Annotated in this window: 52 protein-coding genes and 1 pseudogene; 17 read left to right on the top strand and 36 right to left on the bottom strand. The window is 71.0% G+C overall.

What is annotated here, in order from left to right:
* Positions 1–36: 36 nt before the first annotated feature.
* The 4 genes from PV721_RS05315 to PV721_RS05300 form a co-directional block, all read right to left on the bottom strand.
* Entirely contained in the window at positions 37–225 is a 189-nt protein-coding gene (locus PV721_RS05315) for a hypothetical protein (protein ID WP_053790793.1), read from the bottom strand.
* Between the two features lie 94 nt (positions 226–319).
* On the bottom strand, positions 320–1,591 hold the full coding sequence (locus PV721_RS05310; RefSeq protein WP_319721632.1) for a hypothetical protein: 1,272 nt from the start codon (positions 1,589–1,591) through the stop codon (positions 320–322).
* Between the two features lie 57 nt (positions 1,592–1,648).
* Positions 1,649–2,908: an IS701 family transposase gene (locus PV721_RS05305; protein ID WP_319721653.1), complete on the bottom strand. Its 1,260-nt coding sequence runs from the start codon at positions 2,906–2,908 to the stop codon at positions 1,649–1,651.
* A gap of 200 nt (positions 2,909–3,108) precedes the next feature.
* Positions 3,109–4,317 carry a right-handed parallel beta-helix repeat-containing protein gene (locus PV721_RS05300; protein ID WP_319721631.1) on the bottom strand — a complete coding sequence of 403 codons (1,209 nt, stop codon included), beginning with the start codon at positions 4,315–4,317 and terminating at the stop codon, positions 3,109–3,111.
* Between the two features lie 2,047 nt (positions 4,318–6,364).
* Between PV721_RS05300 and PV721_RS05295 the strand changes: the two genes are divergently transcribed.
* Positions 6,365–6,769 (top strand): FKBP-type peptidyl-prolyl cis-trans isomerase, encoded by a 405-nt coding sequence (locus PV721_RS05295; protein WP_319721629.1) that lies wholly within the window; start codon positions 6,365–6,367, stop codon positions 6,767–6,769.
* Positions 6,770–6,874: 105 nt separating this feature from the next.
* Here PV721_RS05295 and PV721_RS05290 read toward each other — a convergent pair whose 3' ends face one another.
* From PV721_RS05290 to PV721_RS05280, 3 genes are all read right to left on the bottom strand, one after another.
* Positions 6,875–7,054, bottom strand: a complete 180-nt coding sequence (locus PV721_RS05290; protein WP_319721628.1) for a hypothetical protein — start codon at positions 7,052–7,054, stop codon at positions 6,875–6,877.
* A 191-nt stretch (positions 7,055–7,245) separates the two neighbouring features.
* Entirely contained in the window at positions 7,246–8,742 is a 1,497-nt protein-coding gene (locus tag PV721_RS05285) for a DHA2 family efflux MFS transporter permease subunit (protein ID WP_319721627.1), read from the bottom strand.
* A gap of 536 nt (positions 8,743–9,278) precedes the next feature.
* Positions 9,279–10,679 (bottom strand): DUF5685 family protein, encoded by a 1,401-nt coding sequence (locus PV721_RS05280; protein ID WP_319721625.1) that lies wholly within the window; start codon positions 10,677–10,679, stop codon positions 9,279–9,281.
* 475 nt (positions 10,680–11,154) lie between these two features.
* On the opposite strand from PV721_RS05280, the gene PV721_RS05275 reads away from it, so the two are divergent.
* Positions 11,155–13,008: a serine/threonine-protein kinase gene (locus PV721_RS05275; RefSeq protein ID WP_416371028.1), complete on the top strand. Its 1,854-nt coding sequence runs from the start codon at positions 11,155–11,157 to the stop codon at positions 13,006–13,008.
* Positions 13,009–13,164: 156 nt separating this feature from the next.
* Positions 13,165–13,533, top strand: a complete 369-nt coding sequence (locus PV721_RS05270) for a hypothetical protein (protein WP_319721622.1) — start codon at positions 13,165–13,167, stop codon at positions 13,531–13,533.
* Positions 13,534–13,653: 120 nt separating this feature from the next.
* Here the strand turns inward: PV721_RS05270 and PV721_RS05265 are convergent, their stop codons facing one another.
* The 6 genes from PV721_RS05265 to PV721_RS05240 all read right to left on the bottom strand — a co-directional run bounded on the left by PV721_RS05265 (position 13,654) and on the right by PV721_RS05240 (position 17,145).
* The gene (locus PV721_RS05265; protein WP_319721621.1) at positions 13,654–15,327 is read right to left on the bottom strand and encodes a hypothetical protein; all 1,674 of its coding nucleotides are present in this window, start codon (positions 15,325–15,327) and stop codon (positions 13,654–13,656) included.
* 80 nt (positions 15,328–15,407) lie between these two features.
* Positions 15,408–15,674, bottom strand: coding sequence for a hypothetical protein (locus tag PV721_RS05260; protein ID WP_319721620.1), 267 nt, complete (start codon positions 15,672–15,674; stop codon positions 15,408–15,410).
* Between the two features lie 191 nt (positions 15,675–15,865).
* Complete coding sequence (locus PV721_RS05255; protein ID WP_319721619.1) at positions 15,866–16,258, bottom strand: YciI family protein; 393 nt, start codon at positions 16,256–16,258, stop codon at positions 15,866–15,868.
* 73 nt (positions 16,259–16,331) lie between these two features.
* Positions 16,332–16,571 (bottom strand): DUF3253 domain-containing protein, encoded by a 240-nt coding sequence (locus tag PV721_RS05250; protein ID WP_416371027.1) that lies wholly within the window; start codon positions 16,569–16,571, stop codon positions 16,332–16,334.
* 104 nt (positions 16,572–16,675) lie between these two features.
* A complete protein-coding gene (locus PV721_RS05245) occupies positions 16,676–16,957 on the bottom strand; it encodes a DUF4190 domain-containing protein (RefSeq protein ID WP_319721617.1) in 282 nt (93 codons plus the stop codon).
* Positions 16,954–17,145 (bottom strand): hypothetical protein, encoded by a 192-nt coding sequence (locus PV721_RS05240; RefSeq protein WP_319721615.1) that lies wholly within the window; start codon positions 17,143–17,145, stop codon positions 16,954–16,956. Before PV721_RS05240 ends, PV721_RS05245 begins: the two co-directional genes overlap by 4 nt.
* Positions 17,146–17,243: 98 nt before the next feature.
* Here PV721_RS05240 and PV721_RS05235 point away from each other — a divergent pair, with 98 nt between their 5' ends.
* Positions 17,244–17,867 (top strand): TetR family transcriptional regulator, encoded by a 624-nt coding sequence (locus PV721_RS05235; RefSeq protein WP_319721614.1) that lies wholly within the window; start codon positions 17,244–17,246, stop codon positions 17,865–17,867.
* A 24-nt stretch (positions 17,868–17,891) separates the two neighbouring features.
* On the opposite strand, the gene PV721_RS05230 is transcribed toward PV721_RS05235, so the two are convergent.
* From PV721_RS05230 to PV721_RS05210, 5 genes are all read right to left on the bottom strand, one after another.
* Positions 17,892–18,074, bottom strand: a complete 183-nt coding sequence (locus tag PV721_RS05230; RefSeq protein ID WP_416371026.1) for a hypothetical protein — start codon at positions 18,072–18,074, stop codon at positions 17,892–17,894.
* 190 nt (positions 18,075–18,264) lie between these two features.
* Positions 18,265–19,035 (bottom strand): MBL fold metallo-hydrolase, encoded by a 771-nt coding sequence (locus PV721_RS05225; RefSeq protein ID WP_319721612.1) that lies wholly within the window; start codon positions 19,033–19,035, stop codon positions 18,265–18,267.
* Positions 19,036–19,147: 112 nt separating this feature from the next.
* Positions 19,148–20,125 (bottom strand): GlxA family transcriptional regulator, encoded by a 978-nt coding sequence (locus PV721_RS05220; RefSeq protein ID WP_319721611.1) that lies wholly within the window; start codon positions 20,123–20,125, stop codon positions 19,148–19,150.
* Positions 20,126–20,247: 122 nt separating this feature from the next.
* Entirely contained in the window at positions 20,248–21,495 is a 1,248-nt protein-coding gene (locus PV721_RS05215) for an acyltransferase (protein WP_319721610.1), read from the bottom strand.
* A gap of 2 nt (positions 21,496–21,497) precedes the next feature.
* Complete coding sequence (locus PV721_RS05210; RefSeq protein WP_416371029.1) at positions 21,498–23,585, bottom strand: bifunctional polysaccharide deacetylase/glycosyltransferase family 2 protein; 2,088 nt, start codon at positions 23,583–23,585, stop codon at positions 21,498–21,500.
* 104 nt (positions 23,586–23,689) lie between these two features.
* On the opposite strand from PV721_RS05210, the gene PV721_RS05205 reads away from it, so the two are divergent.
* From PV721_RS05205 to PV721_RS05195, 3 genes are all read left to right on the top strand, one after another.
* Complete coding sequence (locus PV721_RS05205) at positions 23,690–24,226, top strand: hypothetical protein (protein ID WP_319721609.1); 537 nt, start codon at positions 23,690–23,692, stop codon at positions 24,224–24,226.
* 360 nt (positions 24,227–24,586) lie between these two features.
* Entirely contained in the window at positions 24,587–25,531 is a 945-nt protein-coding gene (locus PV721_RS05200; RefSeq protein ID WP_319721608.1) for a glycoside hydrolase family 16 protein, read from the top strand.
* A gap of 399 nt (positions 25,532–25,930) precedes the next feature.
* Complete coding sequence (locus tag PV721_RS05195; protein WP_319721607.1) at positions 25,931–26,623, top strand: restriction endonuclease; 693 nt, start codon at positions 25,931–25,933, stop codon at positions 26,621–26,623.
* A 565-nt stretch (positions 26,624–27,188) separates the two neighbouring features.
* Here PV721_RS05195 and PV721_RS05190 read toward each other — a convergent pair.
* Genes PV721_RS05190 through PV721_RS05175 form a run of 4 tightly spaced genes read right to left on the bottom strand, consistent with a single transcriptional unit; the run spans position 27,189 to position 29,783 of the window.
* Complete coding sequence (locus PV721_RS05190) at positions 27,189–27,620, bottom strand: response regulator transcription factor (protein ID WP_319721606.1); 432 nt, start codon at positions 27,618–27,620, stop codon at positions 27,189–27,191.
* A complete protein-coding gene (locus tag PV721_RS05185) occupies positions 27,617–28,759 on the bottom strand; it encodes a PAS domain S-box protein (RefSeq protein WP_319721605.1) in 1,143 nt (380 codons plus the stop codon). Before PV721_RS05185 ends, PV721_RS05190 begins: the two co-directional genes overlap by 4 nt.
* Positions 28,756–29,439 (bottom strand): response regulator transcription factor, encoded by a 684-nt coding sequence (locus PV721_RS05180; RefSeq protein WP_319721604.1) that lies wholly within the window; start codon positions 29,437–29,439, stop codon positions 28,756–28,758. The genes PV721_RS05185 and PV721_RS05180 overlap by 4 nt, the downstream gene beginning before the upstream one ends.
* A complete protein-coding gene (locus tag PV721_RS05175) occupies positions 29,439–29,783 on the bottom strand; it encodes an STAS domain-containing protein (RefSeq protein ID WP_319721603.1) in 345 nt (114 codons plus the stop codon). Before PV721_RS05175 ends, PV721_RS05180 begins: the two co-directional genes overlap by 1 nt.
* Positions 29,784–30,072: 289 nt before the next feature.
* Here PV721_RS05175 and PV721_RS05170 point away from each other — a divergent pair, with 289 nt between their 5' ends.
* The 5 genes from PV721_RS05170 (at position 30,073) to PV721_RS05150 (ending at position 33,791) form a co-directional block, all read left to right on the top strand.
* Positions 30,073–30,480: an ATP-binding protein gene (locus PV721_RS05170; RefSeq protein WP_319721602.1), complete on the top strand. Its 408-nt coding sequence runs from the start codon at positions 30,073–30,075 to the stop codon at positions 30,478–30,480.
* A 269-nt stretch (positions 30,481–30,749) separates the two neighbouring features.
* Positions 30,750–31,157, top strand: a complete 408-nt coding sequence (locus PV721_RS05165) for a DUF1622 domain-containing protein (RefSeq protein ID WP_319721600.1) — start codon at positions 30,750–30,752, stop codon at positions 31,155–31,157.
* Positions 31,158–31,249: 92 nt separating this feature from the next.
* Positions 31,250–32,383, top strand: a complete 1,134-nt coding sequence (locus PV721_RS05160; RefSeq protein WP_319721599.1) for an FUSC family protein — start codon at positions 31,250–31,252, stop codon at positions 32,381–32,383.
* Positions 32,384–32,897: 514 nt separating this feature from the next.
* Positions 32,898–33,059 carry a hydrophobic protein gene (locus tag PV721_RS05155; RefSeq protein WP_416371025.1) on the top strand — a complete coding sequence of 54 codons (162 nt, stop codon included), beginning with the start codon at positions 32,898–32,900 and terminating at the stop codon, positions 33,057–33,059.
* A 363-nt stretch (positions 33,060–33,422) separates the two neighbouring features.
* Positions 33,423–33,791 carry a PRC-barrel domain-containing protein gene (locus PV721_RS05150; protein WP_319721598.1) on the top strand — a complete coding sequence of 123 codons (369 nt, stop codon included), beginning with the start codon at positions 33,423–33,425 and terminating at the stop codon, positions 33,789–33,791.
* Positions 33,792–33,863: 72 nt separating this feature from the next.
* Here PV721_RS05150 and PV721_RS05145 read toward each other — a convergent pair whose 3' ends face one another.
* The 4 genes from PV721_RS05145 to PV721_RS05130 all read right to left on the bottom strand — a co-directional run bounded on the left by PV721_RS05145 (position 33,864) and on the right by PV721_RS05130 (position 39,004).
* Positions 33,864–35,144 carry a peptide ligase PGM1-related protein gene (locus tag PV721_RS05145; protein WP_319721597.1) on the bottom strand — a complete coding sequence of 427 codons (1,281 nt, stop codon included), beginning with the start codon at positions 35,142–35,144 and terminating at the stop codon, positions 33,864–33,866.
* Positions 35,145–35,503: 359 nt separating this feature from the next.
* Positions 35,504–35,734, bottom strand: a complete 231-nt coding sequence (locus PV721_RS05140; RefSeq protein ID WP_319721596.1) for a DUF5133 domain-containing protein — start codon at positions 35,732–35,734, stop codon at positions 35,504–35,506.
* Between the two features lie 90 nt (positions 35,735–35,824).
* Positions 35,825–37,435 (bottom strand): alpha/beta hydrolase, encoded by a 1,611-nt coding sequence (locus tag PV721_RS05135; protein WP_319721595.1) that lies wholly within the window; start codon positions 37,433–37,435, stop codon positions 35,825–35,827.
* Positions 37,436–37,447: 12 nt separating this feature from the next.
* Positions 37,448–39,004 (bottom strand): alpha/beta hydrolase, encoded by a 1,557-nt coding sequence (locus PV721_RS05130; RefSeq protein ID WP_319721594.1) that lies wholly within the window; start codon positions 39,002–39,004, stop codon positions 37,448–37,450.
* Between the two features lie 399 nt (positions 39,005–39,403).
* Here PV721_RS05130 and PV721_RS05125 point away from each other — a divergent pair, with 399 nt between their 5' ends.
* The 3 genes from PV721_RS05125 (at position 39,404) to PV721_RS05115 (ending at position 42,536) form a co-directional block, all read left to right on the top strand.
* Positions 39,404–40,363, top strand: a complete 960-nt coding sequence (locus PV721_RS05125; RefSeq protein ID WP_319721593.1) for a polyphosphate kinase 2 family protein — start codon at positions 39,404–39,406, stop codon at positions 40,361–40,363.
* Positions 40,364–40,536: 173 nt separating this feature from the next.
* Positions 40,537–40,722: a hypothetical protein gene (locus PV721_RS05120; RefSeq protein ID WP_319721591.1), complete on the top strand. Its 186-nt coding sequence runs from the start codon at positions 40,537–40,539 to the stop codon at positions 40,720–40,722.
* Complete coding sequence (locus PV721_RS05115; RefSeq protein WP_319721590.1) at positions 40,722–42,536, top strand: SulP family inorganic anion transporter; 1,815 nt, start codon at positions 40,722–40,724, stop codon at positions 42,534–42,536. The genes PV721_RS05120 and PV721_RS05115 overlap by 1 nt, the downstream gene beginning before the upstream one ends.
* A 36-nt stretch (positions 42,537–42,572) precedes the next feature.
* On the opposite strand, the gene PV721_RS05110 is transcribed toward PV721_RS05115, so the two are convergent.
* On the bottom strand, positions 42,573–43,937 hold the full coding sequence (locus tag PV721_RS05110; RefSeq protein WP_319721589.1) for a diacylglycerol/lipid kinase family protein: 1,365 nt from the start codon (positions 43,935–43,937) through the stop codon (positions 42,573–42,575).
* A 109-nt stretch (positions 43,938–44,046) separates the two neighbouring features.
* Positions 44,047–45,345 (bottom strand): cation:proton antiporter, encoded by a 1,299-nt coding sequence (locus PV721_RS05105; protein WP_319721588.1) that lies wholly within the window; start codon positions 45,343–45,345, stop codon positions 44,047–44,049.
* Positions 45,346–45,507: 162 nt separating this feature from the next.
* Between PV721_RS05105 and PV721_RS05100 the strand changes: the two genes are divergently transcribed.
* On the top strand, positions 45,508–45,939 hold the full coding sequence (locus tag PV721_RS05100; RefSeq protein WP_319721587.1) for an alpha/beta-hydrolase family protein: 432 nt from the start codon (positions 45,508–45,510) through the stop codon (positions 45,937–45,939).
* A 38-nt stretch (positions 45,940–45,977) separates the two neighbouring features.
* On the opposite strand, the gene PV721_RS05095 is transcribed toward PV721_RS05100, so the two are convergent.
* The 6 genes and pseudogenes from PV721_RS05095 to PV721_RS05070 form a co-directional block, all read right to left on the bottom strand.
* The gene (locus tag PV721_RS05095; protein ID WP_319721586.1) at positions 45,978–46,640 is read right to left on the bottom strand and encodes a type II CAAX prenyl endopeptidase Rce1 family protein; all 663 of its coding nucleotides are present in this window, start codon (positions 46,638–46,640) and stop codon (positions 45,978–45,980) included.
* Positions 46,565–47,305 (bottom strand): annotated as a pseudogene (locus PV721_RS05090) (caspase family protein); the annotation flags it as partial. The pseudogene PV721_RS05090 and the gene PV721_RS05095, both read right to left, overlap by 76 nt.
* 158 nt (positions 47,306–47,463) lie before the next feature.
* Positions 47,464–48,129 carry a hypothetical protein gene (locus tag PV721_RS05085; protein ID WP_319721585.1) on the bottom strand — a complete coding sequence of 222 codons (666 nt, stop codon included), beginning with the start codon at positions 48,127–48,129 and terminating at the stop codon, positions 47,464–47,466.
* 39 nt (positions 48,130–48,168) lie between these two features.
* On the bottom strand, positions 48,169–48,363 hold the full coding sequence (locus PV721_RS05080; protein ID WP_319721584.1) for a hypothetical protein: 195 nt from the start codon (positions 48,361–48,363) through the stop codon (positions 48,169–48,171).
* A gap of 78 nt (positions 48,364–48,441) precedes the next feature.
* The gene (locus PV721_RS05075; RefSeq protein WP_319721583.1) at positions 48,442–49,203 is read right to left on the bottom strand and encodes a maleylpyruvate isomerase family mycothiol-dependent enzyme; all 762 of its coding nucleotides are present in this window, start codon (positions 49,201–49,203) and stop codon (positions 48,442–48,444) included.
* Positions 49,204–49,310: 107 nt separating this feature from the next.
* A complete protein-coding gene (locus tag PV721_RS05070; RefSeq protein WP_319721582.1) occupies positions 49,311–50,207 on the bottom strand; it encodes a LysR substrate-binding domain-containing protein in 897 nt (298 codons plus the stop codon).
* Between the two features lie 79 nt (positions 50,208–50,286).
* On the opposite strand from PV721_RS05070, the gene PV721_RS05065 reads away from it, so the two are divergent.
* A complete protein-coding gene (locus PV721_RS05065) occupies positions 50,287–51,024 on the top strand; it encodes an SCO6745 family protein (protein WP_319721581.1) in 738 nt (245 codons plus the stop codon).
* A 17-nt stretch (positions 51,025–51,041) separates the two neighbouring features.
* Here PV721_RS05065 and PV721_RS05060 read toward each other — a convergent pair whose 3' ends face one another.
* Together PV721_RS05060 and PV721_RS05055 are read right to left on the bottom strand one after the other, a co-directional pair.
* Positions 51,042–53,939 carry an NHLP bacteriocin export ABC transporter permease/ATPase subunit gene (locus PV721_RS05060; protein ID WP_319721648.1) on the bottom strand — a complete coding sequence of 966 codons (2,898 nt, stop codon included), beginning with the start codon at positions 53,937–53,939 and terminating at the stop codon, positions 51,042–51,044.
* 79 nt (positions 53,940–54,018) lie between these two features.
* On the bottom strand, positions 54,019–56,199 hold a 2,181-nt coding region (locus PV721_RS05055; RefSeq protein WP_416371024.1), incomplete at its 5' end, for an NHLP family bacteriocin export ABC transporter peptidase/permease/ATPase subunit.

Below are 56,199 nucleotides of genomic sequence, written 5' to 3'. Positions count from 1 at the left end.
TCACCGAGCACCCCGGCGCGGAACCCACCAGCGACATCACTTTCGCCGCAGGGAAGGCGCCGGGGTGCCGTCCTTCGAGCGCGGCAGTCGGATGTGCTCCGCGGCCAGCGCGGGCACACAGCACCGCTCGGCCAGCCGCACCAGCGGCTCCAGCCCGCCGTACGCGATCAGGTTCGGGTTGTCGAACGCGGATGGGACCGCCGCTGCGGCATGGGAAGACTTCATCTCGGAAGCGCCTTGCTGATCAGGCCTGTTGGGGTCCTAGAGAAACCCCCATCATCGCAAGCCACAAGGAACTTCTTCGTTTCCGGAGGAACTATTACTCCAGCCGTAGATCGTGATCTCGCTGGCGGGGGCTGGCGGAGCTCGATTGCTGCGCGGACGGCGCCGGTACGCGGGTGGCGGTACTGGCGCAGATGGGGCGGGTCCGGGCGGAGTAGGAACGGGCGGCCGCGATGAGGCCGAAGCCCAGGCCGGCGAAGGCTAGACCGCCGAAGGCGACCATCCAGGTGATCCCGGAACTGGTGGTGAACGCTCCCCCCGACGGTTTCAGCTTCGGCAGTACTCCGGTGGCGCTGAGCGGGGCGTAGATCAGCAGGACGACTCCGTATACCGACAGGCCGACGGAGCTCAACCACGCTGGCAGCAAGGGCAGTAGGCGTGGGACTCGCCGCCCGGAGAGGATCAGGGTCCATCGGGGGAACACTTGCCCCCACGGGTACAGCAGTCCCAGCAACAGGAAAATCGCAGCCACCGCGGCCAGCACGGTGACATCGATTCCCACCGATGCGAGGGCCTTTGCCAGCCCCGACTCGCCTGCGTTCGTCTCCCGCCACCCTTGCGCCGTGACGCCGATCGCATCGCCACCCAGCGTCCAGATGGTCTTGACCCCAGCCCACGGCAGAAGCCCGCACATGAGCAGGTAGACCGCGACTCGGGTTCGCTTCGACGCGACGGAGGGGCCAGGGTGGGCAAGCGGACCGTCAAAACCACCCGCGTGGTCCTGTCCGCACCGAGGGCACCTGCCTCGCAGCCGTCGGCGGTACGACATTCCGACGAGGATGAGAAGAGCGGCGCCCACCGCGCTCAACAGGTCATGCGCCAGGCCGGTGACGCTGTCCACCCCGGAGAACGACGCCAGCATCACGAAGTACGCCGGCAGACTGGCCATCCCCATCACAGAAACCGGGACCGCCAGGATCAGCGCCGCTGCCACCATCACTCGGCCACGCCTGGCAAGCGTCCGGGTAGTGGCCAGGCAGGCCCCGGCAGCCAGGACGGCGATGGCCGCCAGCAGGAGCTGGACCGTCCGCGCATACGCGACATCCGGTGACCAGGGCACGGCGGCGCCTGATGCAGCCCACGTGACCTGGACTGCGGCGAACAACACGCCCCACGCCGCGGCGGCGTGCGGTACCCACGTGGGCCAGCGCCGCGACCACACCGCCCACCCCGCGTCCTGCAACGGCGGGCTGGAGCCGGTATGTGTCTGCAATTTCGTAGGAACAGCCACCGTGACCTCCGGTTCCGCATTATTGACACTCAAGATTCCCCCTGCCGCCGCACCGGTCGCATCCGCCGCGCGGACCATCCGCCTCCCTCGCGTGGGGGAGAAACGAACGGGCACTCCCGCCTGGGATCGTGATCTTCATAAGTGGAGGGCTGCCTGACGGCGGTAGTGACTGCGGCGGGCGCGGGCTTGGTGGCGTCGCCGCCAGGTGGACCAGCGCAGTCGGTGGGCAGTGTCGCGGGCCGACCGGACGGTCAGCGCGGTGAACAGGCGCTGGATCTCATTGCAGGTGAGCGGGATCAGGCCGTCGGGGCTGGTCCCGTCGTCGGCCGGGGCCTGGTCGCGGCGTTCGCGGGCGGCGGTGATGGCGAGGAAGGCGTGGGCGAGCAGGGCCAGGGTGCCCCAGCGGTGCCAGGAGTCCCAGCGGCGCACTTGGTGCTCGTCCAGTCCCGCCAGTCCCTTCGAGCTCTGGAACGTCTCCTCCACCGTCCATCGGCTTCCCGCGACCCTGACCAGCGTGGACAGCGGCACCGGGCGGGCCGAGTAGCAGCGGTAGTAGGCCAGCTCGCCGGTCGTGCGGTTGCGGCGGATCACCAGGTGCTGATGGCCCGTCGGATCACCTGCGGTGATGGCGACCAACGCCCAGTCGTAGTAGCGGTGTCCCTTCGCCCCTTGTCCGGCGGACACTTTCTGCCAGGCCGGGCGCGGGATCCGTTTGGCGAGGTGGTCGGCGCGCTGGGTGCCGGCCGCGGTGGGGATGCGGTGGGTGCACGAGACCGCGAGCACGTAGCCGAGCCCGCGTGCCTCCAAAGCGGCCCGCAGTTTCGTGTTGTCGCCGTAGACCTCGTCGCCGGCCGCCCACGCGGCCGGGGCTCCGGCATTCAGGACGCGCTCGATCATCTGCTGGGCCAACTGAGGCTTGGTCGCGAAGCCGACCTCTTCTGGGACGGCGGCCTGTTCGCGTCGGTCAACGTCGCCGGTCCAGGACTTGGGCAGGTATAGGGCGCGGTCGATGCCAGCGTGACCGTGCCGGGAGGTGTAGGTGAGGTAGACGGCGACCTGGGCGTTCTCTACCCTGCCCGCGGTGCCGGTGTACTGGCGCTGCACGCCCAGGGTGCAGGTGCCCTTCTTCAGGTCGCCGGTCTCGTCGACCACCAGAACCGCTTGGTCGTCCGCGAGGTGCTCGAGCACGTAGTTGCGCAGGTCGTCGCGGACCAGGTCGGCGTCCCACTTCGCCCGCCCTAGCAGGTGCTGCAGCCCGTCCGGGGTGGCGTCCCCGACATGCTCGGCGATCGTCCAACAGTTCTTGCGCGGCAGGTCCGCCAGCAGGCCAAGCATCAACTGCCGTACCCGACGCCGGGGTTCAACCCGGACGAACCGACCGGCGATCCGGCCCATCAGGCATTCAAACGCCTCCCGCCAGCGGACAGGGGCCACGCTGTGGCCCGCGGCTACGGCACGATCTTCAGTCTTCACACGCCGATGATCAGTGGTGCCCGCATCCGTCTCAGTGCCGGCCTTCACCAGCGAGATCACGATCTACGGCTGGAGTACTATCCACAGGCATCGAGCCGGTGGATCCGGGCTCAGCAGTTCGATCAGAGGCAGATGCTGGGAGGGGCCGCGCTCGGGCCAATGTTGCGAACCCAGGTGTTGGCCGTGCCACCGGTGCCGGTGCCGGTGGTGTTGTCGCGGCAGTCGAGCATGCCGCTGCCGCGGGCGACGTTGAAGCTGATGGTGTTGCCCCCGTTGCCGCCGGCATCGATGCGGATGCCGTCGCCCGCGTTGCCGGTGGCGGTGTTGCGGGAGATGACGGAGTTCGCGAGGGAGTTCGCTGCCACGCTGATGCCGTGGCCGACGGTGCTTGATTCGGAGTTTCTGATGATGTTGCCGGTGATGGTGACGTTGGTGTTGGGCGAGAGGCCAAAGGCGTTGGCCCGCACGCCCAGGAAGCCCCTCTCAATGATATTGGAGGTGATCCTCAAGTTCGTATTGCTGTCGCCGAAGAAGATCCCGGGGGCGCCAAAGTTGTCCCGGATGATGTTGCTCCCTACGGCGACGTTGCTGGACTTGAAGATGAACGCAAAGGCCCTGTCCTCCAAGGATGTGTTTCTGTTTACTCTGACATTATCGACTCCTCCGGGTGCCAGTGCGTCCAGAAGGACACCAGAGTTCTCGTTACCGGAAAAGGTGTTATCTTCGATGTCCGCGTTCTTCAAGCCCGCATCCGAGTAGACTCCATTGCCGCTTGCGGAACCGGGTTCATTGTTCTGGCGAATACAGTTCTGTTCAACCTCGGAAAGGATTGCGCCGCTGGAGTTGAAATAGACTCCGAACACATTACCCTGGATCAAGTTCTGCCGCACTTGGTGGCCCGAGTGTGCCGCACTCATGACAATGCCATAACTCGAGGTATTGTTCTGAACGGTGAAGCGGGAGAACCTGATGCCGTTCTCCGCCAAGCGGACAGTGCCTGAACCGTCCGCCGACTGAATGATTGCCTGCCTAGTCGGATCCGGAGCTCCGGCCTGGCGGCACGCTGTCCCTCTGGGGGCGGCGGCCGGTCCGACCAACCGCAAGTTCGCCTTGTTCACGGTGACAACCTCATTGTATGTGCCGGCGCAGACCCTGATCTCGTCTCCCGGCGAGGCCGCGGTAATCGCTGCCTGGATCGTGGTGAAAGCTGCCCCCGGGCATTGCGCTCCGTTGTCATCCACAACGAGTACGACCTGAGCTGCCTGGCTGGGCACTACCGGGAAGACTGTAGCCGCTGCCACGCACACCACGACAAGAATGGTCTTCTTCATGGTCTTCTCCTTGACTCTCGGCGCAGACCGCGATCCGGTCATGCGGCAGTACAGTCGGCTAATGCTGTGACCTGGCAGCCGGACTGGTGAATTAGCTTCCATTTGCCGGACTCCATCAGTTACGTAAACTGAACGAAGCCCGGGCAAGCACACACTGATTGCGAAGCTAGGCGGGGTCACACTGGGTGTGCAAGCGGTAGTACTCCGTACGCGTCGCTGGGAGCTCCCAACACGATCACGGTTGGGCTCGCTTGAGGCGTCGCCCGTAGATGAGGGCCGCAGGCGATGGAGACGAAGGCGTCGTAGAGTTCGGTGCGGCGTTCCCAGCGGACGGCGAGTCGTTTGAACTGGTGGAATAGGGCGAGGTCTGCTCCACGACATAGCGGAGCTTGCCCATCTCCTTCGTGCTGGTCGTGGTCGCGCGGTACGGTCAGCCCGCGGCACGGCTCTCAGTGAATGGCGCCCGATCCTCCAACCGGGCGCCATTCACGTTTCGGCGCCACACCCGTCCGGCGCCACGAGGTGAAATCCCAGTCCGGGCGACCGGTGGAAGCCCGGACAAAGTCGCGCAGCTCCCTCAGGGTGCCGGCCGAGTAGATACCCTCCATGCGCTCCCGGATCACGTCCCGCCTGAAGCGCCCCGTCGAACCGGGCTGCTCGGAGCGCGGCCCGGTTCAGCCGGGCCCGGCGTGAGCGTCCCGCCACCTCGGCCACCATCAGCCGTTCCTGCCGGGCGCGGGGTGTCGCGCGTTCTGTGGGCGCCTGACGAGCTGGCTTACGGCGCACTCGCGGGCACGGTCCTGCTGCCGGATCGGATCCGCACCCGGAGCCGCCGGTGCCGTGGAGGGCCGGGCCTCCGTTGAATCTGCGCAGCTGCACACACCTGCCGTGGCGGACAGCCCGGAGCCGCCCGTGGCGGCGGAGCAGCGGTGCGGGCGGGTCCGGTGGCGCGGACGTCCTGCCGTCGCCTGCCACCCGCCTCCCCGAAGGGGACGTGAGGCCCGTAACCGGAGCGGGGCCCACCAGACAGAGGACCTGCCCCCCTTCTGCGACAGTGAAGCGAGCGACGGGGCATGCCCTTGCCCGCCCAGGAACGGGGCCCCGTAGTCGTCGAAATTCCTGAAGCGTGTGGCGATGTTGATCTCGTCGACCTCCACGTCCGCCAGGCCGGCCGCTCGCAGGAACTCGTCCAGCTCCCGACTGCCCTCGTCCAGGGAGACTGCGGTTCCCAGAAGTAGCGGATGAGTTCCATGCCTCCCTGGGTGTAATCCCAGAGGTACGCGGGGAGCGTGCCGCCAGGGCGCAGGATGCGGGCCATCCCTGCGACGGCCGGTCAGGAGCAGGGACGAAGCCGCTGTTCGCCACCGACGCCCGCCGTCCGGGAACGGCAGCCTCATCGCATCGCCGCGTACGAACTGGGCCCGGGAATCCGTGACGTGCACCGCACAGCCCTCGACTCGAAAGACGCGGACATCGCCTTGCTCGTGGGCCCGATATAACGGCGGCCGCGAACTCGGGCCGGCGGGGCACGCTTGTCGCCAGGGACATCGTGGAGGGCAGGACCCCAGCTCGCCTGACTGCGCCGGGCTCCCCGCTCCCCATCGCTACCAGAACTTCCCGCCCCACCCCATCCCGCCGCCCCAGGACCGCACGCTCCGCGATCCGGACCATTTCCGGACGAGCCTCCTCCAAGGAGCCATACCAACTGCCGTTTGCCCTGGTCAGCATGGGTGCAGCTGCTGTACCACCAGGAGACCACGAACATGCTGGTCTCCTACTCCCCGAAGAAGCTCGGCTTCTTCTAGAGGTACAAAAGGAGGCGCCTGACCTGGGCTTTTGCCCGTCAGGCGCCTCCTGTGCGATTTCCTGGGCTGATCCACGACGCGGTCGGCGTTCATCGGCCATGTGAAAGATCATCACGTGTGGCCGGTGGACGCGGTGTGCTCCGGGGATCGGCATTCTCGGTAGCGTGACCACTACGGCATGGGATGTCCATGGGTCCGGCCGGTCCGTGCGGGGATTGTCGACGGAGAGTGATGAGGCTGCAATGAGTGAACTGACGAAGCCCGAGGTCGACGTTCCTAAGGGTGACGCTCCTACCGAGCTGACCATCCGGGACCTGGTCGTCGGGAACGGAGCCGAGGCGAAGCCGGGCATGGTGATCAAGGTCCACTACGTGGGGGTGGCCTTCGAGTCCGGGAAGGAGTTCGACGCCTCCTGGGAACGGGGCCAGCCGTTCAAGTTCGCCCTGGGCAGCGGCAGGGTCATCAAGGGCTGGGACCGGGGGGTGAGGGGGATGAAGGTCGGCGGCCGGCGCGAGATCATCGTTCCCCCGCGTCTCGGCTACGGCAATCAGTCGCCCTCGCCGCTGATCCCGGCGGGCTCGACCCTGGTCTTCGTCGTGGACCTGCTCGACTCGTATTCCAGCACAACCGGGTGGAGCAACGCCTAGTACGTCGGCGCCGGTCTGCATGCCGGAGGACGCGATGGCATGGCCGACCGGGCCACAAGGCCGAAGGCTGTCGGGCAGAGCGCGTGACGTCCGCTCCCGCCCCCGTCACCTCGTGACCCTAGGGCGGGCCGCCCGCTGGTCCCGTTGTGCGGGCACGAAGGCGGGTGGCCTCTGGCCGTCCCCGGCAGGGCCGGCGTCCCCGTGCTTCCCCTGCGGGTCGTAGGCGCAGGGCATGCCGGCGCCGCCGGTGAAGTACTCCCGGTCCGGGTACCAGGTGAAGGACATCCGCTCGTCGCCGTCGTCCGCTGGAGAACGAGTCCCAGTCCCTGCCCTGCTCGCCCTTGCCCACCGCAGACAGGCCAGGCCGCCAGCGGACCCGGCGCTGCTGGTCGCCGGGTCCGACCGGACGGGTCATGGGCCGCGGTCGATCCGTGCCCCCCTCGTCGCGGCGAGCACCGGGCCGGTCCTCCAGGGCGTCAGGTGGGTGTGTGGGCGGTTTTGTTCGCCGTGGTGCCGTCCTCGTCCTGGGCTTCCGACGCAGGCTGTTGCGGAGCGGGCGGGGTGCGGATCAGCAACGCGACCAGCACGGCCAGGGCGCCGAGCACGGCGCCGATGCCGAATCCCCACCGGATGCCCGTGGCGAGGGCGCCGGTGGTGTCGGCGCCGTCGGCTGCTGCCGCGGCGGCCCGTCCCGACATGACGCTGATGACCAGGGCGGTGCCGGCGGCGGCCGCGACTTGTTGGAGCGAGCCCAGGATGGCGGAGCCGTGGGGGTAGAGGTGCGGCGGCAGGACGGACAGGCCGGAGGTGAAGACGGGGGTGAAGACGAACGCCATGCCCGCACTGAGGGCCACGTGAAGGGCGAGCACCAGCCAGGGCGAGGTCTGTTCGCCCGTGAGGGCGAACAGCGCGAGACAAAGCGCCGTGAGTACGGCTCCGGGTACGACCAGGCGTGGTGCGCCGAATCGGTCGTAGAGCTTGCCGACCTGTGGTCCGAGCAGGCCCATGGTCACGCCGCCGGGGATGAGGAGCAGCCCGGTCTGCAGTGAGGTCAGGCCGCACACCTCCTGCAGATAGATCGGCAGCAGGATGAACGCACCCATGAGGGCCATGAAGGACAGGCACATCAGGGCGAGGGCCACGGAGAAGTGACGGAACGTCAGAGCCCGCAGGTCCAGCAGCGGTGCGGACGAGCGCTGCAGTGCCAGCTGTCGCCATACGAACAGGCCTACCAGCACGGCGCCGACCAGGGTCGTGGCCTCCGGGGGCACGGGGGCCTGGGCCTCGTCCCCGGCACCGAGCCCGCTCAGGCCGTAGACCAGGGCGCCGAAGCCCGCTGCCGCCAGGGGGACGGACAACCAGTCGATCGGGCCGGCCTGCGGCTCGCCGATGTTGACCAGTTTGCGCCGGCCGAACAGGGCCATGGCTCCGGCGATGGGAAGCACGGCCAAGAACAGCAGGCGCCATGACCCCAGCTGCAGCAGCACACCGGAGACGGCGGGGCCGAGGGCGGGTGCGACGGAGATGACGAGGGTGATGTTGCCCATGACGCGGCCGCGGTCGTGCGGGGGCACGAGGGTCATCAGCGTCGTCATGAGCAGCGGCATCATGACGGCGGTGCCGCTGGCCTGGATGACGCGGGCGGCCAGCAGTACGGGGAAGGCGGGCGCGGCCGCGGCCAGAGCCGTGCCGGCGAGGAACAGTGCCATGGCGAGGCCGAAGGCGGTCCGAGTCGTCACGCGCTGGAGGAACCAGCCCGTCACCGGGATGACGACAGCCATGGTGAGCATGAAGGCCGTGGACAGCCACCCTGCGGCTGCCGCGGTGACCTCGAAATCGCGCATGAGCCGCGGGATCGCGTTGACCATGATCGTCTCGTTGAGGAGGACGACGAACGTGGACAGCACGAGAATCCGCAGCACGGCGGTGACGCGGGCGGGCGAGAGGGTGGGTGTTGCGTGTGGTGCGGGCATGGTGCCTTCCGTCCTGTGAGTGTCCTCCGCACGTGGGCAGGTCACACTGACAGACTGCGGCGCCGGGAAGAACTCATCGGTGTTCTCCCATCCTGTCGGTGCCGCCGCCCGAGCTCAAACCATTTTGCCGACCCGGAACGGCCGGGACACGGCTTCGCGAGTCGGGCCGGCGCCGAGATCCAGGACGACCGGCAGCGAGCACCCTTCCTTCCGGGCGCCTGGACCGAGGTCTTCCGCCGCGCTGCCGCCCCCCATGCGGCCCCCGCTGCAGCACTCGCGGCCACGTGCCACGAGGCCGCCCTCGAAGGCCGCCGGAAGATCTGCCGAGCGGGCCTCGGTCAGCGCCGGCTTGTCCATTCAGCCGTCCACCCTGCTGCGCTTCCAGGCTGGTCACCACCCCCCGCTGAAGCTTCAGCGGGGCCGGGTCGCACGGGTGTAGGCGGTACAGCCGGTGCGTACGCCGTCGTCGACGCACAGTGCCGAGTAGTTCGGCACCCGGTTCCCCACCGGGCGGGGAACCGGGCTCATCCGTCGTTTCAGTCGCAGCAGTCGCAGCAGCACTTGCACGGATTGCAGCAGCCACCGCCGCCGCAGCCGTCACCCGAGCCACCGCCGGAACCGCCGGAACCACCGGAACCACCGGAGCCACTGGACCCGTGACCGCCGCCAGAACCGCCGGAGGAGCCACCCGAGTTGCCGCCGCCTTGGCCGCCGAACCAGCCGTCACTCCCGGAACCGTCCCTGCCGGAACCGTCGCGGTTCGAGCCGCCGTTGCGGTTGCCGTCGCCGAACTGGATGGGCTCTCCGTCATCCTGGCCGGCGTCTTCGTTGCAGCGGCAGCACCTGGAGCACAACCTGCAATCGCCGCACAACCGGCCCCACTCGCCACACCGCCGGCACTGCCCCTCCGACGGCCGGCCCGACGCCATCGCCCCGCCCTCCGGGGCCGCGCCCGCAAGCTCCCCTACGCCGCAGGCCGTGCCCGTGCCGGTCCCCGAGGGCGTTTCCGCCTCCGCACGGCGTCCCAGCCAGGGCAGCATGCGCAGGCCCCGCACCTGGCGGCGGTGCTGATGGTGACGGTGTCGAGGGTCGAAGACCCGATCGACGGCACGCTCCAACTCGCCGCCCAGGAGCACCCGTACCAGCCGACCGTCGACGAAAACAGCGTCGGACAGGGCGAGTCGGATGCCACGGACGGCGTCGTCGCAGAGCCCGCGCACCTCGGCGCGGTCCGCGCCGGTCACGGCGATCGGGTTCCACGCGCCGGACGCCTCGTCCGCGTCCAGGTCCTCCACCGCGTCCAGCAGATGCGCCAGCCGACCGAACAGACGGCCGGCCTCCGCCAGCGGCTCGGCGTTGCCCGGGCGGTCCGTGAGCACTGCGGTGTACGCGAAGGCGGCGGCGGTGGCCGTCTCCGCGGGCTCCGTGACCGTCAGCAGCGAGCCACCGGGGCGGGTCGACCGCTCGATGTCCGGCTGGCGCTCGACCGCCCGGAGCAGCAGCGCGGTGTCGAAGCCGAGTCGTTCGCCGCCTGCGACGCCCGCACGGTCCCAGTTGTGGGCGATCCGGCGTGCCGCCAGCGCCACCGGGCGGCGCCCCACCAGGCCGTCGCCATCGGCCACGTGGTCACGCATCTTCGCTGCGGCCAGCACCAGCGACACCGTCGCCGCCAGCCGCGCACCCTCACCCTGCGCCACGTCCGCCGACCGCATCCCGCGCAGCGGGCACGGTCCGGCACCTCGCCGCCAGTCCCCGGTACGCTCCGACTGCGCTTCGGTCAGCACCGAGACGATCAGCCCGTCGTAGTTGGTGGCCACCCTCGCGAACTGGCCGTACTCGCTGCGCAAGGTCAGGCACAGCCCGCACAGATGCGCCATCCACTCGGTACGCAAGCCCTCGCCCAGGCGATGACGGCATGGCCTGATGATTCCGAACACCGAAGTTCTCCCCCGTAGGAACAGCTACCCGGACGCATCCGGTCGGGCGGCTCACGGACGCACGACTGCGCATGGGCACGCCCCAGCGTGACGTCAACCGCATGTGACATCAACGCGCGGCCGACATCCTAGAGGGTCCCTTCCGAGGGGGGTCAGCGGAGTCGAGCACGACCGCGTCCGAGGTCGTTGCGTGACGAACAACCAGGAGCGCCCTCGCAACAGCCCTCCAGACGCGATCGACGGCCTACCGAAGAGGCGGCCGGACTCGGCACCGCGGCGACCGGCCGCGGGGTTCGCGCGCAGGCGGTCGCCGACCTTACCGCCGGGACCGGTGCCCGCGACGCCGCGGCCCGATCCACCAACTGCCTGAGCCGGTCCGGTGGTCCGGGGCGGGGTGGTCCTGGCATTGGGTACGCTCTCGGTTGACTTCGGGGCGCCGGCAGGTGCTGCATCGCCGCAATCAGAGATGGATCCCATGGGCAGCGCACCTTCCGCCGACTTCTTCCAGCCGCTCAAGGCGGACGACCCGGCCGTCGTGGGCGGCTACCGCCTGGCGGCCGTGCTGGGCGCGGGCGGCATGGGCAAGGTCTACCTCTCCTACACGCCGGGCGGTCGGCCCATCGCCATCAAGGTGATCCGGCCCGAGTTCAGCGAGGACCCCGAGTTCCGGCGGCGCTTCCAACAGGAGGTGCGGGCCGCGGAGCGGGTCCAGGGGCTCTACACCGCACCGGTCATCGACTCGGACACCGAGGGCCCCCAGCCCTGGCTGGCCACCGCCTACGTACCCGGCCCCTCGCTCGCCCACGCCGTCGCCCGGCACGGCGCGCTGCCGGTGCGCAGCGTGCTGCTCTTGACCGTCGGGGTCGCCGAGGCGCTGCACGTCATCCACGGCGCGGGCATCGTCCACCGGGACCTGAAGCCCGCCAACGTGCTGCTCGCCTCCGACGGCCCGCGCGTCATCGACTTCGGCATCGCCCGGGCCGCCGACTCCACCGCTCTGACCAGTACCGGCGTCAGCGTCGGCACCCCGGCGTTCATGGCGCCCGAACAGGCCTCGGCCGGCACGGTCACCCCGGCCACCGACGTCTTCGCCCTCGGGCAGATCGCGGCCTTCACCGCGATCGGGGCCTCTGTCTTCGGCGACGGGCCCTCGCACGCGGTGCTCTACCGGATCGTGCACGAGGACCCCGACCTCAGCGCCCTGCCGGAGGAGTTGCGGCCGGTGGTGACCCGCTGCCTCAGCCGCGATCCGGCCGACCGCCCGACCCTGGCCGAGGTCATCGAGCTGTGCAACGCGGCCTCGGAGGCCCCGCTGCGCCAGGGCGAGGACTGGTTGCCGCAGGCCGTCGCCGGTTCCCTCACCGAGCGGCTGCGGCTGCCCGCGCCGGCGCCCACCCCGCCGCCGCAGCCGCCGACGGCCGCGCCGACTCCGACGCCGACTCCGACGGAGGTCTCGCCGCACTCACCGGCCGCCCCGGCTGCGCCTGCGGCACCCGCCGCCTCGCCCGGGTACCCGCCGACCGGTGTGGCCGCCGCGCCGACGCAGACAGCTCCGGCGCCGGGGGCGCCGGGCGCCGTGCCGCCGGGCTACCCGACGCCGCCCCCGTACGCGCAGGCTTCGTATCCGCCGCCGCAGCACAACCGGCCGCAGTACAGCCAACCCCAGTACACGCAGCCCACGTACGCCCCGGGCCACAGCATGCCGCCGCCGTTCCACACCCAGGGCTTCGTTCCCGGTCCGCCCGCTCCGCCGCGCGCCAAGCGGACGGGGCTGATCGTCATCGGGGCGGTGGCGGCGGCGGTCATCGGGCTCGCGGTCATCGGGTCCCTGCTGCCGGACGGCTCCGGCAAGGGCGGGGGCGACAAGGCGTCGGGCGGCGGCAGCACCTCGCAGAAGCGGCCCGACCCGCAGCCGGTCTCGTACCAGGGCATCGACGTGCCCCAGAACCACCAGCTGATGTTCGCCGACAATCCGCCGCGTCCGGCCGAGGAGCCGACCGGCGCCGGGGTGCTCTACGGGCACGGCGACCTCTTCTACTACCGGGACATCCTGTTCGGGGACGAGAAGTTCGGTACCAGGAACGGCAAGCTCGTCCTGCTGAACAACTCCGAGAAGGGCTCCCTGGAGACCTGCCGCGCCGTGACCCGCTTCACCGAGAAGATCGGCCTCGACCAGCTCACGGACGGGTCGGAGGTCTGCGTGCTGAGCAAGGCCGGCCACATCACCCTGGCGACCTTCCGCGGCAGGTCGGGCGGCAAGAACGAGACCGCCTTCATCAGCGTCGACCTGACGGTCTGGCGCAATGCCGAGGCCGCCGCGAAGAACTGAGGGGCCGTTGCGCAGGTGGATCCTCGCGTCGACGATCCGGCGCCCGGAGCAGCCCATGTCCTTGCCGGGGCGGTCGAACTCGTCGACGATGCTTTCGAGCCCCGGCCTTCCGGATCCCGCCGGGCCCGGCTCGGGCAGGGGAGAACAGGGGAGACAGTGACAACGAACAGCAATCCGAAGAAACGCCCGAGGGTCGCGGCAGCGATCGTCCCGCTCTTGGTGCTCGCCGGGCTGCTCCTGGGTCCTGCGGCAACCGCCTCGGCGGCCGCTCCGGCCGCCCGGCAGGCTCCTGCCGCCGCGGCGCTGCCGCAGGGTGGTGTCCTCGCCGGCGCCGGCGTGGCAACCGGTCTCCAGGCACCGATGTCGTCCCAGGCCCGGGCCATCACCGGGACCAAGAAGGGCAAGAAGAAGAGCAAGAAGAAGAGCGGCCTGTTCAAGAATCTCTTGATCGTCGTGGTCGTCGTCATCGTGCTGCTCGTCGTCCTGTACGGGGTTCGCCGGGCTCTGCGCCGCCGGTCCGCCTAGGAAACGGCACCGGGACGATGCGTCATCGCCCGGCCCGCCCGAACGGTCCGGACCCCGGCCCTCCTTGGTCCTCCCTCGCCCTGACGCTCCGACCGTCCCGTGCGCGTCGCGAGGGCGGCGCTACGGAAGCGCAAGCACCCTGTCGATGCGTGCCCGGATCTCCTCGTCCTCGAGGAACGCCCGGTAGTCGCCGTACTCCGAGTGTCGGCGGTCCGCGCCCGCCAGTGCCGTGAGTGCTTCCCGGACCGGTGGGGCGAGGTGTCCAGGCCGGGCGAGCACGTCGAGGGCGGTGGCGAGCGTCCAGTGCCACTGCCCGTCGGTGGCGTACGCCAGCACCGTCGCCTCCGCCTGCGCCGGTTCCAGCTCCGGTGGTTCCCACCGGTACGGGTACGGCTCGAGCTCACCGGGCAGCAGCGGCTTCTCGCCCCACGTGTGGAGGACCTCTCGGAGGTCCCCGACCAGCCACCCCGCGCGGGAGACCTCGTCCCGAAAGGCTTCTCGTACCGCGGGCAGGAGCACTCCGGCGTGCGCGCGCAGGGGCCGGAGGACGTCGGCGACGTCCGGCTGCCGCGGGTCGCTCAGGGCATAGCCTCGGCCCTGCATGTCCCGGTAGGGCGCGACGAGCCGTTCGACGAGATCGGGCAGGGCCCGAAGGTCCCCGATCCGGGTCAGGGCCCACCGCGCGTGGTCACCGACGGTGCCGTCGAAGAACCGCGATTCGCCGGGGTCTTCGAGGAGGGCGGCGAGCCGGTCGGCGTACGGGGCCGCCCTGGGACCGAGCACCGCCAGCAGGTGCGCGGCCTTGTAGCGCACGTCGTCGTCCGGGTCGGCCAGCAGCCCGGCCGCCAGCTGCAGTACGGCCGCTGCCGCGGAGGGCCGGACCGACAACAGCCGCCACGCCTCGTCCAGCGCGCACCGGCGCAGCTCCGCATCGCCGATCCGGATCCCGGTCTCGGCCAGTGCGGCCACGAACGAGGTCGCCACCGTCGGGTCGGACTCCAGCAGTTCCACGACCCAGGCCGCGACGTCGTTGCGCTCGTACGGTGTGTCGCAGTCCAGGGTGTACCAGACCTGCCCGAACTCCGGGGCGAGTACGGGATCGGTGAGGATCTCCAACAGCATGGGGCGGGCACGCAGCACGGCCTGCGGGTCCAGAGAAGCTGCGGCGATCACGGCCGCCACCCGCAGAACCGGGTTCTCGCCGTGGAGTGCGCCGTCCAGCACGGCCCGTACCTCGGCGTCCGTGGCCTCGGTGGTGTCCGTAGGCTCCGTAGGCTCCTCGGCGGCCGCGGCCCGGCCCAGCGCCAGCAAGAGGGTCACCCGCACCGAGAGGTCCGTCTCCTCGTACCACCGCTCCAGCAGGGGGCCGGTCCGGTCGGCGATCAACTGGAGCGCGGTCCTCCGCACCACGGGATCCCCGTCGTCGAACAGCTTCCGCAGACGGGGCCACTGCCGCCGCCACGCCGCTGCCCGTGCGGAGTCGGCCGCGCCGTCGCACGCCAGGTGCGCCAGCAGATCGACCAGGGCCGGCCGTGCGGCCGTTTCCGGGGCCAGGGCGAGGCCCACCACGAACGGCAGCGCAGCCGTGCCCACGTCGGTGCCGCGCCCCGGAGTCCGCTCCGGGGCCAGCAGGAGGTCCTGCAGGTCTCCGGACGCCCGCTCCACCGCCTCCGGACGGGTGGTGGCATCCGCCCCGGCGATCCGGCGCAGCACCTTCGGCACGTCGGTGGCCGGACGGTCCGGCCCCACCGCCTCCAGCGCCCGCCAGTCCACCGCGTCCAGCGCCTCCCACATGTCCCCCACCTCACTCCCCAGTGGCCATCCCCCGTCCGGGGCATCCTGCCACCGTGGGCGGAGGGGCGGCGCGGCCGTTCCTAGGACGGCGGCTCGTCGCCGTGGGTGGGCAGCCGGCGGAGTTCGAGCAGAGCCACCGCGATCTTCACTCCGGTGGAGATCGTCAGGGCCTGGAGGAACGGCATACCCATCAGCCACAGGGCGACCGTCATGGCCGTGAGCACCAGGAACGCCGGTAGCAGATTGGTCCGCCTGAGCGCGGTCCCCAGGTGTCCGGCTCGACTCCGACGCCGGTCCACCGTACCGAACGGGCGGTCGGCGACGCCCTCCTCATTGGCCTGTGACATTGCCTGCTGCCCCTTCCTCGCGCTCGCCCCCGGAACCGAGCCTCGAGTGCGCCTCGGGGGACTGCCACTGCTGCCACCCGCCCCGCCGCCGTCCGACGTACAGGTTCACCTCACCGGCCCCAGACGTGCGGCGCCTCACCGAGCCGGAACGAGCCGGGCCGGACCGGACCGGGCCGGGCCGGGCCGGCGGCTCAGGCTGCCGTCGGGGCCTCGGAGATCGGGTGCACCTCGACCGGGTCGTTGCCGGGCTTCCCACCCGGTCCGGGGCAGGCCGACGCCCGTGCGGCGATCTCCAGGGCCCGTTCCTCGCTCTTGACGTCGACGACCCAGTACCCGGCCAGGATGTCTCCCGCCCGGGCCGGCCCGTCGGTCACCTGGGGCCGGCCGTCGCTCCCGGCCCGCACCGTCTTGACCAGCGCGGGGCCGCCGAGGCCCTGCCCGTCCACCCATTCCCCGGCGGAGGTGAGTTCGTTGTTGAGGGCGTCCATGTGGGCGAACATGGCCTGCATGTCCTCGTCGGAGTACGACGACATGACGGCGTCCCACTCGGCTGCCGGTACGTTCATCTGGATCATGTACTTCATGTTCCTCACCCTTCCGGGGCGACTGTTCCGCTCGGCGTGCTGACGAGAGGTAGACCGGCCGCCGCCGCACAACTCATCGGTGGCGGCGGATCCGGATCGGACCGCGGGCCGTGCCCGGATCGACGGGACGCCCGCCCTGGGTGATGTCCACCTCGCCGGCCTCGACCAGCCGCCGGGCCGCGCACCTCGCCGGTTCCATGAGCGCGCGCCATCCGTCGTCCTCGCCCGGATACGCGGCTCGCGCGGCATCCGAGGGGCAGATCGTCGCGGTCGGCCCGCGACGCTCCAGCAGCTCCAGGATGACGCGCTCCAAGCGCTGCTCCGTATCCCGTTCGCTGTCGCCCACTCCGCCAGTGTCGCCCCGGTCGTGGCGGGCCGCCCCTGAACTCGCCTCGGGCCGCCTCCGGGCCGGGTGGCTCAGGTCAGGCTCCACGACCAGGTCCCGTCGGCGGTGACGAGGCAGGCGAGGAGCACCACGTCGGCCAGGCCCAGGCCGATGGCCAGGCGGGCCCGGCCGGGCCTGGTCGTGTGCCGCAGCAGTGCGAGGGCGCCGAGGACGACGGCGATCGGTCCGAGGATCAGGTTCATCACGAGCAGCCCCACCAAGCCGAGGACGAAGCCGGTGACGGCCATCGCATCGGCGTCACGGGTACGGGCCGGGATCCGGGCTGCGGTACGGGAATCCGCCCGTGGGCTCATCGGACACCTCCGCGGTCGTGGTCGAGCCGTCCGCCCCGGCGGCGGCCGAGGAGGTGCTCCCGTGCGGCGAAGAGGGCGAGCCAGAGTGCGATGGCGAGACCGGCGACCGCGCTGACGGGCGCGGGTACATGGGCCACGACGCCGAGGACGACGCCGAGCACCAGTAACGCACCTACGAGGAAGAGCATGAGACGTCCTCCGTTCAGGTAACAGTTGTTCACTGACTACCCAGTCCAGTTCGCATCATGCTGGCGGCGGACAACTGTGAGGCGGTTGACTTCGCTTCATGAGTGCAGAAACCGGCCTTCGCGAGACCCAGCGCCGCCGCACCCGACGCGCCCTCCTCGATGCGGCCCTGTCGGAGCTGGCGGAGCGCAGCCTCGGCAGCCTCGGCCTGCGGGAAGTGACCCGGTCCGCCGGAGTCGCCCCCACCGCCTTCTACCGGCACTTCCGGGGCATGGACGAGCTGGGAATTGCGCTGGTCGATGAGGCACTGGCCAGCCTGCACGGGACAGTGCGGGAGATCCTCGCCGCGACCCGCGACGCCGACCGGCGCGGCGACGCCGCGGTGCGGCTCATCGCCGAACTCGTGCGCGACCAGCCCGCGCACGTCCGTTTCCTGGTCCGCGAACGCCACGGCGGGGTACCGGCGGTGCGCGAGGCCATCGCCGCACAACTCGACGTCTTCGCCGACGAGATAGGCATCGCGCTCGGTTCCGACCGCGTGAGCGCGGGCTGGGAGACCGACGACGTGACGATGCTGTCGCGGCTTCTGGTGGATCACATGTTCATGACGGCCTCGGCGTTCCTGACCGCATCCCTCCGGGGCGAGGACTGGTCGGCCGCCACCGATACGGCCCTCGCCCAGCTGCGCCTGATCCATCTCGGGCGCGTGCACTGGGCGAGGTGACCGGGCGAGGTGACCGGGGCGGGGCTACGCGGCGTTTCGCATCGCCTCCGTGTCGGGTGCCACGACGAGGAAGGCGTCCCGGTCCAGGTCCATCACCACGGTCGCCCTCTGGCCCCGCTCCCGGCACCGGGCCGCGTACTCCTCCGCGGGCCAGCTCCCGTACGGATCACCGGCAGGAAAGGAATCCAGAACCTTCGTACCGCGCACCGCCACCACCTCCTGAGCGACGAACCGTCCCTACGCCGTCTGCCCCGGGTTCCGGGTCCCATCCCCCGGCGCCGAGGACCGCGGCAGCGGCGACCATTGCCAGCCGTCGCCCTGGTGCTCTCGCTCAACGGTGTCCAGGCCTGGTGGGGCGCGGTCGCGATCGGCTTCTTGAACAGCCCGACGACGGCGGTCAGGACGCCTTCCCGCCCTTGACGCCGTCCGCCCTGGTGGTGAGACGCCCCCGGGCGGCGAGGCGGGCGAGGCGGCGCTCTTCGCGGGTCGCCCAGCGCCGTACGCGGCCGGGGTCGAGCGGGGTCCCGTGGCCCACGTGGAGGCGTGTGGGGTTGAGGGCGAGCATCTCGCGCAGGCTGGCGAGGTTGCCGAGCGGGTCGTCGTGGAAGGGCGGATTGGCCGGCTTCCCCGGTATGAGGCCCATGAAGGAATTGGCCACCAGGTCTCCCGCGACCAGGTCACCGGTGTGCGTGATGACGGAGACCGAGCCGGCGGTGTGTCCGGGCGTGGGCATGATGCGCGCCGCGATTCCGAAGTCGTCGAGGCTCGTCTCGCCTCGGACCAGGACGTCCGGTTCGAGGGGTTCGGCGCGGACGTGGAGATTCTTGTTCCGGTTCATGAGGCGGCCCATGGGGCCGGTGGGCAGGTACGGCTCGCGGACCCGGCCGGTTCGGAAGGGTTCGAGGTCGGCGATGTGACCGGCAACGGGAGCCCCGGTCAACCGGTGCAGCTCGGCCGCGGAGCCGAAGTGGTCGATGTGGCCGTGCGTGATGACGATCAGGGCGATGTCCGCGGGGTCCACCCCGTGCGCGGCGACCTGATCGTAGATCTTGCGCGCGCTGCCGGGCGTTCCGGCGTCGACGATGACGGGGCGCCGGCCCAGCAGCAAGTACGCGTTGACCGCGTGGCGGCCGAGGACCGGGATCGGTATGACCTTCGTGTGCGACATCGTGCCGTTCTCCCTGGTGCGGTTGATTTCGTTTCGGGGCAGGCCGGTGTTCCCCACGGCACTCGGGCGCCGGGGGGCCTTCTGGGGCGGGATAGATGAGCCGCGGCCTGGGCTAACGGAAGCGGCGGCGGTACTCGGCCGGAGTGGTCCCCAGCTGACGCTGGAAGGACCGGTGCAGGGTCTTCACCGAGCCCAGTCCGCTGGAAGCGGCGATTTCCGGCAGGCTCAGGTCCGATTCCTCCAGCAGCCGGCGGGCCGCCTCCAGGCGCGCGGTCTCGACGTAGGAGGCGGGAGTGCTCGCCGTACGCCTGCCGAAGAGGCGTGAGAAGTGGCGCGCGCTCAGATTCATGCGTGCGGCGAGGGCTTCGGTGGAGAGGTCTTCGCGGGGATGCTCGGCGATCCACCGGCACAGTGCTTCCACCGGGTCGTCGGGGGGACCCTGTACGGACAGGGGAACGCTGAACTGGCTCTGCCCGCCGGAGCGTTTCACGTACATGACCATCATGCGGGCGGTGGCGAGGGCGATGGCCTGGCCGTGGTCCTCGGCCACCATCGCGAGCGCCATGTCCATCCCGGAGCTGACTCCCGCGCAGGTCCACACCCGTCCCGAACGGATGAAGATGGGATCGGGGTCGACGGTGGTCTCCGGATGGTCAGCGGCCAGTTTCGCAGCGGTCAGCCAGTGCGTCGTGGCCCGCAAGCCCTTCAGGAGCCCCGCATCGGCGAGCAGATGGGCGCCGGCGCAGATCGAGGCGACGCGTCGGGCCCGGGGCTCTCCCCGGCGCAGCCAGGCGCTGACCGTCCGGTCGATGACCGCCTCGACGTTGTCTCCGTCCTGGGTGATCGCACCGGCCACCAGCAAGGTGTCGACCCTGCCGTCCACCTCGTCCAGGGTGAGGTCGGACATCAGCCGCACCCCGCTGGAGGTGGGCACCTCGCCTCCAGCGGCCGTCGCGATCTGCACCCGGTAACCGGCCCCCTCTCGTCCCAGGATCCGGGTCGCCACGGAGAACACTTCGGCGGGCCCGGTGACGTCGAGCAGCTCGACGCCGGGGAACGCAATGATGACGACTCTTCGCGGTGCGGGCATGCGTCGATCATTCGTCCTGCGGTGCGTGTCCGCAATGACGAGCTTGTCTCAGATCCGGACATCGCAGCTCGCCGTCCGGCCGCAGGGGCGGGCCCGCACCCCGTTCGACGAAGCCGGGCTCGTCAGTCGGCGGCCCGGCGCCTGCCCCGTCGGCGGCGCGGGTACGGGAAGAGCCGTGGCGAGCGCTTGGCGGCCAGGTCCTCGACCCAGCCGAAGGTCAGCACGAGCAGGCCGAGCAACGGGATCGCCACCAGCAGCGTGAACCACGGGCTGGCCAGCAGCCACTGGAGGTTCGTGTAGAAGAAGCGGACGCTCCAGAGCGGGTCGATCAGCGGGACGGCGACGACCAGCGCCACCTCGTGCCAGAGGTAGACGCTGACAGCGCGTGCGTTGAGCAGGCCGACCAGGCCGTTCCAGCGTTCCAGCGGCCTGGGCCACTCCCCCCAGGACGGGCTGATGTGGAGCAGGATGGCGACGAAGCCGAGGGACCACAGGGCCTGGGCGATCGGCCAGGACTCGATGTCGGTCGGTTGGGTCGGATCGACCGGCCGGGTCTGCAGGTACCAGAGGCCGGCCACCATGATCAGCGGCGCGATGGACGGCAGGACGTACTGCGGGATCTTCTTGAGCAGCCCCTCCTGGTGGGCCATGCCGAGGATCCAGCAGGAGCCGAACACGGTGAAGTCGTTGGCGGTCTCCCACACCCGGCTGTAGATGAACTCCTGGTCGGCGAAGAACGTGTTCATGGCGATCGTCAGCGCCAGGGGCGTGAACAGCGTCACCACCGGAAACCGTCGCAGTGCCCGGAGCATCAGCGGTGAGAGCAGGACGTACCAGAGGTAGGCCCGGAGGTACCAGAGCGGGACGATGACCTGCGCGGCCCAGGTGTGTTCCACGTGATGGTGGAAGCCGGCCAGCTCGTCCGCGTACGGCGGGGTGCTCAGCGGCAGGATCCAGAAGGCCAGCTTGCCCCACCACCAGTTGGGGTGGCCCTCGGAGTGGGGGCCCCAGCCGTCGAGGATCTGGAGGACGATCATGACGGCGCCGAACAGCCACATCGGCGGCAGCAGCCGGCGCAGTCGGCCGCGGATGACGCCGAGAGCGGGACGGCTGAGCGAGCGGGCCATCAGCGAGCCGGCCAGCGCGAACATCACGCCCATCGACGGGAAGACGAGGGGCAGCCAGAACCAGCCGAAGTTGTGGTAGAGCACCACGCGGCCCAGCGCCAGCGCGCGCAGCAGGTCGAGATAGCGGTCCCGGCCGCCGTTGCGCTTGGGCGGTGCCTCGGGCTCCGGCTCCTGTCGCAGCACGGCGGGGACCCTCAACTGGACGGTGTCGTGGGTGCGCCCGGGGTCGATGGATGCGGTCACGGTCAGGCCTCCACGGGGACAGCGACCTCGCCGGTGCGCCGGAGCTTCTGCCACCGCAGCCGGCCACCGGTCATCGCCGTGATCGCGGACTGCAGCAGGACGATGTACATCAGCTGCCGGTAGACCAGTTGCTGGATCGGGAGGCTGATCAGGTGCCAGGGCTTCTCGCGGTCGAGCCGGAAGGCGTACCAGGACAGCGCGGCCTGGAGCAGGATGAAGCCGCCCCAGCTGGTGAGGGTGATCGGGGCGTCCCCGAACAGCACGCCGTACAGCAGGAACAGGTCGACCAGCGGCGCCAGCAGCGGGGCGACCACGCCGAACAGCACGACGAGCGGCAGTCCGATTCGGCCGAAGCGCCCGGCCGGGCCGCGGGAGGTCACCGCGCCGCGGTGCTTCCACATCGCCTGCATGCTGCCGTAGCTCCAGCGGTACCGCTGGGACCAGAGCTGCTGGAGGCTGGCGGGAGCCTCGGTCCAGGCGCGGGCGTGCTCGGCGTAGACGATCCGCCAGCCGTCGCAGAGCACCGCGATGGTGATGTCGGTGTCCTCGGCGAGGGTGTCGTCGCTCATCCCGCCGACTCGCTGCAGGGCTTCCTTGCGGAAGGCACCGACCGCACCGGGGATGGTCGGGATGACGCCCAGCATGTCGTACATCCGGCGGTCCAGGTTGTGGCCGAGGACGTACTCGATGTGCTGCCAGGCGCCGATCAGGCTCTCGCGGTTGCCGACCTTGGCGTTGCCCGCGACCGCGCCGATCGCCGGGTCTCCGAAGGGCTGGACCAGCTCGCGTACGGTGGACGGCTCGAAGACGGTGTCGCCGTCCATCATCACGATGATGCCGTGCGAGGCTGCCGCGATACCGGTGTTGAGCGCGCTGGACTTGCCACCGTTGACCTTGCGGATCAGCCGGACGAACGGCAGGTGCATCTCCTCGACGATGTCCGCGGTGCCGTCCGTGGAGCCGTCGTCGATGACGATCACCTCGATCGGATAGTCGCAGGCGGCCAGGGAGTCGAGGGTGTTGGCTATGCACTCGCGCTCGTTGTAGGCCGGGACCAGTACGGTGACCGGCTCGGTGACCGGCGCCCCCCAGGCGTCCCGCCGCTTGGAGCGGCGGGCGTGGATCGGTGCGAGAACGAGCATCAGCGCGAACCGGCCGAAGTTGAGGAAGCCGACGAGGGCCAGCAGCCCGACCAGCACCGGCAGCGTGAGCACGGCGAACTGGGTGGCCCAGATGAATCCCTTGCCCGCCCACAGCTGGAAACCGTGCACCGGGACGGTGGCGCTGGAGGCGCCGAGTGCCTCGGAGATGGTGGTGAAGCGATAGCCCTGGGCCTGCAGCTTGTCGATGATCTGCACGAGCGCGGTGATGGTCTGGGTACGGTCGCCACCCGCGTCGTGCAGCAGGATCAGCTCTCCCGCACCGGGCCTGGACGGCATCGCCGCCTTGACGATCTCCTCGACACCGGGACGCTTCCAGTCGTCGGTGTCGCGGTCGATGAACGCGGTGAGGTAGCCGCGCGCGCCCACGTACTTGATCACCGGGTAGTTCCAGTCGTCCAGCGCCGAGGCGTCGGAGGAGTACGGCGGCCGGAACAGCGCGCTGTGGACGCCCGCGACGCCGGCCAGCGCCATCTGCGTCTGCGCCAACTCCCAGCTGATCCGGGCGTGGGACTGGTACACCAGATCGGGGTGGGTGAAGGTGTGCACGCCGAGCTCGTGGCCGCCCGCGACGATCTGCCGGATCAGTTCCGGGTTGCGCGTGGTCATCGCCCCGGTCACGAAGAAGTCCGCACGGATGTTGCGGGCCGCGAGCACCTCCAGGATCTTCGGAGTCCACTCCGGCGAGGGACCGTCGTCGAAGCTCAGAACCACGGTGTGGTCGGGGATGTGATAGCTCACGGGGTGCTCGTTCTTGGCGCCCCGCGCGTCGATGATCGGGCCACCCTTGAGCAGGTTGTCCGGCACGGTCGTCTTGTCGACTGAGATCGCGACCCGGGAGTCGTGGAACGCCTCGTTGGTGGCGAGGCCGCGCAGGACGAGGAGCGCGAGCAGGCAGGCCAGCAGGGACAGCGGCATGAAGAAGCGCAGCGGCGGCGCGGCCAGTCGGCGCGGCCTGAGCAGGGACTGCCGGCGGCGCTGGTGGCGGGACAATGACGCTCCTGGAGGTGGGTGGTGCGGACGATCAGGGGTGCTTGGCCGGTTGGCCGGAGGACACAGCCCCGCGCGGCGCGGTGGTCGTGGTCTTCGATGGGGTGGCCGCGGACTTCGACGTGGTGGCTGCAGGCCTCGTCGTAGTAGCTGCGGGCTTCGTCGTGGTCGCCGAGGGCTTCGTCGTGGTGGCTGAGGTCTTCGCCTGGGGTGTCGCGGACCGCGTGGCCGTCCGAGGTGCGGACGACGGGCTGGGCGACAGCGACGGCACCGCTGAGGGCGCCGGGGCGGGCGGCCGTGAGGGCTGCGCGGGGATGCCCATCGCCGGGGCGTCCGCCTGCACACCGATCAGGCTGCTGCCCATGGCGATCGCCAGGATCGCGCCGACCACGGAGACGGGCCAGCCGAAGCCCCGCAGCAAACGGCCGCGCAGACCCGACTGGTCGACGAACACCGGTGCGGGAGCGGGCTCCCCGAAACTTGACTCAGACATGTCAGACTCCGGCTGGTGCGCCGATCCGCGGTCGATGGAAGTGACGATTGGGCGCACCTTGCGAGGCCTTTCAGTGCAGGGCACGTAGACCCCGGGAGAGCAGGGCGAACGCTAGTGCATCGGCCTGAATCGAATGTGGCTCGATGTATGCATTTGGCGCGATCTGCTCAGGTGATGTAATCGGATTGCAATGCCAATTGGACGTACCGATCGGTAGCCGAGACGCACGGTCGCCGAGAATTGCTCGATCACCTGCGCGATATTCTCCGAGCCGGCGACCCGGGCTCGAGCACACCCGGATCTCGAGCACGCCCGGATCCCGACCGCGCACGGGGTGGTAAGCCGGCACGCTTCGTTTCGCTAGGATGCCCCACTCGTGCGATCAGTCATTTGATCCTCACGCAAAAGGGCGTGTCCAGGTACCGCCTCTACGCCCCAAGGAGCCCGTGTGAGCCAGCCCCGCCGCACCTCTCGTCGCCACGCGTGGGCCGTGCTCACGCTGCCCGCACTCCTGTGTGCGCTCACCGCTTGTTCCGGCGCCCCCGCATCCGGCAAGAGTGCCGATGCCCCCGCCCGCAGCGCGCCGCCGACCCCGTCCGGACCGCCGGGAACCCTGTTCGACAACTTCCACTACAGCGGCCCCGAGGACCCCTCGCTCACCGCCAACGGCTGGGAGGTCCGTGACGGCGCGGGCAGCCCGGGGATCAAGGACACCTGGTCCAGCGCCGGCGCCGGCTTCCTCTCCGACGCGACCGCCCAGGGGGGCAGGGTCCTGCAACTGCAGGCCTCCACCGACGGCACCAAGCAGGGCACCAAGCAGGTCGAGGTGCAGAGCACCGGCACCGACCTCTTCACGGGGACCTACGCCGCCCGGGTCCACTTCGGCAACAAGCCCACGAGCGGTCGCAACGGCGACCACGTCGTCCAGACCTTCTTTCCGATCTCCCCCTCGGACTCCTCGGCGAACTACAGCGAACTCGACCACGAGTACCTGCCGAACGGCGGCTGGGGTTCGGTGGGGCCGCGACTCGACAACGTCAGCTGGTACAAGGCCGATCCGCCGGACCGGGTCAACCACACGTTCAAGCAGCGGCTTGAGGGTTGGCACATCATGATGATCACCGCCGTGGACGGGAAGGTCACCTACTCCCTGGACGGCAAGGAGTTGTTCACCAGCTCCGGCAAGTACGTCCCTCGCGAAAAGATGGACATCCACTTCAGCAATTGGTTCATCGACCTTCCCTTCACCGGTGGCCCGCGCACATGGGACATGAAGGTCAACTGGTTCTACTACAAGGCCGATGAGGCCGTTTCCCAGGCGGAGGTCCAGAAAGCGGTGGACGGCTTCTACAGTGCCGGCACCAACTACATCAACACGGTGCCGAAGTCCTGACTCCGGTTCGTGGCCAGGCGGCCCCAAATGGTTTCTGCGAACGGCCACTTGTCGCTCGGTAAACGGTAAAAGCACCGCGCCGGTGCCGTGTCGTTCATCCACCTGCCGGAAAGTCGAGTCCTGACGCGCCAGTTGCGTCAAAGCCAGGGCCGGGCGTCCGGTGAGCAAGAGTGGCTGCGGCGGTCCGGCCAGGGCGTCCCCGTGCACCCGGGCCGGTTTGGATCCAGCGATCCCGATCAGACGAGGGGAGATATGCCGGTACCGCCACCCGGGCGATTCGATCCCTGTGTGGTGGTGGGGGTGACGCGCGGAAGGGCGGTGCTCGTGACGAGTGAGGAGGGGGCCCGTATGACGCCATCGGGAAGACGCCGGCGCGATGGGGGCGTCGGCGCAGCGTCGATGGGACGGGACGTCGTGCTGGCGGTGGGGCTGGTGGGGATCTGCCTGGGCGGGGCGGCTGTCTTCGTCAGGGCGGCCGTGGAGACGGGCCGCGTACCGGTGCTGCCGATCGTCACGGTGATCGTTCTGGCCGTCGGAGTGGCGCTGGCGCGGTGGAGCATCGCTCCGGGCCTGCGCCGCTCCCCCGTGCGCCGGCCGAGCGCGCGCGGGCCGGCCGAGCAGCACCTGACGCCGGAGGCGGCCTGTCTGCCCGAGGTGGACTCCGGCGCCCTGGACCACACGGCGGTGGACGCCGACGGCTTCGAGCACACGGTCGCCGCCCTGTGCGCTCGGGATGGCTGCCCCCAGGTGGAAGTGGTGGGCGGCGCAGGGGACTTGGGAGCCGACGTGATCGCCACGACGGCGGACGGTCTGCGCGTGGTCATCCAGTGCAAGCACTACGGCGAGGGCAACCGGGTCGGATCCCAGGACCTCCAGCGCTTCGGCGGCACCTGTTTCGCCGTCCACGAGGCCGATGTGGCCGTCGTGGTGACCACCAGCGACTTCACCGCTCCGGCCGCGGAGTACGCCGACGCATGCAACATCGTCTGCGTCGACGGCGACGCCCTGGCCGCGTGGACGGAGTCGCAGACACCGCCTCCGTGGGAAGCCGCCGCGGTGCGGGCGGAGGGGATGACGGATGCCGGCACCTGAGGTCGACGGCCCACGGCCCGCCTTTCGGTGGTCCGACCACGAACGTGAGACGCCCCTCGGCTCGGCCTGGCGAAGGACAGCCCCGGCCGCCGCCGTCACCTACGCGACTCTCCCCCTCCCACACCATCCGCCCGCCCTGCATGGCGGGCACCCCGCAGTTTGGGGAGAGGATCCCGGGGCACACGACGCAGTATCACGACGGGCCACACCGGGAGGGCTTATGTCCGGACTATTCGCAAAGATCAAGCAGTTCAGCCGCACCCCGAAGGGGCAGCGGACGATCGCTTCGGTGCGGCGTGCAGCTTCCGACCCGCGCAAGCAGGAACAGGCCCGCGGAATACTGAGGCGCCTCCGAGGCAGGCACTGAGCTCGGCCTCCCGCACGTCAGCGCCCGCCACGCGGTCTTCGACGACCCGCTCTGACACTGCGCGCCCACGCGAACGCCCCGCCACACACCGCTGGCGGGGCGTTCGCATCAGCCCCGCCCCGCGGCCGTCGTCACCGCCGTCCCACGGCAACCGCGACCGCCCCCGGCCGGAGCCGCGGAGGCCGGCCGGCACCGTTGTCATGCGCTGCCCCCTTCGGCGGGGCAGGGAGTGGCCTTGCGGGCTTCGGCTCCCAGGGCCCGGACCGCGTCCATCAGCAGGGCGTTGGGGATGCCCTTGACGAGGTATCCCGCGACGCCGACCGCGGCCATTGCAGTGCGCGGGCCCTGGTCACCGTAGGCGGAGAACGCCAGGATGCGGACGCCGGGGACGGCGCGGAGGATCCCCTCGGCGGTGTACGGGCCGCCGCCGGGGAAGCGCACGTCGAGCACCACGACGTGCGGCCTTCGGGCGGTGGCGAGTCGGATCGCCTCGTCGGCGTCGGCCGCGCTGCCGACCAGGGTGAGGTCGGGCTGGGCCCCGACGACCTGTGCCAGCGCCGCGCGCAGCATGTCGTTGTCGTCGCAGACCAGCACCCGCACGGGGTCCCTGGGCGTGGCGGGCGGGGTCACGACGGCCCCTGGGGGGCAGTCAGGGAGTCGAAGCTCCTGACGGGTGCACCGGGAAGCCGTTCGTCCAGCTCGCCGGTCGGCAGGTCGGGCACCCAGAACTCCACGGTGGTGCCGGTACCGGGCGCGGTACGCATCGTCCACCAGCCGCCGGCGGTCTCGGCGCGCTCCCTCATCTCCATCAGCCCGAAGTGCTCCTGCAACCGGGGGGCGACCGCCGCGTTGCCCGTGCCGTCGTCGGCCACCTGGACTTTCAGGCCCTGGCTCTCGGTGGTGACGCTGACCCGTACGGCGTCCGCTCGGGCATGTTTGCGCACGTTGAGCAGTGCCTCCTGCACGATGCGGAAGACGGTGATCGCGGTCTCGGGAGCCGGCTCCGTCTGCAGGTTGTGTTCCAGGGACGACTCGAGACCCCAGCTCCCGGCCACCACGTCGTTGAGATGCTGGGACAGCGACTCGACCAAGCCGTGCCGGTCGATGCCGGGAGGCTGGAGCCGGAAGGTGAGGTTGCGCAGGCGGCCCACCGCCTCGCGCACCGTCGCGTCGAGCAGCGAGAGTTCGTGCGCGTAGGGCTCGCCGGCCTGGTCGGCGAGGAGTTGTAGCCGCATGCCGACGGCGACCATGGCCTGGATGGAGTCGTCGTGCACGTCCCAGGCGATGCGGCGGCGTTCCAACTCCTGTGCCTGTACCAGGTGGGTGAACAGACGGCGGCGTTCGGTGAGCGCCTGCTCGGCGGCGCGGCGCTCGGTCATGTCCCGCGTGACCTTGCCGAAGCCGCGCAGTTCGCCGGTCTCGTCGAAGAGGGGGGTGATCACCACGTTGGCCCAGAAGCGGGAGCCGTCCTTGCGGATGCGCCAGCCCTCGTCCTCCAGCCGGCCCTCGGCGATGGCCGTTTCAAGCTCCGTGTGGGGCTTGCGGGCAGCGATGTCCTCGGGCGGGTAGAAGACCGAGAAATGTTTGCCGATGATGTCCGCGGCGCGGAAACCCTTGATCCGCTCCGCGCCGGCGTTCCAGCTGGACACGTGGCCTTCGGGGTCGAGCATGAAGATGCCGTAGTCGAGGACGCTCGTGACCAGCAGGGTGAACGCCGTCTCGGTCGGTGCGAGGGCGCTGCCTTGTCCGGCGCGGATGTCACCGGTCATCGGAGAAGGCCCTCACGGCGGGCCACGGCAACCGCCTCCAGTTGGGAGCGGGCACCGAGCTTCTCCAGGACCCGCTGGATGTGGTTCCTGGCGGTGTTGAGAGCGACGCCGAGCCGCTGACTGATGTCGGCTGCGCCCAGGCCGTCGCCGAGCAGGCGGAGGGTCTCGCGCTCGCGCGGGGTGAGGGTCGTGACCGAGCCGACGGTTCTGCCGGCCAGCTGGTCCAGCGCTCCGCTGAGCAGTCCCTTGCTGAAGGCCACTTCACCCGAAGCCACCAGCCGTACGCCGTCCTGGAGTTCGCCCAGGTTGCCGACCTTGAGGATGAGCCCCGAGCCGCCGGCCTCGGCGACGTGCGCGGCCACCGCCGGCGTCCCTTCGCCGGTCAGCACCAGTACCCGGGTGCCGGGTGCGGCGGCCTTGAGCGCGGAGATGGCGGCGATGCCGTCGCCGTCGGGCAGTCGCCGGTCCAGCACCACCACGGCGGGGCGCAGCCGGGACGCGTCGGCCAGCGCGTCCTTCACACACAGGCTGCGGCCGACCACCTCCAGGTCGTCGGTGCGGTCCAGGGCGAGCCGGATCGCCTCGGCCACCATGTCGTGGTCCTCGACGAGCAGGATGGTGATGCGCCCACCGGCGGTGCGCGGCACGCTGTCCGGTGTGGTCTGCGGTGTCGAAGGCATCACAGGGTCCTCGGTGGTAGACGCGGCACGCCTGCGGCGAACAGCTCTTCGACGCCGGCGAGAGCGAACAGTCGGGCCACCTGCGTGCGGGCGCCGTCCACGCGCAGGTCGGTGCCGATCCTATCCGCTGTCACCTTGGCCTCCACCAGCACGTTGAGCCCCGCGCAGTCGCAGAACCGCAGGGCGCTCAGGTCGAGCACGACGCGGTCGGGCTGCCGCGCGAAGCAGTCGGCGACAGCCGCGAGCAACTGCGCGGTACCGTCCAGGTCCAACGCGCCGACGAGCCGCAGACCGGCCACGTCGGCGTCGAGTGCAGTGCTGACCTGGAACACCGGGCCGGTCACGTTGCTTCTTCTCTCATGCGGCAGCCCCCAGCCTGGGTAATGGGCACCAGTCAAGAGTAGTGAATCTGCACTAGAAAGGCACCCGTTCTCCTGACGGGTCACCACCTCGTGGGCGGGTCAGCGCAAAAACGCACGACCGCAGGGCACGCGAACCCGTGAACATTTCAAAGGGGCTGGGTACCCTGCTGCGTGGGGGACCGCCGAGGGACAGGGCCCCGACAGCGCTACGGGCTCCCAGGCAGCCGTCGGGCACCCGTACGGTGAGGCACTCAGTGGAAGGGGCGTGGGGATGGAGCTCCCGTCGGCCGTTCCGCACGACACCCGTCATGCGGAGGTGGGCATCCACTTCGGCGGCGCGCCCGGCTGCATCGCCGAAGCGCGGGAAGCCGCCGTCGCCTTTCTTCGGCACCACTCGCGGCCCGCCCGCCGCACCTTTCACGATGACGTCCTGCTGGTCGTCTCCGAACTGGTGAGCAACGCCGTCCGCCACGCTCCCGGCCCCTTCGTCCTGGAACTCGGCCTGGTTCCCGGCGGGATCGAGGTCACCGTGCGGGACACGAGCTCACGCCCCCCGCACTCCCGGCCTCCGGACCGGACCGGCGGACGCGGGTGGAGCATCGTCCAGAGCCTCGCACGCCGGGTGCGCGTCGTCCCCTGCCACAACGGCAAGACCGTCCACGCGGAGCTGCTCTGGTAGTCCCGGCCCTGTGACGTGTCGGAATGCCGTTGAGGGTCAGGGCGGCGGTCACACCTGGGGCTGAGCGCCGCAGGCGGCCTGTCCGGCCGGTGACAGCGACCGGCTGTGGGCTGGGCGTGGAGTGCCTCGTCTTGCGCGCGCCCTCCCGACGGCGGGCGGTCGGGTTGTGAGGACGCCTCCTATGAGCCGAGCCGCGGGAGGTGCGGGGGCCCGCGTCGGCGGACCCTCGGCTCGCCGGTGCAACGACTGCGACCGGGCAGACGAGCCGAATGACGCTGCCAGAGGAACTACTGTCCGAGTCCGGGGTTCAGGAGGTGATCGGATGGCTCGTCCATGCGATCGAGGCCGCCGGAGCACTGATCATCTTCGCCGGTGCGGTCTGGGCTTTCGCCCGGTTCGCCTCGACCGGGCTCCGCAGGCGATCGCTCATCAGCCAGTTCAACAAGATCCGCCTCAGCCTGGGGCGATTCCTCGTCCTGGGACTGGAGTTCCAACTCGCGGCTGACGTGCTGCGCACCGCGGTCGCCCCCAGTTTCGATGAGATCGGGCAGTTGGCCGCCATCGCGGCCATCCGGACCCTCCTGAACTTCTTCCTCACCAGGGAGATCGCACAGGAGCGCGCCGAGATCGAGCACGACCGGAAAGGGGAGCCCGAACGTCACTCGGTGACCCCCTGAACGGTCCCCCGTGACATTGCCCCGGGCGTTGAGTACAGGTGGGCGGGGCAAACGAACGTCGGAGGTGGTCGAACTTGCCCAGATGGGTGGATATGACGCGAAGGATCCGGTCGGCGGCCACAGAGCGGGTCGGCTACCTGCGCCGCGCCGTGCGGGGAGCCGGGAGCGAGCGGGACGAGGTGCTGCTCGGCGCCAAGACCGTGATCGCGGCGATGGCGGCGTGGACCCTGGCCCGCTACCTGCTACCGCCGTCAGTTTCGACGTTCGCGCCGTTCACCACGCTGGTGTCACTCCAGGCGACCGTGTACCGCTCGGTGCGCGACTGCCTCCAGTACGTGCTGGCGATGGCAGCGGGGGCCACGCTCGCCGCAACCCTGGCGGCCGTCGCCGGCATCCACGGCTGGACGTTCGCCCTCCTCACCCTGATCGCGCTCTGCATCGGCAGGATCCGGCGCTTCGGGCAGCAGGGCACCCAGGTCGCCGTCGTCGGCTTCTTCGCGTTCTCCTCCGGTCAAGGGCAGATCGACTACATCGGTCATTTGGTCGCGTCCGTCGGCATCGGCGCGCTCTGCGGCCTCGCCGCCCACCTCGTCCTCGCACCCGCCCGGCACACCGGCCGTCGGCAGCAAGCCGTCGCCGATCTCTACGCCACCATGGCCCGGCGCCTCAACGACCTCGCCGACACCCTCGAGGCGAACGATCCCGACCGAGATCACCTGCGTCACTGGCGCCGCGACTGGCGCAGGCTGTCCGCCGAGTCCGAACGCATCCGGCACGCCATCGAAGCCGAAATCGAAAACGGCCGCATGAACCCACGCCGAACCACCTGCGGGGCCGGTGAGGCCCTCCCCCGCGCCCGGGAAGCGATCACCGTCGCCGAACGCAGCATGGACCACCTGCGCTCCATGACCCGAACCCTGGACTACGCCCTCGTCAGTGAGGAACTCGGGAATCTCCCCGGCCCTTTCCGTCCCCGCTTCGGCGCCGTCCTGCGGGCCGTGGCCACCGCGATGGAGGAGATCGGCCAGGCGTCGCCCACCGATCCGGAGCTCCTCAACGCGAAGATCGACGAAGCGGCCGCAGAACTCGACCGGGTGCAGCCGCAGGAACGGACCGCCCCGGAAGCCTCCTCGGCCGTGCAGGCCCTGCAGGGCACCCTCCTCACGGATGCCGGCCGTCTCCTCGCCGATCTCCGATCAGGTCGGCAAAGCCTTGCCAGAGCCTGACAAGTACCGACTCGGCAGGGTCTCCGTAGCCGGTTTGACGCAATCCCGTGGCGTGCGGCGGCCTTTGCGGACGTCCGGCCGATCAGCCTGTGACCCCGGTGGCAGCGTGGGCGGCGCCCACCGGCTTCGATGCCGGTGACCCGGCCGGGAGCAGCCACCAGCTCCGACTGACGGTTCTGCAGGTGCGTTCCAGAACTCGGCGGCCCGCCAGCCCCCGCACGTCCGGGGCGGCCGTCCACGCTGCACAGCAGTCCTCACCCGGCCTCAGGTGGGATGTTCCGTCCTGGCGCGGTCCGCCTCAATCGCTTCGCTCGAGCGGCCGATTGAGGCGGCCCACGTAAAGGCATTCCCGCCGGACGTGCCGGTCACCGCGCGTTCCCGGCGAAGTTCCGGCACCGACCGCCTTGGAAAACAGGCGAGTTCTCCTGCCCTGCCGCAGGGATAAGAAACAAATAAGATTAGCATGCATGTCCTGGATGCGGTCGGGCAGATGACGCTTCGGAGGTTGATAACTATGGTTCCCCTGCTTCTTGTTCTTCTGCTGGCCCTGATCCTCTTCGGCGCCGGTTTCGCGGTGAAGATTCTCTGGTGGGTGGCGATCGCCGTCCTGATCCTGTGGCTGATCGGATTCGTCGCCCGACCGAAGGGTGGTAGCGCCCGCTGGTATCGCTGGTAGTCGCACGGCAACAGCGCAGTTCAGATGCTGCATGGTGATGGCCGGTCCCCCTTCCGAGGCGGACCGGCCATCACCATGTCGTCACCCCGGCCCTTGCGAACCTGCCACCGACAAAGGCGGATTGCAGGGGTATCCGGACAGCAGCCGGGACGGTCGCCGCGACGCAGCAGGGAACCTGCTCACCTCCAATGATCGACGGCCGCCCCGGTCCCCATTTGATCCGCGTGCGTGAAGCAGTGGAAGCGGGGCAGACGAATTCCAGGCGGAACGCAGTAGACCGCCGAGTACGACGTACGGAACAAGGAGGATCGGCGGAGGCTTCTTTCCCTGCCGTCCCCCATTGACCGGAGGAGTTGTTTTCGCGTGACTGAGCATGTGTGGAGTTACCAGCCGACTGCGGGCCACCTGGCCGGTACGGACCTCACCGGATACAAGGTCGAGGCTACCGACGGGAGCATCGGCAAGGTCGACAAGCACTCCGACGAGGTCGGTGACGCCTACCTGGTCGTGGACACCGGCGTCTGGATCTTCGGCAAGGAGGTCCTGCTGCCGGCGAGCACGGTCGTCAAGGTCGACCCGCAGGAGCGGAAGATCTTCGTCGACCGCACCAAGGAACAGATCAAGGACGCCCCCGAGTTCCACCGGGAAAAGCACCTCGGCGACGCCGGCTACCGGGAGGAGCTGGGCACCTACTACGGCACCGGCGGCCCCTTCGGCGGCCGCCCCGCCTGATCGCGTTCCCGCACGACGACGCCGGTCCCGGCACCCTTCCTGGGTGCCGGGACCGGCGTCGTGGCAGTAGGGTCAGCCACCCCCGAATCCGAGGACCTCACCCAACGCGGCCTCCTGCTCCTCCACGTCTCCCGCACTCCTGGCGATCACCGCGTACCGCCAGGAGCGGCCGTCGGGCGGCGCGTCCGCGTAGAGGACCACCCCCTCGCCACTCTCCGGATCGAACGCGAGGCGGGATGCCCGCAGCCGGGCAAGGGCCCCTTCGAAGCCCAAGGGGCGCTGGGTCCAGCCTTTCGACACCGACCATGCCGGATACGCGTTGGCCGATTCCGCAGTGAGCCGGGTGACCATGGTGTGCGGTGTGGTGGTGGCCGTACGCCGGATGTTGCTCTCGCTCGCGTAGGCGACGCCGCCCGCGTCCACCAGGGCGTCGAGCCCGAACGGCCCCGCGTAACCGTGATCGGCCAGATGACGGCCCAGCGCCTTCCCCCACTCCTCCAACTCGTCCGCCACGTGCGCGCAGGACGGCGGCAGCGGGGAGGCGTACCCCGTGAACGAGCCCTGAGACGTGCGCATCGCACCACTGAAAAGCGCGCGTGTCCCGGAGGAGGTGACCTCCATCTGGATGCTGACCGATTCGGCCACGTCGAGGCACTCCTCCACGACCCACAGGCCCTCGGGTCCCCCGACGGCATCGAGGAACGGGGGCGCCCCGCCCTTCGGGTCGTCACGGGATACGAAGCGCATCCCGTGCCCTCCCGCCGACCGGTCGGGCTTCACCACGACGCGCTCGTAGTCCCCCAGGAGCTCGCGAGCCACGCCTTCGACCTCCGGGCGCCGGCACATCCGCCCCGCCGGCATCCGCATGCCCAGCCGTTCGGCCACCTCACGGAACCCGGTCTTCGTGTTGAGCAGCATGGTCATCTTCAGGGCCGCCTCGGCCGCCTCGACCGTGGGGTACGGATGGACCGCGAGGCCGGTGTCCCGGGCGAACGCGATCGCCGACGCGTCCAGTGCCGTCGGCAGGAGCGCCGCGCCCCGGTCACCCGCGAGAGCCCGGATGTGCCCGGCGAGTCCGGCCTCGCGCACCGCCCGCGCCAGCGGAACGGCTCCGGCGGGTGGTACCTCGACGACCGCCACCGATTCCGGGGGTACTCCCGTCAGCTCGTACACGTACCGCAAGAACTCCCGGCTCAACGGCACGGGAGTGACCAACACGTCCCCGGGCCGGAGCAGCCACGCCTTCCGCGGCGCCTGTTGTGCCCACTGCGTCAGGATCTGACCCTCGCTGAGATCCACCGCCAAGTCCGAGAGGAAGTTCGCGAACACCACGATCGGGCCCGTCTCGGTCACCGCTGCTCCTCTGCTCGCCGCACCCCGTCTGCGGTCAGCCCGCGATCGGGCCGCCCAGCCCCTGCCCGGCGCCCGCGTGCAGACACGGAGCCGCGTCCCCGCGGCCCGTCCCCTTCAGGACTCTGGTGCCGCGAACTCGCGCCCGGCCCTGCACGCACCGTGCGGCTCGCGGGGGCCTCCTGCGGGCGATCTGCTTGGCGGACATGGTCCCAGCCTCTGCCGCACCCATCACGTCGGCACCCCTTGGCATCCGAACGGGTGACCTCTGCCGCGACGCTCCGGCGCGCCCGAGAGACATTCGGCCACCGCCCCGCCTCCGAACCCGTACGTCCGGTAGCGCCGACGGACTGCTGAAACGATCAGCTGGAGGCGAGCACGGAGTCGTCGAGAGTGCCCGTGCCAGGCAGGTCGTGGCGGGCGGCGATCAGGGCGGCGTGCACGTCCGTCGTGCCGGTGGACACGCACAGGGCACGCTCGACGGCCTCGATCTCCGCCCGCACGGGCGAGTCGCCTTCCGCGGCATCGAGTACGGACAGCGCCCAGTAGCGGTCGACGAGGCCGGGGAGCACGGCCGGGTGAGCCATCAACATGGGTGGTTGCCTTTCACCAGGGGATCGACCAAGTGGCCGTCGCCTACCCTGCCGATCACCGTTGAACCTCCGCCGGACGCACGGGGCAGCTCAGGGTCCGATCTCGAACCCGGGCGCCTTGAGGTTCTTCAGGCACGTGGTCTTCGGCGCGGCCGGGTCGTCGAAGAACGAGACGGCGATCTCCTGGGCGCACTTCGAGGTGGCGAACACCACGTGGGGCTCGTACGGGACGGTGACGACCTTGGCCTTGGGCAGCGTACGGGCGACATAGGGCCCGTTGTCCGCCCCGGTCTGGGAGTCGAAGCTGCCGGAGAGGGCGAGGGTCGGGAGGTCGCCGCGCGTGACGTCCCGGATCGAGCTCGGCGCCGCGGGGACGTTCCAGACCTCGCAGTCCGGACGGAGGAAGGTGAGCTGCGGGGCCTCGGCCTGTACCGAGCGGGGGAACGACGGGAACGCCTCCTGTCCGCCGCGGAGCGCCTCCTGCTGGGTCTCGTACGGCGTCCACTCGCTGCAGAAGACGCCGTAGACCAGACCGTGCGCAATCCTCCCGATGGCCTGGGGACTGACCTTGCCGCCCGCCCACTGCTGGGCGATCCGCTGCGGCTTGCCGTTGGCCAGCTCGTCGAGGGCGGCGGGTACCTGGGGGGCGACGTGGGTGGCGGAGGTCATCCAGTTCACCAGGGCTCCGCCGTCCAGTGTGACCTTCACCGGCTTGTCGCTGCCGGGGAGCGTCACGGTGGTGGTGGCCGGCTTGGCTTCGAGTTCGCGGACGAGCCGGTCGAAGGTGGCCGACAGGTTCGGATAGCGCTTGTTGCACGCCGGCTGGGCCGCGCAGGCCTTGAACAGGCCCTCGAAGCCCTGCCGGGCGCTGCTCCAGGTCGCGGCCGACCCGGACGTGGACGGCGGCAGTATGCCGTCGATGCCCACCGAGCGGAGCCCTTCGGGGTGCAGGCGCATGTAGGCCAGCGCCAGGTGGGTGCCGTAGGAGATGCCGTACAGGTTCCACTGCTTGATGCCCAGCGCGGTGCGCAGGTCGTCGTAGTCGGCGGCGCTCTCGATGTCGTTGTAGGCACTGAGGTCGATCCCGCGGCCCGCCAGTTGGTCGCGGCAGGTTTTCGTGGCCTCGACGTGCAGGCGTTCGGTGGACGGAGCGTCGTAGACGAGGCCGACCGATCGCGCGTTGAACTCGTCGATGTTGGGGCAGAGGAGCGTCGGTTCGGCCGAGTACGTTCCGCGCTGGGACATGAAGATCACGTCACGGTCGCGGTTCAGGCCACCGTCGATCGCCATCTTCGCCTCCCCCACGGCGTCGTCGCCGGGTCCGCCCGCGAGCCACACGATGGGGTCGGGTTTCGGCTCGTCGGTCGCGGCGGGCACGATCGCGACACCGAGTTCGATCGTTCGGCTGCCGGGTCTGGTGCGGTTCTCGGGCACGGTGAGCGTTCCGCAGCGGGCCCCTTCGAGGGCCTCGATCGGTTCCGGCGTCTTCGGGCAGGGGCCCGGTTCGAAGCGGGCGTCGCCCACCGTCCGGGCGGTCGTGCCGATCGGCGCCCCGGGGGTGGGGGTGGTGTCGGTGCGGGTTTGCCCCTTAGCGGGCGCTGCGAGCAGTCCGGTGACGAGGAGACCGGTCGCCATGGCGGCCGACGTGGCTCGGAGGCGTCGTACGGTGCGGCGGCGACGGGGCTCGTGGTGGCGTGTCATGGGGTCTCCCGGTCATCTCGGGATGATCGTGAACGGTTCGGGCTCGAGACCGTCCACGCACGAGGTGTCGGGAGCGGTCGGGCGGGCGAAGAACGACGCCAGCACGCGCTGCGCGCACGGCGACTGCGGAATCACCCAGTGGCCGATTCCAGGAACCTGGATGGCGGTCGAGCGGGACAGGTTGCGGGCCACGCCCTTCGCCCAACTCGCTCCGGTCTTCACGTCGAACGTGCCGGAGATGACGAGTGCCGGTACCGAACTGACCGTGGCCACCCGCTGGACGGCCGCGCGGTCCGGGACGTTCCAGATCCGGCAGGCCGGATACTGGAAGGGAAGTTGCGGCACTTGGGCCAGGACCGTGTCCGGCCACCCGGGGAAGGCCTTGCGGCCCGCCTTCAGCACGTCGGCTTCCGAGTACCCCGGCGCCCACTCGCTGCACGCGACCGAGTTCGTCAGGCCGTGCGCGAACTCGCCGACCTTCTGGACCGAGCCGCCCGCGCGGGCCTGCGCGAAGCGCTCCGGATTTCCGCGGCTGAGTTCGTCGAGCGCCGCCGGGATGTCCTTGGGCCGGGGGGTGAACGCGACGATCAGGTTCAGCAGCGCGCCCCCGTCGAGGACGGTCTTGACCGGCTCTCCTCCGTTCGGCGGCGTGGCGTTCAGCGTCAGGGGGTTGGCCTCCAGCTTGCGCACCTGCTCCGTCAACAGCCGGGGCAGGTCCGGGTACCGGTCCTTGCAGGCGGGCTGCGCCGCGCACGCCTCGAAGATGTTGTGGATTCCCTCGGCGGTGCTGCCCCATGTCCACGGCAGGGTCACGACCTGGGGAGGTGCGATCGAGTCGATCGCCACCGCACGGATTCCCTCGGGGTGCAGGCGCAGGTACGTGAGGGCCAGGTTGCTGCCGTAAGAGTACCCGTAGACGTTCCACCTGGGGATGTTCAGGGCCTTGCGCAGGTCGGCGAAGTCCGCGGCGTTCTCGGTGCTGTTGTAGGCGCTCAGGTCGACGCCGTCGGCCGTCAGGCGGCCCCGGCAGTCTTCCACCGCCTTCAGCAGGAGCTGTTCCGCCTGCTGTGAGTCATAGCCCAGGCCCACGGCCTGCGCGTTGAAGCGGTCGACCTCCGGGCAGGCGAGGTTCGGCTGGTCGTAGAGGTTGCCGCGCTGGCCCATGACGATCAGCTCGCGGTCCTTGTTCAGGCCGGAGTCGACGAGGAAGGGGATGTCGTCGAAGGTGTCGGCGCCGGGACCGCCCGCCATGAACACCACGGGGTCCTGTGCCGGCTTCGCCGGGGTGACGGCCGGAATGACCGCCACGGCCAGCTTGATGGTCCGGCCGCCGGGGCGGGAGCGGTTCTCGGGGACCTCGACGAAGCCGCACCGTGCGTCGCTCAGCGCTTCGATCGGCTCGGGAGGCTTCGGACAGGGACCGGGCACGAACCGGGTCGGGGCTGACGGACTGGGCTGCCCGGCGGACCGGGCGGGCGATGACGCGACGCTGCCGGGTACGGGGCCGAACGCCGTCAGGCAGACCAGGGCGGCCGCGGCGGCCGCCGCGTGGATGCTGTGCTTGGGCATGTGGTCTCGTTCCTCTGCCGACATCGGCGGCTGCCCGCCGGGCCGGGCCGCAGCGGTTGGGACGGAACACTCGCTCTCGACGCTACTGGGTGGAACGTACGCGCGCACGCGGAGCGATCAGCGGCCCGCGGCCTTGGGGCACAAGGGCGGCGCCCGGCAGGCCGTCCGCTGCACCGTGGCGGCCGTCACGCCGGAGCCTCGGAGAGCGATCCCGTCCGGGCGAGCAGACAATGAGCACGAGGGACCCTCGGCGACTCGTTCCGGCAGGCCCGGGTCAGGGCCTGCGTCCCGGACCGGGACGAACGCCGGCCCGGGAGGGAGCTCGATGCCGCCGGCCGCGGCCTTCCTGGGCCCGAGACGCACCGGGCCCGCCCCGGACCAGTGAGGGACTGACAGGTGATGTCGGACGAGAGAGCCGAACGCATCGCGGAGTTCATCCGGCCGCTACGGGTGGAACCGGGGTCCGAGGTACGCCTGGACCGGGACTTCGATCCCCGCTACAAGGCCGGTCTGAAGAAGCGGGACGGGGCCGAACTGCTGCGGACCGGGGTGTCCTTGCTGGCCGAGTACCAGGAGCGGCTGGCCGCGCAGGACACGTACGGCGTCCTGCTCTGTCTCCAGGCGCTCGACGCCGGAGGCAAGGACGGGACGATCCGCCACGTGATGAGCGGCGTCAATCCCCAGGGCGTACGGGTCAGCAGCTTCAAGGTGCCCTCCACCGAGGAACTCGACCACGACTACCTGTGGCGGTACGCCCGGCGGCTGCCCGCGCGCGGTGAGATCGCCATCTTCAACCGCTCGCACTACGAGGAGGTTCTCGTCGTGCGGGTGCACCCCGACAACCTCCTCCGGCAGAAGCTGCCGGAGGACGAACGCGGGCCGGACCTGTGGGACCGGCGCTACCGGGAGATCAACCAGTGGGAGCACTACCTCACGGACAACGGGTTCAAGGTGGTGAAGATCCTCCTCAACCTGTCCGAGGAGGAGCAGCGGATCCGCTTCCTGAAGCGGATCGACCGGCCGGAGAAGAACTGGAAGTTCTCCGCGGCCGACGTCCGGGAGCGGCGCCGGTGGGACGACTACCAGCACGCCTTCTCCGCGATGCTGTCGGCCACGAGTACGAAGTGGGCGCCGTGGTACGTCGTACCGGCGGACCGGAAGTGGTTCGCCCGGATCTGCGCGGCGGCGGTCCTCGCACACACGCTGATGGACATCGATCCCCAGTACCCCGATGTGGGGGAAGCGGCGCGCAAGGCCCTGCTCGTCACCAGACGGGAGCTGGAGCGGGAGGCCCCCGCCGGGGCCCCGGCCGATCCGCACTCCGCCCCCCGGCGGCCCGGGAAGAAGAAGCGCGGCTAGAGGGGCCAAACGCCCCGGGCCCCGGCGCCCGAGCGGCGTGGACGCGTCCGCGGCCACGGATCGGAGGCAGGACGATGACGGTGCGGACGGAATCCGCCGGAGGGGCCTGCGGCTGGTACGCGCGCGCTCCGGAGGCGGTCGTCACTGCGTTCGGCGTCGATCGCCCGTACCCCGTGCCTGAGACGGGGTACCGGTCGGCGGACGGCTTCCGCCGTCTCCTGGGGACCACGGAAATCGATGCCCGGCAGTTCGGCCGGGCGGTGCCGGCCGCCCTCGTGCTCGTGCTCCTGCCCGTGCTCCTGCTCCTGCTCCTGTGGGAGCCGGGCAAGCTCCTGGCCCGCCGGTCCGGAGGCATCTGATGCGAGGGCGGTCCGCGCCGGCCCGGCAGGGGAACCGCAAGCTCGTCTCCCGGGTGCGGGCCGTGCCCGGGATCCGTGCGGTTTCGTCCTACCGACGGGAGTGGCTGGTCAAGGACCTGGTGGCGGGAGTCGTCCTGACCACGCTGCTGGTGCCGCAGGGCATGGCGTACGCCGAGTTGGCGGGCCTGCCGGCCATCACCGGGCTGTACACGACGGTCCTCTGCCTGCTGGGCTACGCGGTGTGCGGGCCGTCCCGGATCCTGGTGCTGGGCCCCGATTCCTCGCTGGGTCCGATGATCGCCGCCACCGTGCTGCCCCTGGTGGCGGCCGACGGGGATCCCCAACGGGCTGTCGCGCTGGCGTCGATGCTCGCGCTGATGGTCGCGGCCGTGATGATCCTGGCCTCGCTGGCGAAGCTCGGCTTCATCGCCGATCTGATCTCCAAACCGACGATGATCGGGTACATGAACGGTCTGGCGCTGACCATCCTGATCGGTCAGCTGCCCAAGCTCCTCGGCTTCAAGGTCGAGGCGGACAACCTGATCGGTGAGTGCACCGGCTTCGTGCGGAGCCTCGCCGACGGGGCGACGGTGCCGGCCGCCGCCGCGGTCGGCGTCGGCGGGATCGTCGTCATCCTGCTGCTGCAGCGCTTCCTGCCGAAGGTCCCCGCGGTGCTCGTGATGGTGGTCCTGGCGATCGCCGGGGCCACTGTCCTCGACCTGGGCGCGCACGGCGTCGGGCTGGTCGGGGAACTTCCCGAGGGTTTCCCGCCGTTCACGATCCCCGACGTGCGCCCCGCCGACCTGCCGCTGCTGCTCGGCGGTGCGCTGGGCATCGCCCTGGTGTCACTGGCCGACACGATCTCCAACGCCTCGGCCTTCGCTGCCCGTACGGGGCAGGAGGTCCGCGGCAACCAGGAGATGGCGGGCATCGGCGTGGCCAACCTGGCCACCGGTCTCTTCCAGGGCTTCCCCGTCAGCACGAGCGGATCCCGTACGGCGGTGGCGGAGCGCGCGGGGGCCAGGAGCCAGCTCACCGGGGTCGTCGGAGCAGCGCTCATCGTCCTCATGCTCGTACTGGTTCCGGGCCTGTTCCGCAATCTCCCCCAGCCGGCCCTTGCCGCCGTGGTCATCACGGCGTCGCTGTCCCTGGCCGACGTCCCCGGGTCCGTGCGGCTGTGGCGGCAGAGCCGTACGGAGTTCCTGCTGTGCTGCGCGGCCTTCGTCGGCGTGGCCCTGCTCGGCGTGCTGGCCGGGATCGGCATTGCGGTGGCCCTGTCCGTCCTCAACGTCTTCCGGCGCGCCTGGTGGCCCTACCGCACCGTGCTCGGGCGGGTGCAGGACCTGGAGGGCTACCACGACATCCGGTCCTACCCGCAGGCCCGGCAGCTACCGGGCCTGGTGATCTACCGGTTCGACGCCCCCCTCTTCTTCGCCAACGCCAAGACCTTCCGCGACGAGATCAGGCGACTGGCCGGCGCGGACCCGCGGCCGACCTGGATCGTGGTCGCGGCGGAACCGATGACCGACGTGGACACCACCGCCGCCGACGTCCTCGAGGACCTCGACGAGGCGCTCAACGCGGACCAGGTGCACCTGGTGTTCGCCGAGCTGAAGGACCCCGTGCGTCGGAAGATCGAGCGCTACGAGCTCACCCGCACCATCGACCCCGACCACTTCTTCCCCACCGTGGAGGCCGCCGTCGCGGCCTTCCGCCTGCGCACCGGGGCCGAGTGGAGGCCGGTCACCACCGCCGAGCCGCCCGTCGGGCCCGAGCCCGGATCCGGGGGTCCTCCGCCCGCCGACGAGCGGTGACCGCCCGCCGGGCGGGAGGGACCCGGCAGCCGTTGGTCAGGCGGCCTCGCGGCCCGCCGCGACCCGCCCCATCGTCAGCGCCAGGCGTCTCACTCGGCGCCAGTCCATCGGCGGCGCGACCTGCGGGACGCCGGGCCGGTTCCGGGGGACGCGCACGCGCAGGGCGCCGGGGGCGAGACGGCAGCGCACCGGAGTGGGCAGGGTCAGGGCCTCGCCGTCGACACCGACCGGGATGACGGGAGCGTCGGCCTCGACGACGACCTCCTGGGCGGTGGCCTCGGTCAGCCCGCGGCCCTGACTGCCGCGCAACAGGAGTTCCGTCGCTTCGGCGGCGTTGCCGACCCCGACACACAGCACCCCCAGCCGGCCGGAGTCCAGACGCCCCCGGCGTCCCAGTCCGGCCGGGTCGCCCCTCTCGTAGGGGTTGTTGCTCACGAGTACGGCCTGGGGACCGTCCTTGGCCAGCGAACCGGCACGGACCCTCAGTCGCGCGCCGGTGTGGTGGGTCAGCAGGTCCGGCAGCATCTCCAGGATGGTGCGGGCCTTGTCGTCGCGGTAGGCGGGACTCTGCACGACTTCTGCGTACACGCCGAACGAGGCGTTGTTGATGAAGACGCGCCCTTCGCTCGGGCCCGCGGGCCCGCCCTCCGACTCGCCCTCCGGTTCTCCCGCCTGGAGGTATCCGAGGTCGATGCGCAGTTCGACGCCGTCGGTCAGTGCCTCCAGACACGTGGAGGGGTCCTGCCGGTCCAGGCCCAGGTCCATGGCGAAGTGGTTGCGGGTGCCTGCGCTGATCACCATGAAGGGAAGGCCGTGCTCTGCGGCGATGCCCGCGACCAGGGCCTGCGTGCCGTCGCCGCCCGCGACGCCGAGCAGGTCGGCGCCGCCCCGGACGGCACTCCGCGCCAGCTCGGCCACGTCCTGCGGCCGGGCCGGATCCAGCACGACGACCTCGGCGCCCAGGGCCCTGGCACGCTCCGCGAGGTGGAACTTCTCGACCTTTCCGCCGCCCGAGCGCGGATTCATGATCAGGAACGGCCGCTCGGGCCGGCCGGCGGAGCGCTCCGGCATGCCGGGCGGGGCGTCTTCGACCAGCGCGGCCCTGCCTGCGGAAACGGCCAGCGCCCACAGGCCGAGCGAGACCAGCACCACCCACAGCAGCCCGGCGGCCGCGTACAGGATCAGGACGCCGAGCGGCGCGGCGACGACCAGCAGCACGGCCAGCACCCTGATCCAGCCGGTGTGGGTGAGCATCCACCACCCACCGGCGGCCGTGAGCACCAGCCCCGCCCACCCCACGCCCATGAGCACGAGGCTGCCGAGCCCGGCGAAGACCACCAGCACCGCAACCGCCGCTGCGCCGGCCGCCAGGGCCAGACGCGCGGCCCAGCGCCTGCTCATGGGGCAACCTCCCACCGCTCCACCGGCTGCCGGTCGGGAATCCCGATCCCTGCGTACCCGGTCGGCCGACTTCCCGTGGACACGAACGTCCGCAGGCCTCCACTTCAGGCTAGGGGCGGTCACCACCCTGCGCAGCCCGCCCGCGGGGTACGGGCGTGCCCTCGCGCAGATCACGGTCGGCTGCCGCGGCCTTCTCGTACCAGCGGCCGTACCGTTCGGCCAGCGGTGCGGACGAGACGCCGTGCAGGAGGACGCTGAGGCCGACGGTGACCGCGACCACCCGCCCCAGGAGGTCCACCCCCGGAACGTGTTCCTCCACCACGAGCAGCGCCAGCACCACGGACGCGAGACCGCGCGGGCCGAACCAGCCGATGTACGCCACCGTGCGGGCCCGTAGTCCGCTCCCGGCCAGTGCGAGGACCACCGGCAGCATCCTGACGACGGTGAGGCTCAGCACCGCGTACAGAATGATCCGCCAGCTCAGGTGCTCCAGCGTGGGGCCGAGCAGCACCGCCCCGAAGACGAGGAGGCTGATCGCCGCCAGGAGTCCTCCGAGGGTCTCGGTGAACTCGGCCGTGCGGTCGGCGTCGCCCTGCTCGTCTCCCGCCGGGGAGTGGCGCAGGACGAAACCGCAGGCGAAGCCGGCCACCCAGGCGGCGATGAACCCGCTGCCGTCCGTCACGACGGCGAGTTCGTACGCCGCTGCCGCTACGGCCAGCGGGTAGACCTGCCACCACTCGTGCGCGACCCAACCCCGGGCCCGGGACCACTGCAGCAGCCGGCCTCCCAGCCACCCGATCAGCAGGCCGATGGCGGTGCTCAGCACCAGGGCGCGCCAGAAGACACCCGCGACGCCCTCCTGCGCGTAGTGCGTGCCGGGGATGGCCGCGAGGAAAAGAACAAAGAAGGGCAGCACCATGCCGTCGTTCAAGCCGCTCTCGACGTTCAGTCCGTCACGGACGAGCGCCGGTACCCGCGGGTGGGACATCGCGGTCTTCCCGAGGGCGGCGTCGGTCGGCGCGAGGATGGCGCCGACGAGGGCGAGCTCCCACATCGTCAGCCCCGGCAGCAGGGGCCATGCGAGGAGCCAGCCCGCGCCGATGCTCAGGGGCAGTCCGATACCCAGCAGACGACCGGGCAGAAAGCCGCCGGTCCGAAGGTCCCGTCTGCGCACCGTCAGGGCATCGGTGAACAGTACGAGCGTCAGCGTGGCTTCGAGGAGCGCCACGATCGCAGCGGCCTCCTGCTCCGGGTCGATGACGCCCAGCACGGCCGGCCCGAGGAGAACGCCGCAGCCGACGAACACGATCGCCGACGACAACGGCGTCGAGGACAGCCGCCGCGAGCCGAGCGCGTACGCGGCCGTGACGGCCGCCACCGCCGCAACGGTCCAGGCGCCACCGCTCATGACCAGCCCTCCACTCCACCCGCCGCACCACGCGTGACCTCGTTCCTACAGGTCGACGGAGCGTGCCGGACCGACGTCGGCAAGGACACGCCGCGTGGCGCCACCCGTGAACCGGAGGGCACGACCGGCCGGGCCTCGGGACGATGGCCGTGGAGGAGAGCCATGAGCCACGACCCGCCGGTTCCGCCGTCGCAAGGGCCGGCACCGCGCACGGCGGACGGCGGAGTGGAGGAGCCCGGCGGCCCGGCCCGGCCACCGCCGAACCGTCCCCCGGCTCCGGCAAGCGCCGCCGGCCGTTCCGCTTCGCGCTGCCCGGCTGCTGGGGCGCGCCGGAGCCCCGGGCCGGCCTTCTCCGGACCCGACTGGATCGGCGAGGCGCCCGGTTCGGACGTGCTCGAAGGGATGTTCTGGAAGCCCCTCGTGACCTTCTGGCAGGTCACCGCCGACCTGCCGTTCTCCACGGGCGTTCCGGACGGGCACGGCCACACGTACAAGGCCGCGTACGTCGACGGCTGGAACGCCGTCATGCGGTCCGCCGGATTCACGGCGCAGGACCTGGACCGGCTGAGGGACATCATCTGGCCCGAGCGCTGAGCCCGCGGCCGCGGGGCCTGCGCCGTCGCGCGGTCAGCTCAGCGCAGCAGGAACCCGGCGAGGTAGCCGAGTGCGTTGACCGCCCAGTGCAGGCCCATGGGAGCGAGCAGGCTGCCGCTGCGGCGACGCAGCTCGCAGAAGAGGACGCCGACCGCCGCCGTGAACAGCACGGTTGCCAGAACCGCGAGGGCGGCACCGGCCGCGGAGTCCCCGAAGACCGTGTTCAGGGCGGGTTTCGCCGTCGCCAGGTGCAGGGACGGCAGCACGTGCCACAGGCCGAACAACAGGCTGGACACGGCGGTCGCCCATGCCGCGCCGCGCTCGCGGCACACCAGACCGTAGAGGACGCCGCGGAAGGCGATCTCCTCCACCAGGACGGTGCCGACGGGGACCAGCAGGAGGAGCAGCTCGCCCCCGGTCATCCCGGCGTACCGCCGGTCCTCGAACAGCGTTCGGGTGGCCGGCAGCAGGGCCCCGGCGAGGTAGACGACGGCGACCAGGCCGATCAGGGCCAGCGCCCAACGGGCACCACGGGCCCGTGTGCCGGGTGCCAGGCCCGCGTCCGCCAGGGTGCCGCCGGCCCCGAAGAGCACGGCGAGCAGGAGGGCGCTGACCACGACGGCCGTCACCGGGCCGAACAGGCCGGTCCAGTGGTGCACGGCCAGGTTGGCGGCGACGAGGACGGCGACCGTGAGCCCCACGGCCGGCCAGGTACCGATTCGTCCTCGGCGTCGGCTCCGCCGTCGGTCCGCGGCGGCACCGAGGCGATCAGTTCAGCCGTCATCCGGCGCTGGTCCTCGCGGCTGCGCCGCGGATCGCGCAGGTGCTCGGCCAGCGCCTCGTCAGGTACGGCTGCCGCATCCCGGCCGTGCCCGCACGCACCGCGGCCTCCAGGGCGGTGACGAAGGCGTGGTCGTACGCGAGCTCCCGGAAGCGGGCCGCGGCGACCAGCCACAGCCCCTCGGACCCGGCGGGCCGGTAGTCCACCCGCGCCCAGTTCGGCATAGCAGGTGTCGAGCAGCAGCAGGACGTGCCCGACCCGGGTGTCGGCCAGCAGGTCGGCCAGTTCACGGGAGGCGAGGGTGGTGCTCATCCGGTCTTGCCGGCTGTTGCGACAGGTGGGCCGGTGGGAGCGCTCGTCGCGCAGGCCGTGACCCGCGTAGTACACGACGAGCACGTCCTCCTTGCAGCGCTCGTCCGCCTTGAGCCAGTCCTCCAGACCGGCGCGCACCTGCTGGGCATCGGGTGCGCCGTCGAGCTCCGGGAGGATCTCCGCGTACCCGAGGGAGGAGAAGAGGGCCTTGACCCGGCTCAGGTCCTCGGGCACGCCGGGCAGGTCTTCGAGGTGCGGGTCGGCGGTGAACGTGCCGGTGCCGAAGGCGAAGACGTACCGGTGGAGGCCGTCGGGGGCCGGGCCGTTCGGTGCATTTTGTGCGGGGGCACCCGGTGCGGGGGCGCCCGGTGCGGGGGCCGTGCGTCACCGGACCAGCCCGGCGGCGATCGCCGTCCCGGTCTCCACCGCCGTCAGGTAGGCGCGCATGCTGTGCATCTCGGAGCCGTTGTCCACGGGCACGTCCCGGACCTCAGGCCCGAACCGGGGCGCGAGTTCGCGGACGAGGGCGACCGCGTCACCCCGGTCGGCCGGGTTGGTCCACTCCTTGACAGGGGCCGGCCAGATCCCCGTACCGTCCTGCCGCGGTGCGGGCTGCAGGCGGTCGCGACCAGCCCGGCCAGGCCCAGCGGGGAGCCGAGGGTGACCAGGGACAGCGGCGGCCGGTCCGGCCCGAGTGCGCACAGCGCCTCGTACGCGACCACCGAGCCCAGCGAGTGGCCCACGACCACCCGGGTCCCGGGCGTGATCAGCTCCGCGGCCCGCGCCCGTACGGCGGCACGCAGCTCGGGCTCGGTGAAGTAGCGGCGCACTTGCTTGAGGTCCGAGATGAGCAGCCGGTCGGAGACGGCGCCGAAGAAGCGGGTGCGGGTGAGGGCGTGCAGGGCGCGGCGGACCCGGTCCCCGGCGAGGGGGCGGGAGGCGAGACGGCCGGCGGCGGGGCCCGGGCCGGGCGGACCGCCCGCGCCGGGGCCCGTACGGTCCGGGCCGGCGGGGTCCGGTCCGGGGATGCGGGGGTCCAGCCGGGCGGCCTCCCGCCACCAGGCTTCCAGCAGCTCGGTCTCGAAGCCCGGTTCCACGTCCTCGGCGCGGTAGTACGGCTCGCCGCGCGTGCCGGGCTACCGGAAGAGGTCCCCGTATCCCGCGCAGGCGATGTCGGCGTCCGCGAACCGTCCGAGCGTGGGATCGCGGCGCAGCGCCAGTCCGACCCCGCCGCGCAGTGCGGGCTCCACCTCTGCCAACAGGGTCTCGGCGGTGTCGAGTTGCCGCCCCACCCCGTGCACCACGACGACCCGGCTCATGCTCCCCCTCATGCCCGTCCTGCACTCCTGGCGCGAGCATAGTGGGGGCGGGTGCCCGGGGCGGGCCCTTCCCTTGCGCGGGCCTCGCGGTCAGAAGGCCGAGTGGGCGAACCACTGGGCGAGCAGGTCCGGGTCGCCGAGCAGACGGAAGACGTCGCTCCGGTGGTCCAGGCGGCCGTAGAGGAGCAACAGGAGGTCTGCGGCGGTCCCTTGGACGGTGGCGTCCGCCGCGCGGGGCCCGGCACGGTCGGCCACCAGGGCGAAGCCGTCGGCACGCAGGGCGACCAGCCAGTCGCCGTCGCCGTCCGTGCAGCTGAAGCGAACGGTCCGGTCAGGGGCGCGCAGTTGGGCGGTCAGCGGCGCGAAGGAGGAGGCGAACGGCAGGTTGGTGAGGAACTCGTCGATGCCGTCGACCGCCAGTGTGCGCTCGACGTGCGGCGCGAGCCCGAGTGCCAGTTGGGCGTCGGCCCGGTGGACGAGGGTCTCGAAGAGCATGCGCCGAACCCAGAACCGGGCGTGCTGGTCGACCCCCCAGGCCCACATCGGTGCGTCCAGGTCGGTGGCGGCGAACACCTGGGCGGCCTCCCCCGCGCTCGCGGCCAGCCAGTCCGGGAGTGTGTCGGGGTGCTCCGGGAGGCGCAGGTCGACCGCACGGCTGGTCGGCGGTTGCTGGATGCGCCGGCGGAGCAGCTCGGTGAACCAGCGGTGCACGCTGCCGACGTGCCGCGTGAGGTCCTCGAGCGTCCAGCCGGGGCAGGTCGGCACCGGGGTGGAGAGGTCGGCCGCCCTGACCGTGGCGACGAATTCGGCGGTCTCGGCTGCGACGGCCGCTCCGTGCTGGGCGGGGTTCATGTCTGTGCCCTTCCTCTGATGGTGCTGGCCAGGCGGCAGGGAATTTAAGGATATGGATGGTTTATGTCATTAAGTAATATGACGGTATTGCGCAACGGTTGGCGATGTCAACTTTCACTCCGTGCGGCGGCACGGAGCGCGGCGATGACGGCGGTGTGCGTCGGGTTCGCACTCTCGGTGTGACGCGTCGCGGCGAACAGGAGGCGCCGGATCGGGCGGTTCTCGATGGGCGCCGTACGGATTCCCGGCGCGGCCGGGTCGATGGCCGTCCGGGGGACGAGTGCGGTGGCGAGGCCTGCCCGGGCGAGGGTGAGCTGGGCGGCGATGTCGGCGGTGACGTAGCGCGCCGTGGGCGTGAAGCCGGCTTGGTTACAGGCGTGCAGGATGGCCTGGCCGCACTCCGTGGCCGGCGGCGGCACGGCGAGGTTGTGCGCCGCCAACTCCCGCAGGGCGACGGGCCGCCCGTCGGCCTGGCCGGGCGCGGTGACGACGAGCAGCGGATCGTCGAGCAGCGGCGAGACCTCGATGCCCCGGGGCGCGGTGTCCGGCAGGTGGTGATACCGCTGCCCCAGCACCACGTCGACGGTGCCGAGCGCGAGTTCCCGCAGTTGCGCCTGGTCGGTGACGAGACAGGTCACGGCGAGCTGCGGGTGGTCCGAGCCCAGTGCGGTCAGCGCGGGGGCCACGATCCTGGCGACGGTCGACGGCAGCGCGGCCAGCGTGGCGGTGGCTCCGACGGCGCCCTTGACCGCAGCGAGGGCGCTCTCGGCTTCGTCCACGGCAGCGAGGATCCGGTCCGCGTGTTCCAGGAGCACCCGGCCCGCCTCCGTCAGCGCCACGGTTCGCCCGTCGGGGCGCAGCAGGTCGACGCCCACGTCGTTCCGCAGGGCGGACAGCTGCTGGGACACGGCGCCGGCGGTCAGCGCCAGCGACTGGGCGGCCGCGGCGATGGAACCGCGGGCGGCGACGGTCTTGAGCATGTGCAAACGGCGGACATCCAGCATGACTCGATAGCTTAGCTAAAGGGTTCCGACAGAAAACATCCCCTTGACCTGTTCAGTCAGGATGGGCGACCTTCAGCGCATGGAAATCTTCGACTGCATCGCCGCAGTTGCCCGGCCCATCCACGACTTCGGTGACGCGTTCATGTCGCACGAGGCGACCGCCGCCGTCGGTCTGCGCGCGGGGTTCCCCCCGGGGCGCGGCTTCTACTGCCGCGGACGGTTCGGGGTGCTCGGTGAGGCACCCGCCCCGGTGGTCCAAGCGGTACAGGGCTTCCTCGGCCCCCACCTGGTCGGCGCGGGCTGGGAGGCGGGTCGGCCCGTGATGCCGGCGGAGCGAGCCGCTGCCTGCTACGCACGGGCCGTCCGGACGTGGGGGCGCGCCAACATCCCCGCCGACGCCGACGTGGAGCACTTCAACCGCCTGGCACAGCAGCTGATCGACGCCGCCGACGCCGACGCGCTGCCCCTGTTCGCCGGCTGGCGCGCTCAGCCCTGCCCGGACGACGACCCGGTCGGGACGGCCATGCAGCGCCTCCACGTACTGCGGGAACACCGGGGCGCCTGCCATCTGGTGGCGGTGCGCCAGTGCGGGCTGAGTGCCCGGGCGGCCATGGTCATCGACCTCGGCGTCGAGCAGGCCACCCGCTACGGATGGCAGGAGCCACAGCCGGTCGACGCAGCCCGGATCCCCCGCCGGCAGCGTGCCGAGCGGCTCACCGATGAGCTGCAGGCGCCCCTCTACGCCACGCTGACCGGCGGGCAGCGTGCCGAATTCGCCCGGCTCGTCGACGCGTTGACCGCCTCCCCCACTCGGTGACCGCCGCCGGAACGGCGTCAGCGCAGTTGGCGGTGGACCAGGGTGTGGAAGAGGCCGGTCGTGTCGGCGAGCAGTTCGGCGGGCGGGCCCTGCTGGACGATGCGGCCCTCCGACATGGCGATCACACGGTCGGCGTCCATGATCGTGGAGAGCCGGTGGGCGATCACGATGCGGGTGGCGTGCAGGGCGCGGGTGGATTCGATGACGACGCGCTGGGCTTCGTTGTCCAGGGCGCTGGTGGCCTCGTCGAAGAACAGGATGCGCGGCTTGCGGATGAGGGCCTGGGCGATCATCAGCCGTTGGCGCTGGCCGCCCGAGACGGTGCCGCCGCCGTCGGACAGCATGGTGTGCATGCCCATCGGCATGGCCTTGATGTCCTCCGCCAGGCCCGCCATCGCGGCGGCTTCCCACGCCTCCTCCGGTGAGAACGTCCCGGCGCCGCAGATGCAGTCGAGGATCGAGCCGGTGAAGGGCTGGGCGTTCTGCAGGACGACACCGCACTGGCGGCGCACGGCCGCCTGGTCGAGCGCCGCCAGGTCCTGGCCGTCGTACAGCACGCTGCCGGAGACGGGCTTGTCGAAGCCGATGAGCAGGCGGAGCAGGGTGGATTTGCCGCAGCCGCTGGCCCCGACGATCGCGATGAACTCGCCCGGCCGTACCCGGAAGTCGACGTCGTCGAGAACGAGCGGGCCGTCGTCGGCATAGCGGTAGGACAGGTTCTTGGCCTCGATCGCGCCGGTCAGCTCGCCGGGCCGGGTACTGGAGCGGACCACCTCGGGGGTCTCCCGCAGGAGCGGTTTGATCTGCTCGAACATCGGCAGCACGGCGGCGGCCGAGATGAGCGCGCCCGTCAGCTGCGTGACCGAGGACAGCAGCATCGTCAGCGCGGTGCTGAAGGTCAGGAACTCGCTGGCGGACATGGCGCCGCGGGCCGGTCCGGCCAGCAGCACGAACATCACCAGCGTGCACAGCGGCAGGTAGACGGCGCCCAGGACCGTGATGACGTTCTGGATCCGGCCGATGCGCTGCTGCAGGTCGCGGGTACGGGCGAACTCGCGTGCCCAGGCCGCGTACGCGAAGCTCTCGGCCGCGGCGACGCGCAGCTTGGGCAGGCCGCGCAGGGTCTGGAAGGCCTGGTTGTTGAGCTGGTGGCCGAGCTTGATCAGCCGGCGCTGGTAGCGCAGCTGCCACAGGCCCAGGCCCAGGAAGACGGCTGCGATGACGACCAGCATGGCGAGCGCCGCCATCGCCAGCGGCACGCTGTAGACGAGCAGCAGCACGAGGTTCATCGTGCCGACCGCGCCCGCCTGTACGCAGACCGGGCCGATGCCGGACAGCACACGGCGGATGGCGCTGATCCCCATGGCCGCGCCGGCCAGTTCACCGGTGGAGCGGCCGGCGAAGAACTTCGTCGGCAGCCGCAGCAGCCGGTCCCACACCGCCGGCTGCAGGGTGGCCTCGATACGGCCCTCCATGCGCAGGAGCGAGGTGTTCTGCAGGAGCATGAAGGCGGCCGAGACGATGCCGGTCGCGATCAGTGCCAGCCCGGTCTGCACGATGAGGCCGTTCTCGCCTTGCGGAACGTACCGGCCGAGGACCTGGCCGGTGGCGATCGGCACGAGCGTGCCCAGGACCACGGCGACCAGCCCGCCCAGGATCAGGCTGCGCAGCTCCTGGAAGGTGCCGCGCACGCTGAACCGGAGCAGCGCCGGCAGGCCCACCCGTCCGTCGGGCAGGGGGCGGTACAGCATGACGGCGCGCGGTTCGAAGGCGGTCCCGTCGGTCTCGGCGACGCGCTCGCGCGTGCCGGCGGCGGGGTCGACCGCCTCGTAGCCGCCGCGCCGCCACAGGAGGGCGACCGGCGCGCCGTCCTTCTCGCGACGGCCCACCAGCGGACCGCTGTTCTCCCGCCACCAGCGCCCGCCGAGCCTGACCTCACGGGTGCGGATCCGCGAGGCGAGCGCGATGCGTTCGACGGGGTCCGTCTGCCCGGACGCGGCACCGGACTCGCCCGGTTCGGACAGGGTGATGCGGGCCGCGTCGGCCACGAGGCGGCATACGGCGAAGGTCGCGTCGGCGCTCCCGCTCCGGTGGGGATGCCGGCCGGAGCGGGCGATGGACGCCAGCAGCGTCCGGTCCGCCTGGGTACGGGCTGCCCGGCCGGCCTCGATGCCGGCCGCCGCGCGGTCCTCGTGCGCGCGCTCCAGCTGTTCGATCCAGCCGTCCAGGGCGTACAGCAGCCGGTACTGCTGGTCGACCATGCCCTGCCACATCGCCGCGTCGACGAGGAGGGTGCCGACCGCCTCCGTCTCGTAGACGGCGCCGTACTGCACGCTGCCGGGGGTGATCTGCATCCACAGGATGTCGTCGTCGGCGCCCGAATGCCCGGTGGTGGCACTGCCGTCCAGCGGTGCCTGGTAGAGCACGCGCAGGCCGCGGCCGATCCCGCGCGCGAAGGCGTCCTCGAGGGGGCTCAGCCGTCCTGCGTCGGGGGCGCCGTAGTGCCCTTGACCGGCGTACCACGGTCCGCCGTGGAACGGGCCGACGTGGAACTCACCGCCGTGGGACTGCTCGCCGTGGAACTGGCCGTCGTGGAACAGATCGCCGTACTCCGGGCGGTACAGCTCCCGCAGTTCGATCCGGCGCAGCCGGCAGCCCTGCAGGGGCCGGCCCACCAGGGTGTGGTCAGGGCCCTCGGCCGGGCCCAGCAGCAGGGTGCCCGGCTCCAGGCGGCCCAGGAAGTGCCAGTGCCCGCCCTGCGCGGCGTCGACGGCGAACAGGTCGAGCTCGCCCTGCACGACGAGCCACAGGACGAGCGGGCCCTCCAGGGACAGGCTGCGCAGGCCCGTGCAGTCGACGGGCGAGCCCAGGGCGCCCAGGGCCGCGACGACCGGGTCCGGGGCAGCGCCCGGCAGGCCGGCGGGAGGGGTGGTGCCTGCGGCGGCGGTGCCCGCGGCGGCGGGCACGGCGGCGGCGTGGTGCGCGTGCGTCACCTCAGTGCTCCTTGACCAGGGCGGCGTACGGCCCCTGCGCCGCGACCAGGTGCTCGTGCCGCCCGCGTTCCACGACCGTGCCCCGGTCGAGCACGACGATCTCGTCGCTGTCGCGCACCGTGCTCAGCCGGTGGGCGATGACCACGCAGGCACAGCCGCGTCGGCGCAGGTTGTCGATGATGACCTGCTCGGTCACCGCGTCCAGGGCGCTGGTCACCTCGTCGAGGACCATGACGCTGGGGCGGCGCACCAGCGCACGTGCGATCTCCAGCCGCTGGCGCTGGCCGCCGGAGAAGTTGCGGCCGTCCTGCTCGACGCGGCTGTGGATGCCGCCGGGGCGGCGGGCGACCACGTCGTACACGGCGGCGTCCTCGAGCGCGGCGATGACGGCCTCGTCCTCGAGAGTGGGGTCCCACAGCGTGACGTTGTCGCGGACGGTGCCTTCGAAGAGGAAGACGTCCTGGTCGACGAAGGAGACGGAAGCCGCCAGCGCGCCGCGCGGGATGTCCTCCAGGCGCATCCCGTCGATGCGGATGGCCCCTTCCCAGGGGGTGTAGAGGCCGGAGATCAGCCGGGAGACGGTGGACTTGCCGCTCCCGGAGCCGCCGACGAGCGCGACCTGCTGACCGGGGCCGACCGAGAGCGAGAAGCCCTTGAGCAGCGGGGCGTCGAGCGGGCTGTAGCCGAAGGTGACGTGCTCCAGCTCCACCTGGCCCTTGAGGCGGCGGGTGCCGGCGGCAGGCTCGCGCCGCGCGTGGACCGGTGCGACGGGGAAGTTCTCGACGTCCTTGAGGCGGGCGACGTCGGCCGCGAAGTCCTGGATCCGGCCGGCGACGCCGCCCAGCCGGGAGATCGGCGCGGTGAAGCTGGTCACCAGGGCCTGGAAGGCGACGAGCAGACCCACGGTGAGGTGCCCGTCCACCGCCCGCAGGCCGCCGACCATCAGGATCAGCGCGCTGTTGAACGCCGCCAGCGTGGGCGCCACGATCGCCAGCCACGCGCTGGGCACGCCGAGCCGCTGCTGCACGTCGAGGGTGACGGCGTGCTGTCCGGCCCAGCGGCGGAAGAAACCGTTCTCGCCGCCCGTGGCCTTCATCGTCTCGATGAGCTGGAGACCGCTGTACGAGGTGTTGGTGAGCCGGGCGCTCTCGGCGCGCAGCTTCTGGGTACCGGTGGCCCGCAGCCGGATCACGATCCGCATCGCCACCACGTTGAGCAGGGCCACGGCCACGCCGACGAGGGTGAGCTGCGGATCGTACGTCCACAGCAGCACCGCGTAGAGCACGACGACCACGGCGTCCACGCCCGCGGCGGCCAGGTCCCGGGCGACGGTCTCGGCGACCGCGTCGTTGGACTGCAGGCGCTGGACCAGGTCGGCCGGGTTGCGCTGGGAGTAGAAGGCGACCGGAAGTCTGAGCAGGTGCCGGAAGAAGCGGGCGCTGCCGAGGGTCGAGGAGATGATCCGCCCGCGCAGCAGATTGGCCTGCTGCAGCGCGGTGAGGGTCGCGGTGAGGACGAGGGCGACGGCCATCGAGGCGAACAGCACGCCCAGCAGGGACGTCTGCTCCCCGAGGAGGAACATGTCGATGTAGGTGCGGCTCAGGGCCGGCACGGACGCGCCGACGACGACCAGGAGCAGGCTGGAGAGCACGGCGGCGGCCATGGTGCCCGAAGTGCCGCGCAGGCGGGCCGGCATGGCGCCCAGGACGCCGGGCTTGCGGCCGCCGCGACGGAAGCCGTCGCCGGGCTCGAAGGTGAGGACGACACCGGTGAAGCTGGTGTCGAACTCGTCCATGGGGACGAACCGGCGGCCTTTGCCGGGGTCGTTGACGTACACGCCCCTGCGGCCGAGCCGGCGGGCCGTGCCGTCGTAGACGACGTAGTGGTTGAACTCCCAGAAGAGGACGGCCGGTGCGCTCACTTCGGCGAGCGCGGCCAGGTCCATCTGCATGCCCTTGGCCTTCAGCCCGTACCCGCGGGCGGCCTTGAGGAGGTTGCTGGCGCGGGAGCCGTCGCGGGAGACGCCGCAGGCGATGCGCAGTTCTTCGAGGGGGACGAAGCGGCCGTGGTGGCCGAGCACCATGGCCAGGGCGGCGGCGCCGCACTCCACCGCCTCCATCTGCAGCACGGTGGGGGTGCGTACGGGGCGGGGCGCCCTGCCCCGTACGCACCCCCACCGTGC

The sequence above is a fragment of the Streptomyces sp. MB09-01 genome, from assembly GCF_033794505.1.
Taxonomy (GTDB): domain Bacteria; phylum Actinomycetota; class Actinomycetes; order Streptomycetales; family Streptomycetaceae; genus Streptomyces.
Note: the sequence above shows the minus strand (reverse complement) of the source record. Positions and strands in the feature narration are given on the sequence as shown.

Bases quoted from the DNA above. Each gene is read 5' to 3' on its own strand.
- PV721_RS05315 (WP_053790793.1), bottom strand. From the start codon at position 225: ATGAAGTCTTCCCATGCCGCAGCGGCGGTCCCATCCGCGTTCGACAAC.
- PV721_RS05310 (WP_319721632.1), bottom strand. From the start codon at position 1,591: ATGGTCCGCGCGGCGGATGCGACCGGTGCGGCGGCAGGGGGAATCTTG.
- PV721_RS05305 (WP_319721653.1), bottom strand. From the start codon at position 2,908: ATGGGCCGGATCGCCGGTCGGTTCGTCCGGGTTGAACCCCGGCGTCGG.
- PV721_RS05300 (WP_319721631.1), bottom strand. From the start codon at position 4,317: ATGAAGAAGACCATTCTTGTCGTGGTGTGCGTGGCAGCGGCTACAGTC.
- PV721_RS05295 (WP_319721629.1), top strand. From the start codon at position 6,365: ATGAGTGAACTGACGAAGCCCGAGGTCGACGTTCCTAAGGGTGACGCT.
- PV721_RS05290 (WP_319721628.1), bottom strand. From the start codon at position 7,054: ATGTCCTTCACCTGGTACCCGGACCGGGAGTACTTCACCGGCGGCGCC.
- PV721_RS05285 (WP_319721627.1), bottom strand. From the start codon at position 8,742: ATGCCCGCACCACACGCAACACCCACCCTCTCGCCCGCCCGCGTCACC.
- PV721_RS05275 (WP_416371028.1), top strand. From the start codon at position 11,155: ATGGGCAGCGCACCTTCCGCCGACTTCTTCCAGCCGCTCAAGGCGGAC.
- PV721_RS05265 (WP_319721621.1), bottom strand. From the start codon at position 15,327: ATGTGGGAGGCGCTGGACGCGGTGGACTGGCGGGCGCTGGAGGCGGTG.
- PV721_RS05260 (WP_319721620.1), bottom strand. From the start codon at position 15,674: ATGTCACAGGCCAATGAGGAGGGCGTCGCCGACCGCCCGTTCGGTACG.
- PV721_RS05255 (WP_319721619.1), bottom strand. From the start codon at position 16,258: ATGAAGTACATGATCCAGATGAACGTACCGGCAGCCGAGTGGGACGCC.
- PV721_RS05245 (WP_319721617.1), bottom strand. From the start codon at position 16,957: ATGAGCCCACGGGCGGATTCCCGTACCGCAGCCCGGATCCCGGCCCGT.
- PV721_RS05240 (WP_319721615.1), bottom strand. From the start codon at position 17,145: ATGCTCTTCCTCGTAGGTGCGTTACTGGTGCTCGGCGTCGTCCTCGGC.
- PV721_RS05235 (WP_319721614.1), top strand. From the start codon at position 17,244: ATGAGTGCAGAAACCGGCCTTCGCGAGACCCAGCGCCGCCGCACCCGA.
- PV721_RS05225 (WP_319721612.1), bottom strand. From the start codon at position 19,035: ATGTCGCACACGAAGGTCATACCGATCCCGGTCCTCGGCCGCCACGCG.
- PV721_RS05220 (WP_319721611.1), bottom strand. From the start codon at position 20,125: ATGCCCGCACCGCGAAGAGTCGTCATCATTGCGTTCCCCGGCGTCGAG.
- PV721_RS05195 (WP_319721607.1), top strand. From the start codon at position 25,931: ATGGGACGGGACGTCGTGCTGGCGGTGGGGCTGGTGGGGATCTGCCTG.
- PV721_RS05185 (WP_319721605.1), bottom strand. From the start codon at position 28,759: ATGACCGGTGACATCCGCGCCGGACAAGGCAGCGCCCTCGCACCGACC.
- PV721_RS05180 (WP_319721604.1), bottom strand. From the start codon at position 29,439: ATGCCTTCGACACCGCAGACCACACCGGACAGCGTGCCGCGCACCGCC.
- PV721_RS05170 (WP_319721602.1), top strand. From the start codon at position 30,073: ATGGAGCTCCCGTCGGCCGTTCCGCACGACACCCGTCATGCGGAGGTG.
- PV721_RS05165 (WP_319721600.1), top strand. From the start codon at position 30,750: ATGACGCTGCCAGAGGAACTACTGTCCGAGTCCGGGGTTCAGGAGGTG.
- PV721_RS05160 (WP_319721599.1), top strand. From the start codon at position 31,250: ATGACGCGAAGGATCCGGTCGGCGGCCACAGAGCGGGTCGGCTACCTG.
- PV721_RS05155 (WP_416371025.1), top strand. From the start codon at position 32,898: ATGGTTCCCCTGCTTCTTGTTCTTCTGCTGGCCCTGATCCTCTTCGGC.
- PV721_RS05140 (WP_319721596.1), bottom strand. From the start codon at position 35,734: ATGTTGATGGCTCACCCGGCCGTGCTCCCCGGCCTCGTCGACCGCTAC.
- PV721_RS05135 (WP_319721595.1), bottom strand. From the start codon at position 37,435: ATGACACGCCACCACGAGCCCCGTCGCCGCCGCACCGTACGACGCCTC.
- PV721_RS05130 (WP_319721594.1), bottom strand. From the start codon at position 39,004: ATGCCCAAGCACAGCATCCACGCGGCGGCCGCCGCGGCCGCCCTGGTC.
- PV721_RS05125 (WP_319721593.1), top strand. From the start codon at position 39,404: ATGTCGGACGAGAGAGCCGAACGCATCGCGGAGTTCATCCGGCCGCTA.
- PV721_RS05115 (WP_319721590.1), top strand. From the start codon at position 40,722: ATGCGAGGGCGGTCCGCGCCGGCCCGGCAGGGGAACCGCAAGCTCGTC.
- PV721_RS05110 (WP_319721589.1), bottom strand. From the start codon at position 43,937: ATGAGCAGGCGCTGGGCCGCGCGTCTGGCCCTGGCGGCCGGCGCAGCG.
- PV721_RS05105 (WP_319721588.1), bottom strand. From the start codon at position 45,345: ATGAGCGGTGGCGCCTGGACCGTTGCGGCGGTGGCGGCCGTCACGGCC.
- PV721_RS05100 (WP_319721587.1), top strand. From the start codon at position 45,508: ATGAGCCACGACCCGCCGGTTCCGCCGTCGCAAGGGCCGGCACCGCGC.
- PV721_RS05080 (WP_319721584.1), bottom strand. From the start codon at position 48,363: ATGAGGGGGAGCATGAGCCGGGTCGTCGTGGTGCACGGGGTGGGGCGG.
- PV721_RS05075 (WP_319721583.1), bottom strand. From the start codon at position 49,203: ATGAACCCCGCCCAGCACGGAGCGGCCGTCGCAGCCGAGACCGCCGAA.
- PV721_RS05070 (WP_319721582.1), bottom strand. From the start codon at position 50,207: ATGCTGGATGTCCGCCGTTTGCACATGCTCAAGACCGTCGCCGCCCGC.
- PV721_RS05065 (WP_319721581.1), top strand. From the start codon at position 50,287: ATGGAAATCTTCGACTGCATCGCCGCAGTTGCCCGGCCCATCCACGAC.